The sequence below is a fragment of the Rhodothermales bacterium genome (assembly GCA_041391505.1).
Lineage (GTDB): Bacteria > Bacteroidota > Rhodothermia > Rhodothermales > JAHQVL01 > JAWKNW01.
On the sequence record JAWKNW010000013.1, the window covers coordinates 115,343 to 159,849 of the forward strand.

31 protein-coding genes (1 of these 31 cut by a window edge) are annotated in these 44,507 nt (G+C 64.7%); 23 read left to right on the top strand and 8 right to left on the bottom strand.

Translation table 11 applies throughout. The features are described from left to right. The 4 genes from R2834_13880 to R2834_13895 form a co-directional block, all read left to right on the top strand. Positions 1 to 845, top strand: the 3' portion of a protein-coding gene (locus R2834_13880) for a carbon-nitrogen hydrolase (protein MEZ4701421.1). It extends 55 nt beyond the left edge of the window; only the last 845 of its 900 coding nucleotides appear in the window; its start codon lies off the left edge, out of view; it ends in the stop codon at positions 843 to 845. After that, positions 845 to 1,873 carry an agmatine deiminase family protein gene (locus tag R2834_13885; protein MEZ4701422.1) on the top strand — a complete coding sequence of 343 codons (1,029 nt, stop codon included), beginning with the start codon at positions 845 to 847 and terminating at the stop codon, positions 1,871 to 1,873. Before R2834_13880 ends, R2834_13885 begins: the two co-directional genes overlap by 1 nt. A 152-nt stretch (positions 1,874 to 2,025) precedes the next feature. Continuing rightward, positions 2,026 to 3,159, top strand: a complete 1,134-nt coding sequence (locus R2834_13890; GenBank protein ID MEZ4701423.1) for a PQQ-dependent sugar dehydrogenase — start codon at positions 2,026 to 2,028, stop codon at positions 3,157 to 3,159. Between the two features lie 13 nt (positions 3,160 to 3,172). Continuing rightward, on the top strand, positions 3,173 to 3,400 hold the full coding sequence (locus tag R2834_13895) for a hypothetical protein (protein MEZ4701424.1): 228 nt from the start codon (positions 3,173 to 3,175) through the stop codon (positions 3,398 to 3,400). Here R2834_13895 and R2834_13900 read toward each other — a convergent pair. After that, positions 3,376 to 5,739, bottom strand: coding sequence for a GH92 family glycosyl hydrolase (locus R2834_13900; protein ID MEZ4701425.1), 2,364 nt, complete (start codon positions 5,737 to 5,739; stop codon positions 3,376 to 3,378). The genes R2834_13895 and R2834_13900 overlap by 25 nt on opposite strands. 281 nt (positions 5,740 to 6,020) lie before the next feature. Here R2834_13900 and R2834_13905 point away from each other — a divergent pair, with 281 nt between their 5' ends. The 5 genes from R2834_13905 (at position 6,021) to R2834_13925 (ending at position 16,162) form a co-directional block, all read left to right on the top strand. Further along, positions 6,021 to 7,910, top strand: a complete 1,890-nt coding sequence (locus R2834_13905; protein MEZ4701426.1) for a family 16 glycoside hydrolase — start codon at positions 6,021 to 6,023, stop codon at positions 7,908 to 7,910. Between the two features lie 6 nt (positions 7,911 to 7,916). Beyond that, a complete protein-coding gene (locus R2834_13910; GenBank protein ID MEZ4701427.1) occupies positions 7,917 to 9,932 on the top strand; it encodes a plastocyanin/azurin family copper-binding protein in 2,016 nt (671 codons plus the stop codon). A gap of 86 nt (positions 9,933 to 10,018) precedes the next feature. Then, a complete protein-coding gene (locus R2834_13915; protein MEZ4701428.1) occupies positions 10,019 to 10,909 on the top strand; it encodes a hypothetical protein in 891 nt (296 codons plus the stop codon). Positions 10,910 to 10,962: 53 nt separating this feature from the next. Further along, positions 10,963 to 13,377, top strand: a complete 2,415-nt coding sequence (locus tag R2834_13920; protein MEZ4701429.1) for a ThuA domain-containing protein — start codon at positions 10,963 to 10,965, stop codon at positions 13,375 to 13,377. 175 nt (positions 13,378 to 13,552) lie between these two features. Beyond that, on the top strand, positions 13,553 to 16,162 hold the full coding sequence (locus R2834_13925; GenBank protein ID MEZ4701430.1) for a DUF5916 domain-containing protein: 2,610 nt from the start codon (positions 13,553 to 13,555) through the stop codon (positions 16,160 to 16,162). 18 nt (positions 16,163 to 16,180) lie between these two features. Here the strand turns inward: R2834_13925 and R2834_13930 are convergent, their stop codons facing one another. Then, positions 16,181 to 16,669, bottom strand: a complete 489-nt coding sequence (locus R2834_13930; protein MEZ4701431.1) for a hypothetical protein — start codon at positions 16,667 to 16,669, stop codon at positions 16,181 to 16,183. 117 nt (positions 16,670 to 16,786) lie between these two features. Continuing rightward, positions 16,787 to 17,758: an EamA family transporter gene (locus tag R2834_13935; GenBank protein ID MEZ4701432.1), complete on the bottom strand. Its 972-nt coding sequence runs from the start codon at positions 17,756 to 17,758 to the stop codon at positions 16,787 to 16,789. 157 nt (positions 17,759 to 17,915) lie between these two features. Here R2834_13935 and R2834_13940 point away from each other — a divergent pair, with 157 nt between their 5' ends. The 3 genes from R2834_13940 (at position 17,916) to R2834_13950 (ending at position 23,703) form a co-directional block, all read left to right on the top strand. Further along, complete coding sequence (locus tag R2834_13940; GenBank protein MEZ4701433.1) at positions 17,916 to 20,219, top strand: serine hydrolase; 2,304 nt, start codon at positions 17,916 to 17,918, stop codon at positions 20,217 to 20,219. 122 nt (positions 20,220 to 20,341) lie between these two features. Further along, positions 20,342 to 20,578 carry a hypothetical protein gene (locus R2834_13945; protein ID MEZ4701434.1) on the top strand — a complete coding sequence of 79 codons (237 nt, stop codon included), beginning with the start codon at positions 20,342 to 20,344 and terminating at the stop codon, positions 20,576 to 20,578. A 254-nt stretch (positions 20,579 to 20,832) separates the two neighbouring features. Further along, on the top strand, positions 20,833 to 23,703 hold the full coding sequence (locus R2834_13950) for a TonB-dependent receptor (GenBank protein ID MEZ4701435.1): 2,871 nt from the start codon (positions 20,833 to 20,835) through the stop codon (positions 23,701 to 23,703). 74 nt (positions 23,704 to 23,777) lie between these two features. On the opposite strand, the gene R2834_13955 is transcribed toward R2834_13950, so the two are convergent. Continuing rightward, on the bottom strand, positions 23,778 to 25,502 hold the full coding sequence (locus R2834_13955; protein MEZ4701436.1) for an SLC13 family permease: 1,725 nt from the start codon (positions 25,500 to 25,502) through the stop codon (positions 23,778 to 23,780). A 470-nt stretch (positions 25,503 to 25,972) separates the two neighbouring features. On the opposite strand from R2834_13955, the gene R2834_13960 reads away from it, so the two are divergent. The 5 genes from R2834_13960 to R2834_13980 all read left to right on the top strand — a co-directional run bounded on the left by R2834_13960 (position 25,973) and on the right by R2834_13980 (position 31,141). Continuing rightward, a complete protein-coding gene (locus R2834_13960; GenBank protein ID MEZ4701437.1) occupies positions 25,973 to 27,364 on the top strand; it encodes a UTP--glucose-1-phosphate uridylyltransferase in 1,392 nt (463 codons plus the stop codon). Between the two features lie 278 nt (positions 27,365 to 27,642). Beyond that, the gene (locus R2834_13965; protein MEZ4701438.1) at positions 27,643 to 27,981 is read left to right on the top strand and encodes an STAS domain-containing protein; all 339 of its coding nucleotides are present in this window, start codon (positions 27,643 to 27,645) and stop codon (positions 27,979 to 27,981) included. An 8-nt stretch (positions 27,982 to 27,989) separates the two neighbouring features. Then, complete coding sequence (locus R2834_13970; GenBank protein ID MEZ4701439.1) at positions 27,990 to 28,421, top strand: ATP-binding protein; 432 nt, start codon at positions 27,990 to 27,992, stop codon at positions 28,419 to 28,421. Positions 28,422 to 28,427: 6 nt separating this feature from the next. Further along, a complete protein-coding gene (locus tag R2834_13975; protein ID MEZ4701440.1) occupies positions 28,428 to 29,831 on the top strand; it encodes a DUF3131 domain-containing protein in 1,404 nt (467 codons plus the stop codon). A gap of 113 nt (positions 29,832 to 29,944) precedes the next feature. Continuing rightward, the gene (locus tag R2834_13980; GenBank protein MEZ4701441.1) at positions 29,945 to 31,141 is read left to right on the top strand and encodes a SpoIIE family protein phosphatase; all 1,197 of its coding nucleotides are present in this window, start codon (positions 29,945 to 29,947) and stop codon (positions 31,139 to 31,141) included. A gap of 72 nt (positions 31,142 to 31,213) precedes the next feature. Here the strand turns inward: R2834_13980 and R2834_13985 are convergent, their stop codons facing one another. Beyond that, a complete protein-coding gene (locus R2834_13985; GenBank protein MEZ4701442.1) occupies positions 31,214 to 32,239 on the bottom strand; it encodes a Gfo/Idh/MocA family oxidoreductase in 1,026 nt (341 codons plus the stop codon). A 214-nt stretch (positions 32,240 to 32,453) separates the two neighbouring features. On the opposite strand from R2834_13985, the gene R2834_13990 reads away from it, so the two are divergent. From R2834_13990 to R2834_14010, 5 genes are all read left to right on the top strand, one after another. Then, on the top strand, positions 32,454 to 33,713 hold the full coding sequence (locus tag R2834_13990; GenBank protein MEZ4701443.1) for a VCBS repeat-containing protein: 1,260 nt from the start codon (positions 32,454 to 32,456) through the stop codon (positions 33,711 to 33,713). A gap of 14 nt (positions 33,714 to 33,727) precedes the next feature. Continuing rightward, entirely contained in the window at positions 33,728 to 36,337 is a 2,610-nt protein-coding gene (locus R2834_13995) for an AsmA-like C-terminal region-containing protein (GenBank protein MEZ4701444.1), read from the top strand. A 1,219-nt stretch (positions 36,338 to 37,556) separates the two neighbouring features. Beyond that, positions 37,557 to 38,285, top strand: coding sequence for a pseudouridine synthase (locus R2834_14000; GenBank protein ID MEZ4701445.1), 729 nt, complete (start codon positions 37,557 to 37,559; stop codon positions 38,283 to 38,285). 18 nt (positions 38,286 to 38,303) lie between these two features. Further along, complete coding sequence (gene guaB, locus R2834_14005; protein ID MEZ4701446.1) at positions 38,304 to 39,815, top strand: IMP dehydrogenase; 1,512 nt, start codon at positions 38,304 to 38,306, stop codon at positions 39,813 to 39,815. 169 nt (positions 39,816 to 39,984) lie between these two features. Beyond that, the gene (locus tag R2834_14010; GenBank protein ID MEZ4701447.1) at positions 39,985 to 41,061 is read left to right on the top strand and encodes an aminopeptidase P family protein; all 1,077 of its coding nucleotides are present in this window, start codon (positions 39,985 to 39,987) and stop codon (positions 41,059 to 41,061) included. Between the two features lie 328 nt (positions 41,062 to 41,389). On the opposite strand, the gene R2834_14015 is transcribed toward R2834_14010, so the two are convergent. Further along, positions 41,390 to 42,196 (bottom strand): alpha/beta hydrolase, encoded by an 807-nt coding sequence (locus R2834_14015; protein ID MEZ4701448.1) that lies wholly within the window; start codon positions 42,194 to 42,196, stop codon positions 41,390 to 41,392. After that, positions 42,196 to 42,822: a hypothetical protein gene (locus R2834_14020; GenBank protein MEZ4701449.1), complete on the bottom strand. Its 627-nt coding sequence runs from the start codon at positions 42,820 to 42,822 to the stop codon at positions 42,196 to 42,198. The genes R2834_14015 and R2834_14020 overlap by 1 nt, the downstream gene beginning before the upstream one ends. Before the next feature lie 99 nt (positions 42,823 to 42,921). On the opposite strand from R2834_14020, the gene R2834_14025 reads away from it, so the two are divergent. Beyond that, a complete protein-coding gene (locus tag R2834_14025) occupies positions 42,922 to 44,205 on the top strand; it encodes a glycosyltransferase (protein MEZ4701450.1) in 1,284 nt (427 codons plus the stop codon). Positions 44,206 to 44,245: 40 nt separating this feature from the next. Here R2834_14025 and R2834_14030 read toward each other — a convergent pair. After that, positions 44,246 to 44,507: hypothetical protein (locus R2834_14030; GenBank protein MEZ4701451.1), on the bottom strand; the 262-nt coding region annotated here is incomplete at its 5' end.

Below are 44,507 nucleotides of genomic sequence, written 5' to 3' on the forward strand. Positions count from 1 at the left end.
CGGACGACAATACCGCCCGCGCCCTCCGCATGACGGGCGAAGCGGCCGACCTCGGCGCCCAGATCGTGTGCCTGCCGGAGCTGTTTCGCAGCCGCTATTTCTGCCAGAACGAAGACTCCGCGCACTTCGCGCTCGCCGAACCCATCCCCGGTCCCTCGTCGGATGCCTTCGGGGCCCTCGCCCGGGAGAAGGGGATCGTCGTCGTGGCCAGCCTGTTCGAGAAGCGGGCGGTAGGCCTCTACCATAACACCGCCGTCGTGGTCGACAGCGATCAGGGGATGCTGGGACGTTATCGCAAGATGCACATCCCCGACGATCCGCGGTACTACGAAAAATACTATTTCACCCCCGGCGACCTCGGGTTCAAGACGTTTCAGACCTCACGCGGGCCGATCGGCGTGCTTGTGTGCTGGGACCAGTGGTACCCCGAAGCCGCGCGCCTCACGGCGCTGCAGGGCGCCGAGATCCTGTTTTATCCCACGGCCATCGGCTGGCATCCCGAAGAGCAGGACTCGCACGGCGAACGGCAGCACGATGCCTGGCAGACCGCCCAGCGCGCCCACGCGATCGCCAACGGGTGTTTCGTCGTCTCCGTAAACCGGATCGGGTTCGAGCCGGAGCCCCATGCGCCCGAAGGCCACGGCATCCAGTTCTGGGGCCAGAGCTTCATCGCCGCGCCGGACGGGTCGCTGCTCGCCAAAGCATCGAAGGACCAGGAAGAGATCATCGTCGTGGAGCTGGACAAGGGCGCCATCTTCGATCAGCGCACCGGGTGGCCCTTCCTCCGCGACCGCCGGATCGACGCCTACGACAAACTCACCCGCCGCTATATCGAAGCCGAGTGATGCCGACGCGCCCGACCTCATCCCCGCACGCCGCGACGCCCGCGGCGCAGGGCTACCGCATGCCGGCGGAGTGGGCTCCGCACCAGGGCACCTGGATTTCCTGGCCCCATAACCCGGACACCTGGCCCGGCTTTCTCCCCGGCGTCGTCACGTTTTACGACACCCTCACGCGCGCGCTGGCCGAGGTGGAGGAGGTGCACATCAACGTCACCACCCGGGCGATGCGTCGCGACCTCGAGCAGCGCTTTGCCGAGGCGCTGGCGCGCGGACGCGTCATCCTGCATGATTTTCCGACAGACGACGCCTGGTGCCGGGATCATGGCGCGACGATCGTCAAGGGGCCGGCCGGCCGCGCCGCCATCGACTGGCGCTATACGGCATGGGGCGGGAAATATCCGCCCTACGACAGCGACGACCGCATCGCGGCCCTCATGGCCGAGTACCTCGGCATCCCTGTCTTTCGCCAGGACGTCGTCCTCGAAGGCGGCGCCCTCGAAATCAACAGCCAGGGGTTGCTGCTCACCACGGCATCCTGCGTGCTGAACCCGAACCGGAATCCCGACCTCACCCACGCGGCGGCCGACCGGCTCCTGCGCGACACCCTCGGCGCGACCGAGGTGCTGTGGCTCGAGGGCGAGATACTCGGCGACGACACCGACGGGCACATCGACAACCTCGCGCGTTTCGTCAACGACGACACCGTGTTTATCGAGCCCCGGCTCGAGGCGTCGTCGCGCGCCGTGCTGGCGGACTACCGCACGCCGGCAGGCGGCTCGCTGACCGTCCGCGAGCTGCCGCTGCCGGCGCCGCAACAACGCGACGGCGAACCGCTGCCGGCGAGCTTTGCCAATTTCCTCATCGCGAACGAACTCGTTCTGGTGCCCGGTTACGGCGGCAGCGAGGACGAGCGCGCCTGCGCCATGCTCCAGGAGCATTTCCCGGATCGCGACGTCAGGGCGATCGACGCGCGCGCGGCCATCGTCGGCCTCGGCGCCATCCACTGCCTGACCCAGCAAGTGCCGGCATAGGCGTGCAGGCCAGTCAGGGCGGCGGCGTTACGCCGTTGCGGTCGAAGGCATTGCAGTTCGTCCACCGTAGGGCGTATCATGAAACGCCGGCGTGGCCGGCATCCGGGGCATCCCCCTTATCGTCAACCGCTCGATTCGAAGGTCTCCTGCCTATGCGAACACCGTTCATTCACCGCGCGCTCCTCGTGAGCCTGGCCCTCGCCTCCTTCGGGTATGCCCGCGTCGCCGACGAAGCGGCGTTTCAGGTCGAGCCCTTCGCCCTCGGGCTGGACTCCCCGTGGGGGATGGCGTTTTTGCCGGACGGACGGCTGCTCGTGACCGAGCGCACGGGGCAGCTGCGGATCGTCGGGACGGATGGGGCGGTGTCGGAGCCCGTCGCCGGCGTGCCGGACGTCTGTGTCTGCGGGCAGGGCGGTTTGCTTGATGTCCAGTTGCATCCCCAGTATGCGCAGAACGGCTGGCTGTACCTGAGCTACGCGGACAAGAAGCTGAACGACGAAGGCAAGCCCATCGCGTTCACCGCGATCATGCGGGCCCGCCTCTCCGGGAATGCCCTGACCGATCAGGAGACGCTTTTTCAGGCGCCCGAGGCGGTCTACTCGGAGCGCGAATACCACTTCGGATCGCGCATCGTATTCGACGACGAAGGGTACCTCTATTTCTCGATCGGCGACCGGGGCGTGATGGAAGATGCGCAGCGCCTCGACGTCCCGAACGGCAAGATCCATCGCCTGCACGATGACGGCCGGGTGCCGGCGGACAATCCGTTTGTCGTTCAGCCGGACGCCGTGAAATCCATCTGGTCCTACGGCCATCGCAATCCGCAGGGGCTCCAGTGGAATCGCGTGACCGGCACGCTCTGGAACACCGAGCACGGACCGCAGGGCGGCGACGAACTCAACCACGTCCGCAAGGGCCTCAACTTCGGCTGGCCGGTCATCAGCTACGGCATCAACTACGACAATACAGTGCTGACGCCGTTCACCTCGAAAGACGGCATGGAGCAGCCGGCGACGCACTGGACGCCGTCGATCGCCACCGGAGGGATCGCCTTCTACGAAGGGGATACCTTCCCCGACTGGAAGGGGAGCCTGTTCGTGACCTCGCTCAAGTTCGGCGAGTTGCGGCGGGTCATGATCGAAGGGACGACCGTTACCGGGCAGGAGCTGATCTGGAAGACCGCCGGCCGCATCCGCGACGTAGAGACCGGCCCCGACGGCTATGTCTACGTGGCGGTCGAGGGCGCGGAACAGAGCATCGTGCGGCTCGTGCCGGCCGATGCGTAAAACCGGAGTATCGATGGCATGGCTTGACCGATTGCCCTACGGCCTGTTGATCTTTGCGGCGCTCATGCTCGGGCTGGCACCGTTCATTCCGGAGCCGCATCTGCTGCAAAAGATGAAGATGCTCCTGGCCGGCGAGCTGACGCGTCCCGAGGACATCGGCGACGTGCTTTTCCACGGGGCCCCGCTCATCCTCATCGCCTTCAAGCTGAAGCGCGACTATTTCTCCTCGACCGAGGCGTAGGGCGGCTCTTTTTGCGGATCCGATAGAGACGGCGGGGCGTCCTCGGGCCGGCTGCCCCAGGTTTTGTTGGGCTCCGGTCCCATTTCCAGCACGAGCTGGCCGCCGGACACGATTTCCTCGTGCCGGATCCACGGGCGCGTCAGCGGTTCGCCGTTCAGCTCCGCGGACTGGATGTAGCGATTCCGGTCGGAGGTGCCCCGGGCCTCGATCGTAAACTTGCGGCCGCTTCCCAGTCGAAACCGCGTCGTTTCGAACAGCGGGCTGCCGAGCACATAGTAGGGCATGCCGGGGGCGACGGGATACAGACCGATCGCGCTGAAGACATACCAGGCCGACATCTGGCCGGCGTCGTCGTTGCCGCTTAGGCCGCCGGGCGCGGAGCTGTATTCATCCGCCATGATGTCCCGAACCCGCTGCTGCGTTTTCCAGGGAGCGCCGGCGTAGGCGTAGAGGTAGGCGATCTGGTGGCTGGGTTCGTTGCCGTGCCAGTAATGGCCGTCGTCGAACAGCGTATCCAGGCGGGCGATAAAGGGCTCTCGGCCGCCGATCCAGTCGATCAGGCCGGCTACATCGTGCGGCACATACCACGTGTAATGCCAGGGAGAGCCCTCCGTGATGAAGTCGTACGTCCGGTTCGCCGGATCGAACGGCGTCACCCAGCTGCTGTCTCGATGCCGGCCCCGCGCAAATCCGGTTACCGGGTCGATGACGTTGCGATAATAACCCGCCCGCCGCGACAGCTCCTGGTAATCTTCGTCGTGCCCGAGCATGTTCGCCATCTGGCCGACCACGAAGTCGTCGTATGCATACTCCAGCGTCCGGGAAACCTGTTCGGCCTTGTGGAACGCCTCGCGCACCGGCTCTTCCAGCGGGAGAAAGCCGTATTTGAGGTACACCATGATGGCGCGCCGGCCCTTGCCGTCGAGGTATTCGGCGTAGGTGGCGGGCGTGCCGAACGCGTTCTGCCGCATGTACCGATAAGCCTTCTCCGCGTCGAAATCGTGGATGCCCTTGGCGTAGGCGTCGGTGATGATCGATGTCGCGTGGTCGCCGATCATGGCGGCGGTATAGCTGTTCCAGGACGGGAAGATCGGGAGCCAGCCGCCCCGTTCGGCCTTGTCGATCAGCGAGCGGACCATATCACGGGTCCGTTCCGGATCCACCAGGGTCAGCAGCGGATGCACCGCACGGTAGGTATCCCATACCGAAAAGTCGGCGTAGTATCCTCCCTCTTCGATATGCCCCGCCGGCGTGCCCGCGAAGCCCGGGTAGGCGCCGCTCACATCGCTGAACAGCCGGGGCAGCTGGGATGCATGGTAGAAGGCGGAATAAAACGTCGTTTGCTGCTCCGGCGTCCCGCCGGCGACCGTGATGCGCCCGAGCAGACGGCTCCAGGCCGATTCACTGCTCGTTCGGGCCGCGTCGAAGTCCCACTCAGGTATCTCGACGGCGAGGTTGCGCTCGGCCTCCTCGGCGGAGGTGAACGAGGTGCCCACTTTCACCAGCACCTCCTCCCCGGGATGGACGTCGAAGCTGACGTAGGCGCCGACGGCGACGCTGTCCGGCAGGCCCTCGGCGCGCCAGGTGCCCGGCAGCAGGGTCGAATCCCTCCAGGTGCCGGTCTGGACGAACGGACGGTCGAACTGGGCGGCAAAGTGGCCGCTGAAACCGGCCGGCTCGCCCCAGCCCTGATAGATGCGATGGGCCGGGTTTTCGCCCCGGACGATGTGCGCGTTGGGATCGACCGTGATGCTTCCGACGCCCTCGTCGCTGTTGGGCTGGACGACGAGGTGAACGGTGCCGGCATCGCGGAAGGTGAACCGGAAGAAGCCGGCACGCGCCGTGCCCGTCATCTCGGCCACGACAGCGCCGCCATCCAGCGAAACCCGGTAGTAGGAGGGTGTGGCCACCTCATCGTCGTGCGAAAAAGGCAGGGCGCGGTGGTACGGGCCGAAGCGAAGGGAATCGACGACGGGCATGAGCGTGACGCTGCCGTAATCCTGCGTACAGGACCCGCTCATCCAGTGGCTGCCCCGGAAGCCCTGAATCCGCTCGTCCTCGTAGTAGTAGGGTGAGAGACACTTCTTTTCGCTCTCGCGCGTTTGCGGGGTCCACTGGGTCATGCCGAAGGGATGTCCCACCCCGGGAAAGGTCTGTCCGTGCACTTCGTTGTCGGCCTCGCTGTGGCGCAACGCCGCGGGCGTACGCGCGGCCGCGGTGCCGATGTGCGGATTGACATGGGTAAGGAGACGCGCGTCGCCGGCGTCGTCCTTGCACGAGGCAAACAGCAGCGCGGCCACGCACAGGATCCATGCGAAGCGTCGGTGGGGTTCAGGCATGTTCACTCAGCGAGTCGGCTTATCTACGAAAGATACAAAAAGCAGGGTACAGCATGAGACGTTGGGATCGACGGCACGTCTCTAACCGCGCGGGTGGGGCAACAGTGGGCAACAGAGCGGATGCCTGTTCGCCGCGCGCGGTAAGGGGACCCAAGCTACCAAATATTGATCCAAGATACCCGATTCTTGCTTTCGATGCGCCTCCGGCGTATATATCAGACTGTTCATCCAACCCCTAGACCGCGACATACGCTCCCTGCATGCGTTATCGCGCTTTTTTTATGTCGATTCCCACCGTTTTCGCGAGCGTCCGCCGGCTGGCGGTCATGGGCCTTTTCGTGCTCTCGCTCGCCAGCCCCGGCCAGGTTACGGGGCAGGAAGCCGCGACGCCGGCGACCGTCCTGCGTCTCGACGATATGCGGGGCTTCAAGCCCACCGCCGGCAACTGGCAGATCGTAGGCGGCTTCATGGCGGATCGTGCCGAAGAGCACGCCTTTGCGACCCGCCCCGGCACCGGCGTGCTGGCCAATATCCAGACGGACACCGCCCGGGACAACCTGTTCACCGCCTGGGAGCATGCCGACATCGAACTCGACCTCGACGTCAACTTGCCGCGCGGATCCAATTCCGGCATCTACCTGCAGGGGCGCTATGAGGTCCAGCTGTTCGACAGCTGGGGCGTGGCCGAGCCCAGCGCCGCGGACCTCGGGGGCATCTACCAGCGATGGGACGAGTCGAGGCCGGAAGGGCAGAAGGGGTATGAAGGCCACCCGCCCCCGATCAACGTGGCGCGCGCGCCCGGATTATGGCAACATCTGCATATCGTCTTTCGCGCACCGCGTTTCGACGCGGCGGGGAAGAAGATCCGGAATGCCGCCTTCGTGCAGGTAGCGCTGAACGGCATCGTGCTCCATGAAAATGTGGAACTGACCGGCCCCACGCGCTCGTCGGCCTGGGATGACGAGGCCCCGCTTGGCCCGCTGATGATCCAGGGCGATCATGGACCGGTCGCGCTGCGCCATATTTCCTACCGCCTGTACCGCGCCGATCAGATCCAGCTGACCGATCTGCGGCGCGCCTACTACACCGGCCGGTTCGACTATCAGATGCCCGATCTCGCAGAGCTCGATCGTGTCGAGGAGGGGCCGGCCACGTCGATCGACGCCGGAAGCGCATCCGACATCAAACAATTTGCCCTGCAGTACGCGGGCAGTCTGCAGGCGCCCGTTGCCGGCGACTACGTCTTCGAGGTCGCGCATACGGCCCGCGTGCGACTCGAGATCGACGGCAAGACGGTCCTCACGGACCGCGACCCGAACGTCGCAGCACCCGGCGAGTTCGATCGGCGCGCGGCGCGGGTTCGCCTCACGAAAGGGGCGCACCGTCTCGTGCTGACGTACGCGAAGGGTAACTGGCACGCGGCGCCTACCGCGCTCGGGTTTTATGTCTCAGGACCAGGGTTGCTGCGGACCGAGTTGACCGCGCCCGGTTCGCTTCCGGCCGACGCGTTCGCGGCCTTCGAGATCGCCCCGCAAGGCGGCCCCTTGATCCAGCGCAATTTTGTGGTGCACGGCGGCGAAAAACGGACCCACGCGATGTCTGTCGGCGAGCCGACCGGCATCCATTACGCGTACGACATGGGGTCCGGCGCGCTGCTCAGCATCTGGAAAGGGCGTTTCGTCAACACCTCGCCGATGTGGTACGAGCGGGGCGAGATGCAGAGCGCCATCCCGCTCGGGAGCCTGATCGAGCTGGCCGGCTGGCCTACCGTTGCCGTGCTCAGCGACGACAGCGCGCCCTGGCCCGAAGGCGAGGCCGACTATCATTTCAGCGGCTACAGCCTCGCGGGCGAGCGCCCCGTTTTTTCGTATGAGACCGGCGGGGTCAAGGTCCTCGATCAGCTAACACCCGACGAGGGCGGGACGATGTACACGCGCCGCATCGCGCTGTCGGGCAAGCCGGCCGGCGGGAAGGTGTGGGTCTTCGTGGCCGAAGGGGACGCCATCGAGATGCTTCCGGGCGGCGCCTATGCCGTCGATAATCAGCGCTATTATATCGAGCATCTCCAGGGAGGGCAGGCCTACGTCCGCAATGTGGGCGGGAAAAGCGAACTCCTCGTCGGCGTCGAGCTCGGGAATGGCGGTCTCGTTTCTTACGATCTGGTCTGGTAGAAGGGCATGTTGACTACGCATCCATCCACCCGGCGCGTTGCCGGGGCATGTACCGCACTCTTTTTCGCCGCGATCGGTCTGCTCGGATCGTGCGCGCCGCCGGCTCCGCCCGGCGATCCCCTCGACCATGCGCCCGGGGAAACGGGCTACTATTACCAGCTGGTGGACGTGGCCATCCCGGACAGCATCGTGCTGGAAGTGGGGGGGCTGGCGATGCTGCCCGATGGACGGCCGGCCGTCGCGACGCGGCGCGGCGAAGTCTGGCTCATCGACAATGCCTACGGCGACCGCCCCGGAGCGCCGCGATTCGACCTTTTCGCACGCGGTCTGCACGAGCCGCTCGGCCTGCTCTCGCACGAGGGCGCCCTCTACGCCTCGCAGCGCGGCGAGCTCACGAAGATGGAAGACAAGGACGGCGACGGGCGCGCCGATTCGTTCGAAGCCATTTATTCCTGGCCGCTGACCGGCAATTACCACGAGTATTCGTACGGTCCGTTATTGATGCCGAACGGCAATTTCTTCGTCTCGCTCAACCTGGGCTGGTTCGACCGGGGGGAGAGCCGGGCGAAATGGCGTGGCTGGGCGCTGGAAATCACGCCCAAGGGGGATATGAAGCCGATGGCGGTGGGCTTCCGCTCGCCGGCGGGCATCGGCATGCTGAAGAACGGCGACATCTTTTATGGGGAAAACCAGGGCGACTGGATCGGCTCGGGGTGGATCTCGCACATCGAGCCGGGCGATTTCCTCGGGCATCCGGGCGGACTCAAGTGGACGCACGAGCCGGAGTGGTCGTACTTCCAGCTCGATTACGAGGATATCCCCAACAATAACGAGCCCATGATCGAGGCCGCCAAGACCGTCGAGCCGCTCAAGCTCCCGGCGGTCTGGTTTCCCCATACCATCATGGGCATTTCGACCTCCGCGATCATTCAGGACGTGACAGACGGCGGTTTCGGCCCGTTTGCCGATCAGCTGTTCGTGGGGGATCAGGGTCATAGCAAGTTGATGCGCGTGTACCTCGAGAAGATCGACGGCGCCTACCAGGGCGCGAACTTCCCGTTCTTCGAGGGATTCGCTTCCGGCATCCTGCGTACGGCCTGGGGCAAGGACCAGTCGCTGTTCGTCGGGCAGACAAGCCGCGGCTGGGATGCCACCGGCAAGGCGCCGTTCGCGCTGCAGCGGCTGGCCTGGACCGGCAACATGCCGTTCGAAATGAAAGAGATCCACGCCATGCCCGACGGGTTCGAGATCGTCTTCACCCAGCCGGCGGACCCGACGGCCGCGGCCGATCCCGCGATGTATGCCGTGCAGAGCTTTGCGTACCAGTACCACAACACGTACGGCAGCCCGGCCATCAACATCCAGGCGTTGCCGGTTCGGCAGGTCTCCGTGTCGGAGAACGGGCTGAAAGCCCGCCTGGTGGTGGACGGATTGCGCGAGGGCTACATCCACGAAATTCGCCTCGGCGACCTGCCATCGCAGTCGGGCGCGCCGCTCCTGCACGATTTTGCCTTCTACACCCTCAACAACATCCCGGACGGCGCGACCCTCGCGGCCGCCGGCGGCGAGGCGGCAACGAGCACGGGGGGCGCCGGCGGTGACCGGGCGCGGAAACACATGACCGCCCAGCCGGCGAGCTGGACGTCCGGCCCCGATCAGACGCTCCGGCTCAGCACCCAGCCCGGGCTCCGCTACTCCGATACCCGGTTCGATGTCCGGGCCGGCTCGCGCATCGCCTTCACGTTCGACAACGTCGACGACATGATGCACAACGTCGTCATCACGATGCCCGACGCCGCGGACCAGGTGGCCGCGGCTGCGATGGACATCGGCATCCGCGGCCAGGAGCTGGGCTATGTCCCGGATGCGGCCGACGTCCTGTTCTTTACAAGCCTTTTACAACCTGCAACGGCAGAAACCATATACTTCGAGGCGCCTTCGATACCGGGTGATTACCCGTTCGTATGCACCTTTCCCGGGCACTCCGCCACCATGCGGGGCATCCTGCGCGTACGCGCCTGACCGCGTCGCCGCCTGCCTCCGCCGTGCCCCATGTGTACCGTTGTGAACGTTTTCACCGACTACCTCCATCCAAGATGACCATACGTATGCTCAGGCTCCTAGCCAACCTGCTCCGCGTGTCCCAGCCGGGTCTGGCCCCCTCGCGGGTCCGCCCGGTCTTCCGGAACCGCTTCTGGATGTGGCTCGCCGCGACAGCCCTCGGGCTGGGCGCGCTGGCCACGCCGGCCCAGGCCCAGAACGCCAAAACCCAGATCGCATCCCACCTCAAAGCCATCGACCAGCTGAGCAAGGACGCGCTCGCGGCCAGCAAGAAGGCCGAGGCGGCGACCACCGTCGCCGAGGTCAAGCGCCAGGCCGACCTGGTCTTCGCCGCGATCTGGGGCACCCCTTCCGGTCTGGCCGACCATGACGGCGGCGGCGCCGAGAAGGTGCTCGACTGGAAGAGCCGCTGGCAGTCGGATACCGACGACTTCGAGCTGGAAACGCCCGAGAAGTTCGGCGTGCTGCCCGGCGCCGTCCAGGATCCCGCCATGATGGGTATGGTCGGGCGAGGCCTGTACGTCCGCGATCTGATCAACGCCGAGGCGGAAGCCGGCAAGGCCCATTACGATCATGTCGCCAACGCGCTGAGCAATGTGATCGGGTGGATGCGGATGGACTACGCGCCGGCACGCGGCGGCATGCCCCGCGTCGATCTCACCTCCGAGTGGGATGCGCCGACCGAATTCTGGCTGTCCACGGCTGATACCGGATGGCTCCACGAAGCCTATTCCCAGGCGCTGAACATCCTCAAGACCACATACGGATCCGACGTCGCCACGGCGCGGCAACACGCCGCCGGCATGACGCGGCTGCTGGAAAAGGTGCGCGCCGGCGTCGACGCCAATGGCAACGGCTCGGTCGAACCGACCATGATGGAGGGCGGTCTTGAGACGGCCCTGCAGCACGCCAAACTGGCCGGCGTGAGCCTGCCCTGACCTTCCCGCGCCACTCGTCCGACCCTTTTCGGTTCTAGCTTTTACATCTTGCCATGAAATCAACCCTACGGATACCGTTTGTCCTGCTGCTGGCTGTCATCCTTTACGGATGCTCCGGCGCGAAGAATACCGCCACGATGACGGTCATGGACAAACCCGGAGCCATCCGCGTGCTCATGATCACCGCTACCCACGGGTATCGGCACGAGTCGATCGAAGCGGCCCGGCAGGTCATGCAGGCCGCCAGCGATACGACGGAATTCCTGTTCGACATGACGGAGAACCTGGAGGACCTCAACGACGCGAATCTCGCGAAGTATGACGTCCTCTTTTTCGCCAACTCCACCCTGCGCACGGCCAACGACCTGACCGACGAGGAACGGATGGCGGCCGCCGACCCGATGGTCGGCAACTGGGGGAACTACGACATCTCGTACGAAGGCCGCCGCGGCGTCACGAAAGGCAAAATCGCGCTTTCCGGTACGGCGTCGTCGCTGACGGGCAATATGCAGATGGAGGGCCAGCCCACGCCGTCGGCGCTGTCGGCGGTGAAACTGACCGGCAACCAGCTGACGCTGGTCTGGTCGGCCGGCAACGCCGGCGACGTCACGGCCGTGGCATCCATCGACGGCGACGCGCTGACCGGCGTGGTCAAGATGGGTACCAATGAGATGCCGCTCACCGGCACCCGCACGGGCCCGGCAGAACGCCTCGACGACGGCCCGCGCGTCACCCACGCGCAGCGCCAGGCCATCATGCGGTTCGTGCGGGCCGGAAAGGGCGTCGCCGTGGCGCATGCCGGCCTCGACGCGCTGTACGACTGGAAGGAATACGAGACGATGGTCGGCGGCGGCCTCTTCAAGGCGCATCCGTGGACGCAGGACGTCCGCATCGTCGTCGAAGAGCCCACCAATCCGGCCATGAGCCACCTCGGTAACGCCTTCGAACTGAAGGACGAGATCTACGTCCTCAACGAGAACCCGCGCTGGAATTCCCGCGTCCTGGCCTCGCTCGACATGGCGAGCGTCGGGGTCACGGAAGAGCCGGCCGACCAGGAACGCAACGACTATCCCATCTCCTGGATTCGCAAGTACGAGGGCGGCAAGGTGTTCGTGACGAAGCTCGGGCACTTCGCCGAGGTCTGGCAGAACCCGGCGTTCATCCGCCACGTGCTGCAGGGCATGCGCATGGTCGCCGGCCGCGTCGACGCCGACTTCGGCGGCCATCGCGTCAAGGAAGTCATCGCAGCGGATGTCTGGCCCGACGACATCGCCGTCGACGAACGCGGCAACGTCTGGATCGCCGAACTGCGCGGCAAGATTCATCGCTACGACGCCCAGACGAAACAGACGCGGCTTCTGGCCACGATCAAGACGACCGAACCGACCGGCATCGAGCATGGCATCTACGGCATCGAGGTAGACCCCAACTTCTACAACGGCGAGCCCTACGTCTACATCTTCTACGCGGAGCCGGAGACCTTCATCAATACGCTGTACCGGTACGAGTATCGCAACGACAACATCGATTTCTCGACCGAGAAGGTGATCCTGCGCGTCCCGACCGAGCCGCAGTGCTGCCACCAGGCCGGCGACCTCGAATGGGGCGCGGACGGCACGCTGTTCATCTCGACCGGGGATACCGGCTACTCGGGCACCAAACCCGAATGGGAGATCAGCGAGGACCGCATCAAGGCCTTTGCCCAGAAGTACGATCTGAAAGAAGATATCCACTGGTCCCGCATCGTGGATTCGGAACGGACGAGCCAGAACCTGACCGACCTGCGCGGCAAGGTGCTGCGCATCAACAAGGACGGCTCGATCCCGAAGGACAACCCGTTCTACGGCCAGCCCGGCGTCCGCTGGGAGATCTTCGCCTACGGCCTGCGCAACCCGTACCGCATCAAGTGGGACGATCAGACGCAATCCGTCTGGATCGGCGTCGTGGGCCCGGATGCCGTGTACGACTATGACGAGTACAACGTGGCCAAGGGCGGCGAGAACTTCGGATGGCCGCGTTCGATCGGCCGGCTCTTCTACAATGAATGGACGCCGGACAAAATCCCGAACTTCCATCCGCCGATCTGGGAGTACCGCTACGACCAGGGCGGCGCCCGTTCGGCGACGTTCGGACCGATCTACCGCTACAAAGGCCCCGGCGCCTTCCCGGCGATCTTCCAGAACAAGGCCCTCGTCTACGACTGGTCCCGCCGCTGGATCAAGTGGGCCGACATCGTGGAGGGCACCTACACGACGGACGACGAGCGGATGACGAAGAACAACCCGCTCAACTACTCCACGACGACCACCCGACTCAAGAACGTCAAGATCTTCGACCAGCTCACGACGAGCACGCCGATCTCGATGGAGCTCGGGCCCGACGGATGTATCTATGTCGCCGAATACGATGGGTTCTGGGATCCCGGTCCCAATGCCCAGGTGACGCGCTATTGCTGGGTCAACGACTGAGCGTCGGTCGACTCCGGCACCGATCTCGCGCCAGCATCTCTGGAAACAGGGGTGCTGGCGCTTTTGTATCGTTTGAGTGGGATTTTACATGCTTTACATCGGTTTTTCAGCCTGTTAACACCCCTTCCGGGGTAAAAACGGATGTTGAACCGATGTCTGATATTCCTGGTGAACCATGTCGTACCCATCTGTCCACGCGGTGCTCGCAGGCGCCTTTTTTATCTTCGCAAGCGCGGCGAGTCCCGCGATCGGACAGACCCGCTCCACCACGACCGCCGGCGACGATGCGCGCATGCAGGCCGAGCGGATCGCATCGTCCATCGTGCTGGATGGGGTGCTCGACGAGGAGGTATGGCAGCAGGCGGCCCCCATCAGCGACTTCAGGCAGTCGGAACCGATCGACGGCGCGCCGGCCTCCCGGCGTACGGAAGTGCGGGTGGTGTATGGCGACAACGCGATCTACATCGGCGCGACGCTGTTCGACGATGAGCCCGCCCTGATCGAGCGCGCGCTCGGTCGCCGCGACGACTACAACCGGGCCGACTGGTTTCTCGTCTCGATCGATGCGTACTTCGATCACAAGACGGCCTACAGCTTCGGCGTCAACGCCGCCGGCATCCAGTTCGACGCCCTGCTCCAGAGCACCGATCGCGGCGGAGCGGGGGGAGGCCAGGGCGGCAACAACAACCGCGCGATTCCGCGCGGCATGGATCCCTCCTGGGACGCCATCTGGTATTCCAGCGCCAGGCTCTCCCCGGAGGGCTGGACCGCCGAGCTGCGCATCCCGTACAGCATGCTGCGCTTCTCCGACGCCGACCGCCAGACCTGGGGCATCCACTTTATCCGCCGCATTCCCCGGCTCGGCGAACAGGCCGAGTGGCCCTATGTGCCGAGGATCGAGCGCGACAATCTGCTCGCCCGTTTCGCCCGGCTTGAAGGGATTCGGGACGTTAACCCGCGGCGCAACGTGCAGGTCTCCCCGTATACGGTCAGCCGGCTACAGACCGAAGAGCATCCCGAGGTGCCCGGCACCTCGACCAGCAGCCGATCGGTTGACGTGGGAGGCGACGTCAAGATCGGTCTGGGCACGAACGTGACCCTGGATGCCACCATCAATCCGGATTTCGGCCAGGTCGAAGCAGACCCCGCCGTCCTCAATCTCACGGCGTTCGAAACGTTTCTCCAGGAGCGCCGCCCGTTTTTTGTCGAGGGGATCCAGATCTACGAATTCGCCGCCGGCCCGGGCCAGCTGCTCTACACGCGCCGGATCGGGGCGGATGCGCCGATCATCGGCGCGACAAAGGTTTCGGGGCGGACCGAATCCGGGCTGTCCTACGGCGTGCTGGGGGCGATGACCGGGGATCGCTTTCGGGCGGATCGCACGTTCGGCGTGGGGCGCATCATCCAGCGCATCGGCACGTACTCGTCGGCCGGCGCGATCGTGACGGCTTACGACGGCGCCGACATCGATGACGGCCAGCATCTGCGCACCTTCGCCAGCGGACTCGACTGGGATCTGCGCTTCCGCGACAACGCGTACGACGTCGAAGGCTTTTTCTCCGTGACGAACCGGTCGTTTCTGGGGTCGGGACTGCGGCTCGAGGATGAAACCGGGTTTGCCGGCAAGGTGTGGTTGCGCAAACGCCAGGGAGCGTGGAATGGATTCGGTGGATTGGACGTATTCAGCGACACGTTTAACCCGAACGATCTCGGCCAACTGCGCGAGAACAACTTCGTGGCGCTGATCTCGCGCATAGAGCATGAACTGAATGGCGGACAGCCCATCGGCCCGTTTCTCCGCGCCTTCACGCGGCTCGTCGTTAACCAGCGCGTTTCGTACGAATCCGGGCTCGACCTCGGGCAGGAGTTCGACTTCGGCTCACGATGGACGCTGCGCAACCTGCAATCGATCGGCCTCGGGCTGCAGTACGAAAACCCGTTCAGCGGCTACGACCTCTACGAGTCGCGGGGGCTGCTAGCCTGGAAAAAACCCGCGTCCTTTGGCCTGAGAACCAGCATCCGCACGGACGAACGGCGGTCGTGGCAACTCGAACCCGGTCTGGATCTGAAGACGTATCGCGGCGGCGGGCGCGAGGTGGAACTCGGCCTCGAGGGGCGATGGAACGTCAACCCGATGCTTTCGCTCTCGGGTCAGATGGAGACGGCCTGGGGCAGCGCGGTGCCGGCGTGGGCGTCGAACGAATCCTTCTGGCGCGACGGCACGACGTGGCGGATCGGGCTGGAATCCCTGGCGCCCGACGAACTGGCCGACCCGCAGTACGTGACGATGCCGGATGACGGGGGCGCGCTGGACGCGTTGCTGGCGGGGGCCACGCCCTACGCGACGGATCGCTATTACGTGTCGATCTTCGGCACGCGGGATACCCGATCCTTCGACCTCACACTGCGCAGCACCGTCACCTTCACCCGGAATCTGTCGGTGCAATACTACGGTCAGATCTTCGCGGCGCGCGGCACGTACGACCGGTTCCAGCTGCAACAAAGCCGAGACGTGTTGCTGGACTATCCCGCGTTTCCGAAACGAAACGAGTTCGGGCTCAACAGTTTCCAATCCAGCCTCGTCTTCCGCTGGGAGTACCGGCCCGGATCACGGCTCTTTCTCGTCTGGACCCATGGCCGGCAGGGTGAAGATCGCCTCAATCCGCTCGCGCCCTGGGGGGCTTCGCCGTACGACCGGTCGATCGGGAATCAGTTCAGCGATACGTTCGCCCTCTTCCCGCAAAACGTCTTCCTGATCAAGCTGAATTACACCTTCCTCAACTGAGGCCAGGGCGTGCCGGCCTCACAGCTGCGCGGCGGCGCGGTACCACGAGTCGCTTCGCAACTTGTGCGTGTACCCCACGATCAGGGCGGCGAACAGCACACCAACGGAAACGTAGAGGGCGTGCTGCCATGCATGATCCTTGATCGAGGTGGCGCGGGCATCGCGCCGCGTCACGGTGCCACGTACGTCGCCGCTTGAGACGAGATAGATGAAGGCCGTGCTGTCCCGTATCGCGTAGGTGGCGCCCGGATAGAGGTCGATCGTGTGCTGCGTCCGGGAGTCGGTGAGCCGAAGCGTGCCCGTGACGACCCGATTGCGGAGCCGCAGCTCCTCGCCGAACTCCGTGCCGAAAAAAGTCAGGTAGATACCGATCGACAGCAGGGCGCCGAAAAAGAAAAACAGCTTGGCGCGGGTGCCGGCCTGAGCGGCCAGCTGGAGTAGTCGGGCTTTTTCTTTCTGACGCTGCTCTTCCGTCAGAATAAAATTCCACGCGAACTGATTATCCATGATCGATGAAGCGGTGGGGGGATGGAATTAAGTCACCGCTAACATATCCCTGCTTTCGAATCAAAACAAGACGTAAACAGGTCATCAGGCACAAAGATCGGGATGCCGTCGGAATGCCTAGTCGGACTCCTCATCCGGCAGCGCCGCGGAAGGATTGGGCGGCAGGGTGACGGGCTTCGGCCGGCGCCGTCCGAAGAGGTTGATGATCGCCACCGCCGTCACGAGCAGCACCAGCGCCATCCCCATGCGCCAGGTCACCCGCTCCCCTCCGATGAGCCAGCCCAGCAGGATGGCTACGCCTGGATTGACGTAGGCATAGGTGGTGGCCACGGCCGCCGTCGTATGCTTCAGGAGCCACACATAGGCGCTGAAGCCGATCAACGAGCCAAAAAACAGCAGGTAGGCCCAGCTCACGAGCGAGCGCACCGTGAACGAGGCCACGTGTACGTCGGCGAGTTCACCCGAGACGATGCCGGCGAGGGTCAGCATGGCGCCACCTCCGAGCATCTGCATCGCGGTCGACAGGAAGGGGTCCGACGGCAAGCCGCCGCTCCGGCCGTGGAGCGACCCCACCGACCAGCACACCGCCCCGACCAGCGTCGCCAGCGCGCCCATCAGATTGACGCTGTCGCCGTTGAGGATCGTGCGCGTGTCGAACAACAGCGCCACGCCGATGCCGCCGACGATGAACCCCACGACGGTCAGCGTATTGGGCGGCGTCCCCTTTTTCCAGATCCAGTCGAGCAGCGCCATCCACATCGGGACCGTGGTGATGAGGAGCGCGGCGAGTCCGGACGGGATGTACTGGGTAGACCAGGCCACCGTCCCCGTCCCGAACCCGAGCATGAGCGTGCCGACGAGCGTGGCCGTGCGCCACTGCGAGAACGAGCCGGCCTCGCTGCCGCGGAGGCGGAGCCACACATAGAGCAGGGCGCCGGCGATGCCGAACCGCGTGCCGAGCAGCAGCAGCGGCGGCATGGTTTCGACGGCGTACCGTATCGCGAGATAGGTCGAACCCCAGATGAAATAGACGCTGCCCAGGGCGAGGACGAGCGCCCAGCGAGCCGGCGGCGTCGTGGATGAATCCATGGCAGGGAAACGCAACGGAGAAAAAGAAGCGAACATGATAGCCATCGTCCGGGAAAGAGGTCCGGCCCGACAGTGATCTTTTCGAGAAGGTTCCGGCTCCAATTGCACCCAGTACGTACCTTGCGGCTCGATCCGATCCACCTGACCGGTACGGTGCATGCCTCGCCTGATCCTTGCCACCCTGATCGTGCTGGCCTCCTGTCGGCCCCAACCCGATGTCGATCCTGTCATGACGGCGCTCGACGCCTACATCCGCTACGAGATGGCGGACAAGGATATCCCGTCGCTCTCCATCGCGCTGGTCGACGGCCGGGAGGTCGTGTGGACCAGCGGCTACGGGGTGGCGCAGCCGGCATCGTCGACGCCGGCGACCGGAGAAACCGTCTACCGCGTCGCGTCGCTCTCCAAGCTGTTTACCGCGATGGCCGTCATGCAGCTCGTCGAGCAGGGCCGGCTGGATCTGGACGCGCCCATCACCCGCTACCTGCCGGATTTTCAGCCGGCCAACCCCTTCGGCACGCCCATTACGCTGCGCCAGATCCACAGCCATCGATCGGGCATCGTGCGCGAACCGCCCGTCGGGCACTATTTCGATCCCACGGAGCCGTCCATCGCCGCCACGGTGGAGAGCCTCAACCGCACCACGCTCGTCTACGCACCCACGACGCAAACCAAATATTCCAACGCCGCCGTCACGGTGGCCGGGCGGGTCGTGGAGGTCGTGACCGGCGAACCGTTTGCCGACTATGTGGATCGCGCCCTGCTCGGCCCTCTGGGGATGCGCAGCAGCAGCTTCGCACCGCGCCCCGGGTTGCGCGAGCGGCTGGCCGAAGGCTATATGTGGACGTTTGACGACCGCGTTTTCCCGGCGCCCGTTTTTGAGCTGGGGATGGCGCCGGCCGCAAACCTGTACACGACCATGGCCGACCTCGGCCAGTTCATGACCGTGCTCTTTAACGACGGCGTCGGTCCGGATGGCGTCGAGGTGCTGAACAAGGCGTCCCTGGATACCATGTGGACGGTCCAGTTCGCCGGCAGCGATAGCGGGTTCGGACTCGGCTTTTCGGTCGGCGCGTTTGACGGCGCACGCCGGGTGCAGCATAGCGGGGTGATGTACGGCTATGCGACCCGGATCGCGGCCCTGCCGGACGAACAGCTTGGCGTGGCGGTCGTCGGCACGATGGATGCCTCGAACGATGTCGTCGACCGGATCGCAGACTATGCGTTGCGTCTCCTCCGCGCGCGCCGGACGGGGCAGCCGCTGCCGGCGTACGAAAAAACGGAACCGGTCGACTCGTTGCGGGCGCGGAGTCTCGACGGGCGGTACGAGGCGGATGGCGTCGTGCGCGAGTTGATCGAGCGCAACGGTGCGCTGTATCTCTTCAACGGCACCGAGCGGCACCGTCTCCGGAGCCGTGGCGACACGCTCGTCACGGACGACCGGCTGGGACATGGCTATACGCTCCTTCCGCGCGGCGAGACGCTGGTCGACGGCGCCGGCGTGGTCTATCGCCGCGTTCCCCCCGCCATTCCCGATGGCCCCCGGCCCGAATTCGCCGGCCTCATCGGCGAATACGGTTGGGACCACAATACCCTCTACATCCTGGAGCGGGATGGGCAGCTGTGGTCGCTCATCGAATGGTTTTTTTATTACCCGCTCACGCAGGTAAGCCGGGACGTCTACCGCATGCCGGCGTACGGACTCTATCCCGACGAAACCCTCACCTTTTCCCGGGATGCGCGCGGGGAGGGCACGAACGCGTCGCTCGTCGGGGTCGATTTCGTCCGGCGTCGGATCGAACCCGAAGGCGGCAACACCTTCAAGATCGAGCCGGTGCGTCCGGTGGAGCTGCTGCGGGCCGAAGCCCTGGCGGCCGAGCCGCCGGCCCAGCCGGCCGGGCTGCGCGAACCCGACCTCGTCGAACTCATCACACTCGACCCATCGCTGCGCCTGGACATCCGCTACGCCACGACCAACAACTTCATGGGCGAGGTCTTCTACCAGCAGGCCCGCGCCTTCATGCAGCGACCGGCCGCCGAGGCTCTTCTGCGCGCCGGCGAAGCGCTCCGGGCGGAGGGACTCGGCATCGTCGTCTACGACGCCTACCGCCCCTGGGCGGTCACCCGGATGTTCTGGGACGCCACCCCGGATCACCAGAAGGAATTCGTCGCCAACCCGGCCAACGGGTCCCGCCACAACCGGGGCTGCGCGATCGACATGGGGCTCTACGATCTCCGCACCGGCGCCCTCGTGCCCATGGTGAGCGGCTACGACGAATTCTCGCCGAGGGCCTACCCGGACTACCCCGGCGGGACGTCGGAGCAGCGGGGCTATCGCGAGCTCTTGCGCGACGTCATGGAGGAGGCCGGTTTTACCGTCTACGACCGCGAATGGTGGCATTTCGACTACAAGGACTGGAGCCGCTATCCGGTCATGAACGTCCCGTTTGAATCCATGTGAGCCCGCATTTTCGGCCGGCAAGACCCTTTGCCAGACCGTTACCATCCGGCTCTTGTCCACCCCCGGCCAGGGCCGCTATCATACAGGCGTGCGTCCCCTTTCACCACGAGCCGGACAACGCCATGGAATGGATCAAGTACAGCGCCTCGCAACCCAGCCGGGAAGGGTGGTATCTCGTTCACTACAGCCGCGAAGCCGATCGGCCCGGTACGTACTGGCAATTCTGGCACTACAGGGCGCTCTACTGGAACCCCCTGCTCGGAAGATGGACCGAAGACGCCCGCACCCCCGAACAGGGCGGCGTGGCGGTAGACATCCAGATCGATTTCTGGACCGAGATATTCTGCATGGTGAACTGAGGGCGGGAGGGCCGTTCAAGGATTAAGGATTTAGGATCAAGGATTTAGGATCAAGCGAGGCATCCTTGCCTTGATCCTTGAACTTCAAACCTTGAACAACACCGGCGAACTTCGTTCGCCGGTGACTCTTAACACTATTTAACACCAATCGTTGAGGCCGGGGAATGCATCCCTGCGTTGAAACGTCTGTAGCTTGGGTCCGCCGTAACGGACCGCAGCATCCTCGTTTCAACCAGTGGGAGCTATTGCCTCGCATGAAATACCGGCTACTGTTTCTCGTTCTCGCGCTCATGGTCCCGTCGCTGGCATGGGCCCAGACGGGCCATCCGGAAGTCGCGGGGTTTGCCCGGGACTCAACGTCCAGCGAGCGTCTGCCGGCGGTGAACGTCGTGCTGACGAGTCTCAAGGACACGACCCGAACGGTGGGCACCTCCACGAATGCGCGCGGCTTCTTCTCCGTCGCCGTCCCCGAGCCGGGCGCCTATCGCCTGCAATTCTCGTTCGTCGGGTACAAGAGCAAAAAGACACGCATCGACGTGCCGGCGGAAGGCCTCAACCTGGGCTTCGTCCTGCTCGAGCAGGACCGCATCGCGCTCGATGAAGTCGTGGTCGAGGAAACCCAGGAACGCGTCACGATCAAGGGCGACACGACGGAATACAACGCCGGCGCCTACAAAACCAACCCCGACGCCAACGCGGAAGACCTGGTCGCGAAGATGCCCGGCGTGGTGGTGCAGGATGGGCAGGTCCAGGTCCAGGGTGAAAACGTACGGCGCGTGCTCGTGGACGGGCGCGAGTTTTTTGGCGAGGACCCCACCGCAGCGCTGCGCAACCTGCCGGCCGAAGTGATCGAGCGGATCCAGGTGTACGACCGGCTGAGCGACCAGGCCCAGTTCTCCGGCTTCGATGACGGCAACTCGGAACGCACCATCAATATCATCACGCGCACCGGCACCGAAAACGGTCAGTTCGGGAAGATCTATGGCGGTTACGGGTCCGACACCCGCTACATCGCCGGCGGCAACATGAGCATCTTCGAGGGCAATCGCCGCATCTCGATCATCGGGCTGAGCAACAACGTCAACCAGCAAAACTTCGCCAACGAGGACATCCTCGGCGTCGTGGGCAACACCGGGCGGGGCGGCTTCGGAGGGCCTCCCGGCGGATTCGGTGGCGGAAGACCTCCGGGCGGCAATCGCGGCGGCGGTGGCGGCGGCGGACGCGGTGGATTTGGCGGGTTTGGCGGCGACACCGGCAACTTCCTAGTCGGCAACCAGGGCGGCATCAACGCGACGAATGCGTTCGGGCTCAACTATTCGGATCAGTGGGCCGGCGGGAAGGCCCGCCTTTCGGGCAGCTACTTCTTCAACAAGTCCGACAACACGAGCAACGTCCTGCTCAACCGCGAGTATTTTCTCACCACGGATCAGACCCAGCTCTACGAAGAGTCGAGCGACGGCAAGAGCGAGAACATGAACCATCGCCTCTCCGCCCGACTCCAGTACGATGTAAACGAGACAAACTCGTTCATCTTCACGCCGCGCCTGAGCTACCAGTCCAACAGCGCCGCCAGCCTTCTGCAGGGCCTGAACACGCTGGCCGGCTCGGCGCTGAGCGCCACGACCAACAACTACGCCTCGGACAACCGCGGCTTCTCGTCGAACAGCAATCTCCTGTACCGGCATCGCTTCCCGAAGGCCGGCCGCACCACCTCGCTCAATGTCAGCCTCGGCCTCAACGACCGAAACGGGGAGGGGGAGCAGCTGGCGTCGAACGAGTTCTACGACGAGGTCGACCTCCTCATCGCGCTCGATCAGCGTTCCAACAACAGCGAACTGACCCACACCGTTTCGGCCAGCGCCGAGTACACCGAGCCGATCGGGGCGAAGGGACAGCTTCAGATCAACTACAGCCCGTCGATCACGAACAGCAATGCCGATCGGACCACCCATTCGCTCGACGAAACGACGGGGCTCTACACGATTCTCGATCCGACGCTCTCGACGATCTTCGACAGCCGTTCGATCCGTCAGCGAGCCGGCCTGCGCTACATGCTGCGCGGCGAAAAGTCCATGTTCTCCGCCGGCGTCGACCTCCAGCACGTCGACCTCACCGGGGACCAGACCTTCCCGACGACCTACCGCGTCGAACGCGCGTTCCAGGATATCCTGCCGCAGGCGATGTACAACTACCGGTTCAGCCGGACGGACAACCTGCGCCTGTTCTACCGGACGTCCACCAACACGCCGTCGATCTCCCAGCTCCAGAGTGTGATCGACAATACGAATCCGCTCCGTATCAGCAGCGGCAATCCGGATCTGCAGCAGAGCTTCTCGCACTTCCTGGTGGCGCGTTTCAACAAGACGCAGCCCGCCACCGGACGCGTGTTCATGATGTTCGCCAGCCTGAACCAGAGCCGCAACAACATCAGCACGGAGTCGATTCTGGCGACGCGCGACACGACGATCGCACCGGGCGTCGTGCTGGCCCAGGGCTCGCAATTCACGCGGCCCGTCAACCTGGATGGCTACTGGAACGCGCGGTCATTCCTGACCGCCGGCCTGCCGACCGACTGGCTGAAGAGCAACGTTAACATCAACGCCGGGTACTCGCTATCCCATTCGCCCGGCCTGATCAACGGCCAGAAAAACATCGCCGACACGCACGGCATCAACGGAGGTGCCGTTATTGGTAGCAATATCAGCGAACGCGTCGATTTCACGCTGACCTATGGGCTGACGTACAGCATCGCGCGCAACTCCGTCTATCCCGAACTCGATGCGAACTACCTCTATCACCGCATCGGCGCCCGCGTCAACCTGCTGCTGGGCAAATCGTGGGTACTGAACACCGACCTGAATGCCATCCAGTACTCAGGCCTCGGAGAAGACTACGACCAGGACAACCTGGTTTGGAACGCCGGCCTCGGCTACAAATTCCTGAAGGGGAATGGGGGAGAGGTCAAGCTGATGGTATCGGACATCCTCAATCAGAACACCAGCATCGTGCGCACCGTCAACGAGTTTTACGTGGAAGACAACCAGTCCAACGTGCTCGGTCGGTACATCCTGCTCAACTTCACGTACCGCCTGCGCAACTTTGGGGCGCCGGCCGGTAGGGGATAAGCGGGCGTTCGCGCGGTCACCGACGACGAAAAAAAGGCTTGAGGAGTCGGGGCGCACCGCCCCGGCTCCTTTTTTTATAGCAAGAACAACGAAATCATCGTGATCGCCGTGATCGCCACGATGAGGTTGACGACGATGCCGGCGCGGAAGAAGTCGCCGAACCGATAGCCGCCGGCGGCCATCACCATCATGTTCGTCTGGTAACCGATCGGGGTGAGGAAGCTGGCCGAGGCCGCGATCGCGACCGCGATGGCGAAGGCCTCCGGAGGGGCGCCGACGCTTTCGGCCGACTTGAGTCCGATGCCGAGCATCAGGGCCGCCGCCGCGTTGTTGGTGATGAGTTCGGTGAGGATGCTCGTCGCGACATAGACCGCGGCGAGCACGCCGATCGTCCCGAAGACGCTTGCGTGCTCGGTGAGCAGCATGGCGATGGCGGCTGCGAGGCCGCTGCCTTCGATCGCCTTGCTGAGGCCCAGCGCCGCGGCGATCACGAGCAGGACCGGCACGTCGACCGCCGCGCGGGCATCGCGGCCGCGCAGACAACGCGTAAGGATCATGGCGATGGCGCCGATGAACGCCGTCGTGACGATCGAGGCGACGCCCGCTGCGGCGAAGGCGATGACCGCCACAAGGATGCCGAGCGCAAGCGGCGCCTTGCCGCGCTGCGGACGGATCTTCTCGGGCCGGCGCGGTGCCACCAGATAAAATTCATCCCGGTTCTGATTCCACCGGGTGTCGAATCCCTTGCGGGCCTCGATCAGCAACAGGTCGCCGGCCCGCAGCACCACCCGGCCGATCGATTTGTCGATGCTCTCGTCCTGCCGGTAGATGCCCAGCACGACGCCCTGATATTCTTCCCGAAAGTCGACATCGACGAGTGTGGAGCCGACGAGCCGGGACGTGGGGGCGATCACCGCCTCGTAGATCGGCAGCGTCATGTGGCCGCCCGACTCCATGCTTTCCACGACAGGCCGCAGCCCCTGCCGTTCCAGCAGGCTGTCCAGCAAGGCCGGGCTGCCGCGGAAGGCGAGGAGATCGCGTTCGCGGATCACCATTTCGGGCGAGGAGGGGATGACTTCCTTGTTGCGGATGATGTGCGCCAGATAGGCCTCGCCGAGCGACCGGAGGCCGGCTTCTTCGATGGTCTTCCCAACGAGCGGCGCCTCGGGCGGCACCTCGAACTCAAACAGATACTGATGCATGCCCTCGTCCGCCGCGCCGCCCGGCTCGATGCGCGTAGGGAGCAACCGATGCCCGAACACGGCAAAATACAGGATCGTCGCCAGTGCCGCCGGGCCGCCGATCCACGCGAGGTCGAACAAGCCCAGCCCTTCATACCCCGCCTGCTCCATCAGGCCGGCGACCAGCAGGTTGGTGGAGGTGCCGATGAGCGTTGTCATGCCCCCGACGATCGTCGCGTACGAAAGCGGGATCATCAGCTTGGACGGGGAGACGTTGTGGTTCTCGCACCAGAGGCGGACGCGCGGGATGAGCATCGCCACGATGGGCGTGTTGTTCAGAAACGCCGACATCGCCGCCGTGGTCGCCATCATGCGCAGTGAGACCAGCGGAAGACGCCGCGACTGGGGAAAGATGAGCCGATCAAAAAAGCTCAGCGCCCCGGTGTTCTGCACGCCGGCCGCCACGATGAACAGGGCGCCCACGGCAAGCACGGCGCTGTTCGACAGCCCCGAAAACGCCTGCTCCGGCGTGAGCACGCCGGTCAGCAGCAACGGGGCGAGCGAACCGAACAGAATCATCTCGGGGCGGCCAATCCCTTTCATGAGGGCCGTCAACATGGCGATGATCACACCAAGCGTTAACCACGCTTCCCATCCTAGCGCTTCGAACATGATCGTCAACTCTATATCGAGAAATGCTTTACATAGCGGCCTTAATCCTGACAGTATCGCCGCCAGACCGGGGCATATTCAGTCGAAAGGTCGTTCCGACCCGGTCCAATATCAGAACAAAAGTCAAATCCTGCACATATTTAATGCGACGCTAATGCAACATCGCAACGCGCCGATACAGCCATGGAGGCGCATCGTGCCCGGAAGGGACGGATTATCGGACCTGAGGGAACCCTTGATGCGTTCGCACGAACAAAACGCGTCTGCATTCCTCGCAGGGCGCGAGGAGTAGATACCGAAGGTGCGCTCGCCACCGATGCTTTGCGCCCTCTGGCCACCCACCCAGAGTTCGACCCGATTTTGCGCCGCGGTCTCGCGACCGGCGGCCTCGCACTGATTGTGATGCTTGATAGATCATGGTATTTACGCAAGAGGCATTTGCACCGTATCGGGAACGGATGGAGGCGGAAGGGCTTCCAGAAATCGCCATTCGCGCCTTCGCGCACTATTACGAGCAACTCCTGAGCGGGGAGACGGGGCTCATTCCGGAATCGCACATCGCGCCGGTCGAGGCACTGCCGGACGCAGAGCAGCTGTCCGAGCGGGAGCGGCAGGCCGGCATCGAGGCCTTGCCCCGAACGGTCATGCTCAAGCTCAACGGCGGGCTGGGCACCAGCATGGGGCTCGAGCGGGCGAAATCGTTGCTGCGCGTCAAGCAGAACCTGACCTTTCTGGACATCATCGCGCGGCAGGCACTGCGTCGCGAGATGCCGCTCGTGCTGATGAACAGCTTCTCGACGGCCGAAGACTCCCGCAGCCTGCTCGCGGCCTACGCCGGCGTCAGCCGCACCCTCCCGCTGGATTTCCTCCAGCACAAGGTCCCGAAAATCGCCCGGCATACCCTCCAGCCCATCGAGTGGCCGCAAAACGCCCAGCTCGAATGGTGCCCGCCGGGGCATGGCGACCTCTACACCGCCATCGTGACCAGCGGCATGCTGGAGGCCCTGCTGGACGACGGCTACCGCTACCTCTTCGTCTCGAACAGCGATAACCTCGGCGCCGTCGTCGACGAAGCCATCCTCGGGTACTTCGCCGCGAACCGGCTCCCCTTCATGATGGAAGTGGCCGACCGGACGCCGGCGGACCGCAAGGGCGGCCATCTGGCCCGGTCGCGCGAGGGCGGGCTCGTCCTCCGCGAATCCGCGCAGTGCCCGGATGAGGATGCCGGCGCGTTTCAGGACATCCATCGGCACCGCTACTTCAATACCAACAACCTCTGGATCGATCTCGACGCACTCCAGCGTCTCCTGGTGTCACACGACGGCCTGATGGGGCTGCCAATGATCCGGAACAGCAAGACCGTCGACCCCCGCGACCCGCATTCCACGCCCGTCTACCAGCTGGAAACGGCGATGGGCGCCGCCATCGCGCTTTTCGAGGACGCCGGCGCCATCCGGGTGCCCCGTTCGCGCTTCGCGCCCGTGAAAACCACCAACGAACTGCTCGCGGTGCAGTCCGACGCCTACCTCCTGCACGAGGATTACACGATCGGCATGCACCCAGGCCGTGCCGGCCAGGTGCCCGTGGTGCATCTCGACGCCGCCCACTACCGCACGGTCGACCAGCTCGCCGAACATACGCCGCACGGCGCCCCTTCGCTCGAAGCCTGCACGTCGCTCCACGTCACAGGCCGCGTCCGGTTCGGACGCGGGGTGCGGCTGGTGGGGGATGTCCACATCGTCAACCGCTCCGCCTCGCCGGCCACCGTTCCGGACCACAGCGTCATCGAAGGCCGGCTCGAGCTCTGATCCGACGGCCGGGGAGATGGGGGATGGGGATGCGGGGGGATACAAGATGCAGGATGCAGGATGTTCGTCATGAAACAGTGCTCTTGATGGGTGATCCGCATCTTGCATCCCGCATCTTGCATCCCACATCCTCCTATCCTGCATCTTGCATCCCACATCCTCCTATCCTGCATCTTGCATCCTGCATCCCCCATCCCCCATCACATCAGTTAAGAAGTTCGATTTTCCGACGATGTTCTGATTCAGATTATGTCTGAACGATCATCCTTCGGAAACGCATGAGAACTCGGGAACGCAACGTCGGGAATGTCCTCGTAATTGAGATTCTCGAACGGCGTCTGGACGCCAAAAACGCGGTAGCGATCAAGTCGCTGCTCTTGAAAAAGTTCGATAGCAATGTCTTCGACATCGCCATCGACATGGGCTCTGTAAACTTCATCGACAGTAGCGGTCTGGGCGCTTTCGTGACGGCTATGAAGCTGCTCGGCGATCGCGGCTCGCTCGTCTTTTACGGCGTACGCCCGGTTGTCGCCGACGTCTTCCGGCTCACGCGGATGGACCGCATCTTCAAGATGCTCCCTACGGAGCCTGAAGCCATCGAAGCCTTTGCCGCATAAGGGATTGCATGCCAGTCGATGCCCCACGCACGATAGCACTCGAAATCCCAAGCAGGCTGGACTGCATCGAACTGATCGGTGAGACGCTCCGCGCCTTGTGTCCGCTAGCCGACCTGTCGGAAGCCGAGAGCTATCGCATAGAACTGGGTATAGTGGAAGCGCTCAACAACGTGGTCGAGCATGCCTACGGCTTCCAGCCCGAGAGTACGATCCGGTTCGAGTTGACCTTTCACCCGGGCCGGCTTCAGATGGTGATCCGCGATTGGGGGCGGCCGCGTCCCGGCAATCTGTCCCACACCCTCACGTTCGAGCAGGATATCGTGCAGTCGTGGCCGGAGGGAGGCATGGGACTCTTCATCATGCACGAGGTGATGGACGAAATCGCGTACGAACGCCTGGAAGATGAAAACTGCCTGACCCTCATCAAGTACATCCCCTGAGCCGCCGTGTATCCTCCGTTCTCACATCGCCGACGCCGAACTCGCCGAAGCCGTCGCCGGCGGCGCGAGCGGCTCGTCGCCACGCTTACGTATGTCGTGAGCGTCGTGGCCATCGCGGCGCTGATGCTTTTCGCCTGGATCGTGTACAACCGGTCGCAGGATCGCGCCGCGGCGGCGTGGGTACGTTTTGCGGCGGCCGAACCTGTCATTCCCGTTCGACGTCCGCAGCCGATGACCGCCGAGGATTCGCGGTGGGCCGCGGCCGCCTGGCAGTATTTTGAGCGCAATACGTCGCCCCGCACGGGCTTGCCGGCATCCGTGGCCGGCGGGCGCACGGTCACCATGTCCGACGTCGGCTCCTACCTGATGGCCACCATTGCGGCCCATCGCCTGGGCATCATCGATGTCATGGCCTTCAACGACCGTATGGGCCGGCTCCTCGCGACGCTCTCTCAGATGCCGCTTTTCGAGGGCATGCTGCCCAACCGCGCCTACGACATCCAGCGCCTGGGCATGATCGGCCGCGACGGCGACATCGACCTGGTCGGCACCGGATGGTCGGGCCTGGATATCAGCCGGCTGCTCCTCGGTTTCAAGATCGTGTGCTGGGAATATCCCTATTTCACGCCGCAGATCCGCGACATCGTGGGTCGTTGGCGTCTCGATCAACTCGCAGATAATGGCATGATCCAGGGCGCGCACCTCAGCCGGAACGGGCGCATCGTGCGCCACCGCGAGGGGCGTATCGGATACGAGGAGTATGCGGCGCGCGTCCTTTCGCTGTACAACCTCGACACCCGCGAGGCCTCCGAGGTCCGCTCCCATGCGACCATCGCCGAGGTCGACGGGGTGGAACTCGCCGTCGATACCCGCCCGTCGTTTCCGCTGGAGGGGCTGAATCTGGTCACGAGCGATCCCTTTCTGTTTTACGGCCTCGAACTCGGGTGGGACCGGCAGATCCTGCCGATGGCCTATCAGGTGTACCGCGTCCAGCGCCAGCGCTTCGCCACAACCGGGGAGGCGATGGCCGTGGGCGCCGGCTACCTCGACGACTCGGGCGAACCGATCCGCTGTGCCGTCATCGTGGACAACCGCGCCTGGCGCTGCGTCAACGAAGCCGGCGAAAACGTCCGAGACGCCGCGTTTTTCAGCACCGGCGCGGCCATAGGGTGGGCGGCCCTTTTCGAAACCGACTATGCCCGTACCCTGCGCGACCTCGCCGCGCCGTCTCACCATCCCAAACGCGGTTGGGCGACCGGCTACAGGCTGCGCGACGGCGAACCCGTGACCACGTACACGGTGCAGTCGAACGCGCTCGTCCTCGAGGCCATCCACTTCCTCGCGCGAGGGCCGCTCTTCAACATGATGGGAGACATGCCGTCCGATTTATTGAGCCGGCAGACCGACTGAACACGGTTCGACGGGCTTGAGGCATCGTTTCGGGCGACGATACCAACCTCACGGTGCAGCGAGCGCGATCGCTGCCGCCGGCCCCGATCTACCCAAGTGCCTTTTTGCGTTTCATGAAGATCCTCATCGTCGACGACGACCCGGTCATCCGCGCCCTCCTCGAGCATGAGCTCACCCGGCAGGGACACGAGGTCATTGCGGTGTCGGACGGCATGCTGGCCTGGGAGGTGATTCTCCAGGAGCCGATCGAGATGTTGATCACGGACTGGCAGATGCCCGAAATCAACGGGCTCGATCTGTGCCGGCTCGTCCGTACCGTGGCGCCGGGGATGTACATCTACACGATCCTGCTCAGCGGCTTTAGCGAGCACGAGAATGTCCTGGCGGCGTTCGAAGCCGGCGTGGACGATTTCATCCCCAAACCCGTCAATCTGGCCATTCTCAATGCCCGCCTTCGAGCCGGCGAGCGTATCGTCAAGCTGGAGCAGGAGATCGCCCAGCGCAGCGAGTCGCTCCTCGAAATGAATCTGATGTTGAACGAGGCGCGGGCCAGCATGCGGCGCGATCTCGAGGCCGGCGCCGAGCTGCAGCACAATCTCCTGCCGCCTCCCATGTACCGCAGCGGCGAATTTCAGGCCGGCTGGCTCTACAAACCCCATTCGATCGTGGCCGGCGACATGCTCAATATCTTCGAGCGCGACGAAGACACGCTGGTATTTTACCTGTTCGATGTGGTGGGGCACGGCATCCGCTCCGCGCTGCTCACCGTGAGCATCACCAAGATGCTCACTTCGCCGGGCGACTCCAGGCCGCTACAGGACGACCGGATGACCGAAGAACGCTCGGCCCAGTACGTCCTTCAGCATCTCAACGACCGCTTCCAGAGCGTCGATACCTCGCAATACTTCACGATGGTGTATGGGACAATCAACCGGAAGACGGGGCAGGTCCATCTCGGACAGGCCGGCCATCCGCCGCCTATCCTGATCGGGCCCAACGGCGAGCGCACGCTCGTGGGCGACGGCGGGATGCCCATCGGATGGATCGCCGACACGGAGTTCGAGACCTACGACCTGCTGCTCGAACCCGGTGGAAGGCTCATCCTGTACTCCGACGGCGTCACGGAATGCGAAAACGCGGACGGGGTCATGTTCACGCCGGAACGCCTCGCCGAACACTTCGCCGAAATGAGATCCCACACGATCGCCGAAACCCTCGCCGCGCTGGACCAGAAGATCACCGCCTGGGCGCCCGGTGGCACGTTCGACGACGATCTCTCCGCCCTGGTCATCGAACGGGACGGACGGTGAGGTTCAAGGTTTGAGGCTCAAGGTTTAATGGAGGCTCATCGTTGAACCTTGAGCCTCAAACCTTGAACTCCTTCACAGCAGCCCGGCGGCCTCGTAGATCCCGATGATGGCGGCGAGGCTGCGCCGGCCTTCGCGCCCGTCGATGGCGGGGGAGCGGCCTTCGCGGATCGCGCCGACCAGATCGGCCAGGATGGCCTCGTGGCCGGCCGTGGAGATGGCCCGAGGGTCACCGCCGGCGCCGGCGCCAGCCCCGGCGGACAGGTCGGGCGGGTCGATCGTCGCGGTCTCCGGGTCGACCGACCAGCGCACGACGCCTTCGCCCTCCACCTGGATGCCGCCTTGCGTCCCGTACAGTTCGAGGCGATGCGGGAAGCCCTGGCCGGCCGCCGTAGTCGCTGCGATCGTTGCGAGGGCGCCACTGCTGAATCGCAGCGCGGCCGCGGCGACGTCCTCCACTTCGATATGACGGTGCAGCGTGTCCGCGCCGGCATGGATCAGCACCGGGTCGCCCATGTACCAGAGGAGGAGGTCGATGATGTGGATGCCCTGGTTCATCAGCACGCCGCCGCCGTCGAGCGCCCAGGTGCCGCGCCATTCGGCCTGGTCGTAGTAGGCCTGGTTGCGGAAATACGGGAGCGTCACCACCCCGAGCGTGAGTTCGCCGAGATCGCCCGCCTCCAGCGCGTCCTTGATCCGCCGAAACAACGGGTCGACGCGTCGCTGGAGGGCCACGGCGAGGCAGACGCCGCGCTCGTCGGCCGCCGCGATCATGGCGTCCGCCGAGGCGAGGGACAGCGCCATCGGTTTTTCGACCAGCACATGTTTGCCGGCGGCGATGGCCGCCAGCGCCTGCTGGGCGTGCTGGCCGCTGGGCGTGCACAGGCTCACGATGTCGATGGAGCGATCGGCCAGCACCGCATCGAACGAACGGCACGGCACGCCATAACGCTCAACTATGCGGGCGAACTGCGAGGCATCGTGGTGCACCATGGCGGCCAGCTCCACGCCGAGGCCGGCTTGAGCCAGCACCGCCTTCCGGTGGTACTCCGCGATCATCCCGGCGCCCACGATGGCGACGCGTAGAGGAGAAGGAGACATGGGCATGGGGTATCATGTGGCCGAGCTAAAACAGAGGAGCGCCGGGCCCTGGCTGTATCCGGCCGGGGCGGCGCTGGGCTCGGAAAGATAATGGAACGGCGCCGCATTCGCACACGGAAGCGCGCGGGGACGGGCTCGCCCCTTGTCGGAACATGCGCCAACGCTTACTTTGGATGGTTCTTGTGCCGTGCCCATCCACCTACTCAGGCCGACCATGCTCCAGCGCAATCGAATGCTCCTCGTGCTTCCCGTACTGGGCAGCATCATCGCCGCCGTATTTTTCATGCACGACGAATACGTGCTGCACACCTTCGAACACGTCAAGCTCTCGGATACCTTTTATGCCGAGGGCGGAACGTTCGGGGATGTTTCGGGGGACGGCGTGATGGATCTGATCTCGGGCCCATTCTGGTTCGAAGGTCCGGACTTCGTGAATCGACACACCATCTACGAACCGCAGCCGTTCTCGATCGAAGTGTATTCGGACAACTTCTTCGCCTACGTGTACGACATCGACCGGGACGGCCGGAACGACATCTTTTTTATCGGATTCCCCGGCCAGGAATCCACCTGGTACCGTAACCCCGGGATGCAGGACGGTCCCTGGGAGAAACACCGGATCTTCGAGGAAACGAGCAACGAATCGCCCACCTTTATGGATCTGACGGGCGACGGCCTGCCCGAGCTCATCTGTGTCTCCAACGGGCGTTACGGCTACGCGCAGCCGGACTGGGATCATCCCGAACGGCCCTGGACCTTTACGCCCATCGCCGACGACAACGGGTTGCAGCGGTTCACGCACGGCATGGGCGTCGGCGATGTCGACGGTGACGGCCGGCTCGACGTGATGGAGGCGAACGGGTGGTTCCAGCAGCCGGCCAGCCTGGATGGCAATCCGGTATGGACGCACCACGCCTATCCCTTCGCCGACGGCGGCTCCCAGATGTACGCCTACGACGTCGACGGCGACGGCGACAACGACGTGATCACCAGCCATCGCGCGCACGGATACGGCCTGCTCTGGCACGAGCAGGTAAAGGGCGCCGACGGCGGCATCGACTTTAAACCCCACCTGATCATGGGCGAGACGCCCGCAGAAAACCCGTACGGCGTGGCCTTTTCCGGGCTGCACGCCGTCGCCCTGGTCGACATGGACGGCGACGGATTGAAGGACATCGTGACGGGCAAGCGCTACTGGGCCCACATGGGGCGCGACGCCGGCGAGATGGAACCCTCGGTACTGTACTGGTTTAAGCTACAACGGTCGGACGACGCCGGCGTGGACTTTATTCCGTATTTCATCGGCGACGAAGTGGGTGTCGGCACTCAGCTCGTCGTGAAGGATTACAACGGCGACGACCTGCCGGATATCGTGGTAGGCAACAAAAAAGGGCTATCCTACTACACGCATCGGCGCGAGGTGGTATCACGCAAGGCGTGGGAGGCCGCGCAGCCGGCGCGTAGCGAGGGTTGACCCATCGCCGTGTGATGACTGCGCTGAAGAAGTTCGTACTGATCCCCATTCTTTCCGTACTCGGCCTCCTCGTTGTGGCGGGTGTGGGTCTATACCTGTACCTGTCCGACGCCCGGCTCCGAAGCCTGCTCGAACCGGCGCTGGAAGAGACGCTCCAGCGTGACGTGTCGATCGATGCGGTGCACCTCAGCCTGTTTCGCACCTTTCCGCACGTCGGCATCGGCGTGGAGGGCCTGACGATCCACACGCCGGACGGCCCCGATCTGGCCTCGATCGACGAGTTCTGGGCCGCCGCCCGGCTCGGCTCGCTCTTCGCCGACGATATCGAGATCGCGTCCATCGAACTCATCGGCCCGCGCATCCTCGTCGAACCCCTCGGCGACGGCCGAACCACGCTCGACGGCCTGGGTGGAGATGCGGAGGCCGCGCCGGCGGACACGGCGGCGGCATCCGGCTCGATCCGGCTCGACCGTATTTCGATCCGCGACGGCGCGCTCGCCTACGCCGACGAAGCCGGCACCTTCTTCGCCATCGCCGACCTCGATGCCGACCTCCGCGCCGTCCTCGACGACGTCACGGCGATCTCGGGCTATGTGGAGGCGTACGACCTCACCTACGAATCGGCCGGCGTGCCCTATGCGCGGGACTGGGATCTACGCCTCGATGTGGATGCCGAAGCCGATCTGACCAACGAAGTGCTCCGCCTCGGCTCTACCCGGTTGCGGGCCGAGCAGCTCGACATCGCCATGGCCGGCGAGGTCGCCGGCTGGAGCCAGGATGTCATGGCGGTCGATCTCCGCATCGATGCGCCCGACGGCACCATCGAAGGGTTTTTGTCCCTGCTGCCCAGAGGGCTCGTCAAGGATCTCGACGGTATCACGGCGCGCGGCGCCTTTGCGCTGGCAGCGACCCTCAAAGGCGATCTGGGTGATGACGTGTATCCGGCCCTCGATGCGCATCTGACAATCGAAGACGGCTTCATCCAGTATCCCGGCCTGCCCGAGGCCATTACCGGCATCCAGCTCGATACCCGCGTAACCGACGAAGCGGTCGATATCGCCTCGCTCACCGCAACCGCGGCAGGGAATACCCTCACGTCGCGAGGCCGCATCGTCAACGGCGACGCCACCACGGTGGATGCCGTACTGCAGATCGATGCGGACCTGGCGTCCATCCCGCGCTTTTATCCGCTCGAAGCCGGCACCCGGCTTGCCGGCACCGTCAAAACCAACGCCCGGATCCAGGGTCCCATCGACGCCCCGGAATCGCTGCAGGCCGAAGGCACCGCCGAACTGCAGGGCATCCAGTACGCGTCCGCCGACCTGCCCCAGCCGGTCGATGCCCTGGATGGATTGCTCCGCCTGGATCGCAACGCCATCCGCTTCGAAAACATCGTCGTCAAGGCCGGCCAGACCGACGCCACGCTGAACGGGGCGCTGTCGAATTACATGGCCTTTATGGCGTCCGAACCCGGCGGCGCCGTGCCGGCTTTCAGGGGGCAACTCCACAGCGCCGTGCTGAACGCCGACGAACTCATCCCGGAGGATACCACCGATACCGAACCGCTCGATCTCCCGGATGTGCTGATGGATGTCCGGCTCACCGCGGACCGGATGGTCTATGGCGGGATCGATGTGCGGGATGCGCGCTCCGAGCTGCATCTCGAGAACGACATCCTGACGGTGTCGGGGATCAGCGCCGCGCTGTTCAGCGGCGTCCTGGCCGGCGAGATCGCCTTCAGCACCCAGAATCCGGAGGCGCCGGCGTTCGACGGCGCCATCAAGCTGGAAGGCATAGATGCATCGCGTTTCTTCGAGAAGATGGAGACCGTGAACAAGTTCGCCCAGGTCGGCGGCTATTTTCAGGGGGTGTTCGATAGCCAGGCGAAGTTCTCGCTTCGCATGGACTCGCTTCTCAATCCCCGGATGGAAACGATCCAGGCGTCCGGTCTCTTCGGGGCCCGGGAAGGGAGCCTGCGCGATCTGCCGATCCTGAAAAAACTCAGCGCGTTCACCGGACTCGCCGATCTCAGCCGGCTCGCGCTGAAGGACTGGTCGCATGCATTCTCCGTCGCCGGCGAGCAGCTTCAGGTGCGCGACCTCGACATCGAGGCCGGCGCCTATACCGTGAAACTGAACGGCACGCAGGGGCTGGACGGCCGGCTCGACTATGCCCTGAGCCTCATCCTGCCCGCCTCGGCTTCAGATGCCCTCCTGGCAGCTCCCGTCGGAGCGGCGCTTCGCCCGATAGCCGGCGTGGCAAACGCGGCCCTCGTCGATCCGGCCACCGGACGCATCGTGCTCGACCTTCTGGCGCAGGGCGCCATCAACGACCCGGAGCTTCGCCTCAACAGCGACATGATGAAGACGCGCCTCGAATCGCACGCATCGGCCCTCGTAGCCGGCGCGCGCCAGGAAGCACAGGCGCGTCTCGATTCCCTCGCCCAGGCCCAGAAAGCGGCCCTGGAGCAGGAAGCCCGCGACCGCCTCGGCGGCCTGGTCGAAGACGCCGTTGGCGACAGCACCGTCGCCATCCCGACCAACCTGGACAGCCTGAAGTCCCAGGGCGAGGATCTGGTGAAGGACCGGCTAAAAGGCCTCCTAAACCGCAAGAAGAAAAATTAGGGACCGTCTGATTCATCAGACGGTCCCGTATCCTGAACTCGATTCAGGATCTGCCCCGGACAAGCATGACCGTCGCCCTGAACTCGATTCAGGATCTGCCCCGGACAAGCATGACCGTCGCCCTGAACTCGATTCAGGATCTGCCCCGGACAAGCATGACCGTCGCCCTGAACTCGATTCAGGATTGCCCCGGACAAGCACAACCGTCGCCCTGAACGCAATTCGGATCTGCCCTGACAGCGACCGTCGCCCCAACCGATTCAGATCTGCCCCGGACAAGATGACTGTCGCCCTGACTCGATTCAGGATCTGCCCCGGACACATGACCGTCGCCTGAACGCAATTCCACTTCCACGCACCCCCCCCCTCCGCCTTCCTCGAACTTTTGCAGATGACGCGTGTCTTGAAACACGCCGGCCCGTATATTGGTAGGCACACTCGCCCGGTTGTATAGCTCACCGTTGTAGAAATCAACACCGTACAGCTCACCCTCCGTGCAGCTTGCAACATCGACCCGCAGACACCCGCAACCACCCCGCGGTCCGTTTTTTTCGTCGAAAGGCGCAGCCCACCCATGCTGTGCCCTTTTTTGTATCCAGAAAACGCTTTGAAAACGCCACCTCCCCCCAGACGCCGCTCAAAAACCGACTCGGACGACTCGGAAGAACGAGATCACGAAACGCGTGAAGGTCCACGCCGCGGCGGGAAACCGGGTGGCAATCCCCGCTCCGCCTCAACCGATCGGGATACCGGATCCGGGCGACGCTCCGGCGCCGGCGGGCCGCGAACCGGACCGGGAGGACGACGCGCCTCCACCGACGAGCAGCGCCAGGGCTCCGGCCGCCGTTCAGCGCCGCGCCCGACATCCGGCCAGGGCGGACAGCGCTCGGGTACCGGTGGCAGGCGTTCCGACGAGCGCTCCACTCCAGGCGAATACGGAAAACGCCCTGGACCCTCGGGCCGGCGTTCCGACGAGCGCTCGAGTTCCGGCGAATACGGAAAACGACCCGGACCCTCGGGCCGGCGGTCTTCGCCGGACGATCGGCGCACGGGCTACAACCCGCGCGGCGGTGCATCGGGCCGGCGTTCGACCCCGTCCGATCAACGTCCGGGGTCCGACGAGCGGCGCTCGTCCTTCGGTAAAGGGGGGCAGAAGCCCGTATCCGGGCGACGCACGGCATCGACGGCGCGTCCGTCCCCGGCGCCTGCGCCGTCGGCCATGGGCCCAGTGCGACTCAACCGGTACATCGCCCAGGCCGGCATCTGCTCGCGCCGCAAGGCCGACGAACTCATCCTGGAAGGGCGCGTGCTCATGAACGGCGAGGTCGTCAAGGAGCTGGGCGTCAAGGTCAACCCCGGCGATGCCGTGGAGGTGAACGGCATTCGTCTGACGCCGCGGTCGCTGGACTATTTCCTGCTCAACAAGCCCTCCAACTACATCACCTCGAAGCAGGACGAGAAGGGGCGGTCGGTGGTGATGGACCTCATCGACATCCCCGAGAAAGACGAGTTGCATCTGTACCCGGTAGGCCGGCTGGATCGCAACTCGGTCGGCGTGCTGCTCATTACGAACGACGGCGAGCTGGCGCACCGCCTGATGCACCCGCGTTATCAGATCGACAAACTGTACAAGGTCCGGACGAAGGAGCCGATCAAACCCCACGAGCTGGAGCAGCTGATCGAGGGCGTCCAGCTGGACGACGGCCCCGCCAAGGCCGACGATGCCCGCTACGTGTCGCCGGAGAACAAACACGAAATCGGGGTGCGGCTGCACGAGGGCCGGAACCGGCAAATCCGGCGGATGCTGGAAGCCATCGGGCACGAAGTCGACTACCTGGAGCGCGTCAACTACGCCGGCCTCACAGCCGACGGCGTACGCCGCGGGAAGTGGCGCCGGCTGCGCCCGGATGAAATCAAGAAATTGAAACGCCTGGTAAAACTCGGTTAATAGACTCGGTTTATAGACATGGACAACCGCCTGGATATCGAAGGCGACGGCGCGATCGCCTCCTCCTCGAAGATACGCGGCTTCGGCCTCACTTACGACGACGTGCTGCTCGTCCCGGGGCGTTCGGAAGTCATGCCGCGCGACGTGAATACCTGCGCGCAGCTGACGGCCAACATCTCGCTGAACATCCCTCTGCTCTCGGCGGCCATGGATACCGTCACCGAGCACGAGATGGCCATCGCCATGGCCCGCGAGGGGGGCGTCGGGGTGCTGCACAAGAACATGACGATCGAGGAGCAGGCGTCCCAGGTGCGGCGCGTGAAGCGGTCCGAAAGCGGGATGATCCTCGATCCCATCACCCTCCATCCGGAAGATACGGTCGCCAACGCCCGCAATCTGATGGCGCGTTATTCGATCGGCGGAATCCCCGTGGTCGACTCCAACAACCGGCTCGTGGGCATCGCCACGAATCGGGACCTACGCTTCGTGCAGGAGCCCGGCATCCTGCTGCGTCAGGTGATGACGAGCGAGGGGCTGATCACGGCGCCGGTGGGCACCACGCTGGAAGCCGCCGAAGCCCTGCTACAGCGGCACAAGATCGAGAAGCTCCCGGTCATCGACGGCGACGGATACCTCAAGGGGCTGATCACCTTCAAGGATATCGAGAAAAAACGCCAGTTCCCCTCGGCCTGCAAGGATGAACACGGCCGGCTCCGCGTGGGCGCCGCCGTCGGCGTCTCGAGCGGCGTCATGGAGCGCGTGGCCGCCCTCAAGGAGGCGGGCGTCGACTTCGTGATCGTCGATACCGCGCACGGCCACTCGGTGGCGGTTATGGATACCGTCTCCGCCATCAAGAAGCAGTTCGGCGACCTCGAACTGATCGCCGGCAACGTCGCCACCGCCGAGGCCACGCTCGACCTCATCGACCGCGGCGTGTCCGCCGTGAAGGTCGGCATCGGCCCCGGATCCATCTGCACGACGCGCGTGGTTGCCGGCGTCGGCGTCCCCCAGCTCACCGCGATCATGGACTGCGCCCGCGTGGCGCGCCCCCGCGGCATCCCCATCATCGCGGACGGCGGCATCAAGCAAACGGGAGATGTGGCGAAAGCCATCGCCGCCGGCGCGAGCAACGTGATGATCGGCGGCCTGTTCGCGCGGGTCGAGGAGAGCCCCGGCGAAACCATCCTCTACGAAGGCCGGAAGTACAAGAGCTACCGCGGCATGGGCTCCCTGAGCGCCATGCAGGACGGGAGCAAGGACCGCTACTTCCAGGATGTGGAAGACGACATCAAGAAGCTCGTCCCCGAGGGCATCGAGGGGCGCGTGCCGTATGGCGGCATGCTGAGCGAGGTGGTCTACCAGATGGTGGGCGGCCTGCGCGCGGCGATGGGCTACTGCGGCTGCGCCACCCTGCAGGAGATGTACGAACGCGCTCAGATGATCCGGATCACGGCATCGGGTTTGCGTGAAAGCCATCCCCATGATGTTCTCATCACAAAAGAAGCCCCCAACTACAGCACGCGCGTTTGATAGATGGGGCAAAACGAAAGGAATTCGCGGAATTATCCAGTTTCGATTGGATGCACCCCCGATGCCCTTCGGTTTGTGACACCATGAACAGGAATCCGCCCGGAGGAGTCAAATTCCTTCGGGCGGATTTTTTTTCCGCCCGATCGATCGTCGAATCCCACCGAATGCCATGATCCAGCGCCTCGACGCCCTGCGCGCACATTTTTCTGAACGCCACGCGGATGCCGCGATCCTCACCTTCCTGCCGGACATCCGATGGGCCTGCGGTTTTTCCGGATCCAACGGGCTGCTGCTCGTGACGCAGCAGGACGCCCATTTCATCACCGACGGCCGGTACACCGAACAGGCCGGCCGGGAAGTCGCCGGCGCCGCCGTGCACATCGCGGAAAAAGGGCTCTTCGACGCCCTCGCGTCGCGATCGCTGCTGGCCGGGGTGGGGCGTGTCATCATCCAGTCCGATCACCTCACGCTCGATGCGTTCGACGATCTCCAGGAGGCCTTTCCCGACGTGGAGTGGGCCCCCGCCAAAGGCCTGCTCAAAAAGGACGTCGCGGTAAAAGCGAAGGCCGAGATCGATGCCATGCAGCGGGCGCAGGACGTGACGGATGCCGTGTTCGATGAGCTGCTCGGCGTGATCAGGCCGGGCATGACCGAGCTGGAAGTGGCCGCCGAAATCGTCTACCGCCACATGCGGCGCGGCGCCTCGGGGATGTCCTTCGACCCGATCGTCGCCGCCGGCCCCAACGGCGCGCTCCCGCATGCGCGGCCGACCGACCGCCGCCTGGCTCCGGGCGATCTGGTCGTGCTGGATTTTGGTTGTTTCGTGGATGGCTACGCCTCCGACATGACGCGTACGATCGCCATCGGCGAACCCGATCCGGAGGCCGTCAAGGTGTACCACATCGTCCTGGATGCCCACCTGAAGGCACTCGACGCCGCGCGCGCCGGCATGAGCGGCAAGGCCCTCGACGCCGTCGCCCGAACCCTCATCGCCGACGCAGGCTACGGCCCGCTGTTTTCGCACAGCCTCGGCCACGGCGTCGGACTCCAGATCCATGAATGGCCCAGCGTGTCGTTCCGGACGGAGGATGAACTTCCCGCCGGCGTGGTCATCACCATCGAGCCGGGCATCTACGTCCCGGGCCGCTTCGGCGTCCGCATCGAGGATATGGCGCTACTCGAGGCGCATGGCGCCAGATCGATGGCGCACAGTCCGAAGGAGCTGATTCAATTGGGTAACGCCTGACGCAAAAAATGTCATTGTCATCTCGACTGGCGGTCCCACCCAGGTGGGACCAAAACGGAGAGACCTCCTGACCCGGAGCACAAGTCCTACATGTCGACGCTACCCTCAAAAAACAGTCAGGTCTAATTCAAAATCGCATGCTTGCGCGATGAGGCTGATGCATGCCAGGAGATAAGGATGTGTGCTCCTTGCCATTGTGACAACCGTATGGATGGAGAGCTCCTAAAACGTATTGTCGCGCATCGTCAGGAGGTCTCTCCGTTTTTCCCCGCATTCGCGGGGAGCCGGTCGAGATGACAATTGATTGTTAAGCGCTTGGGTGCGCCCCTCACGGATACACCGGCACCGGATGCCCGGACAGCGCCTCGTTCACGAATTGAACGGTTGAGCGCTGATTCGGCGTGGGGAAGGGGTCGGGCAGGTAGTCGCTGTGGCCGGCGTCGCGCTGGTCGCTGATCTGGACGTGCAGGACCTGCTGTGGCGTGGCGTTGCCGCCGCGGACGCGGGGGCCGTGGTAACCCAGCGCCTGCCCCCAGCTGTCCTCGCGGTAGAAGAACCAGGTCTGGAACAGGTCGCCGGCCGGGTAGGCCAGCTTGAGCACGTAATCCTGCCGCGACGCCAGCACCGATACGCGGCGTGTGCCGCGCACCCCATCCCGGAAATCGCTCGGATACCCCAGGCTGTAGTCGTCCACCGCCGCGGCCATCAGGCAGAGCTGGTTGAACGTGTAGCCGTAGGGCACGAGCAGCTTCACGACCTGCAGGGCGACGCGCGCACCCAGGCTGTGCGTGGCGAAGGACACGCGGGTGCTCTTGCGCAGATAGGTATAGATGAATTTGGCCAGCTCCAGCGCGGTGTCGTCGGCGTCGCGCCCCTCGAAACTGTAGCTGAACGCGCCGGCCCAGTGGTCGCCGGGCCACAGCGTGGCGACGAGGGCGTGGTGCTGCACACGGTTCAGCTGCGAGGCAAAACGCTTGAGCTGCTCCCGGCCCGAGGGGCGATCGACGTTGAAGCCGTGAATCAGGAAGGTCACGTCCGACGCCATCTGGAGCTGCGCGTGCGTGCCCTCCGTGAGCCGGCCGGGAAGGACGGGCCCACCGACGTTGGCGCCGCGAAAATCGAGGACGAAGTTCATCAAGGCCTCCCGAGCGCCGCGGTGGCGGCCTGCAGCGCGCTCACCAGGTCCTTGGCGATGGGGGCGAGGGGCACGGCAGCGAGTCCGATCAACCCGCCCATGAAGGGCTGCGACAGGTAGATGCCCACGCCGGCGCCTACCGCGAGGGCGATGATCGAAGCGATGAAACGCAGCTTGCCGGCGTACTGGTTCTGCGCCATCGCCAGCGCGGACTCGATCCGCGCATCCACCGCCAGCTCGTAACGCCCCAGCACGTGCTGGAGGTCTTCCGACATCCCCTCTGCGCTATTGATCCGGGAGGCGGCACGCGTCAACGCGTCGCCATCGATCACCCCCAGGAATCCCGCGATCCGGGATGCGTTCTCCTCGGTGAGGCCGAGCCGGACGCCCTGGCGAATCATGCGGATGAGTTCGAACCGGTCTCCGCGATACTGGCCGGCGAGCACCTCCTCGAAGGCCGGCCCGTAGGCCCGTTCGAGCGAGGCCCAGACAGGCCCCAGCAACCGGGCGAGCCGGCCGAAGCCGATGAGGCCGACGGCGTTCGTCCATTTCAGCGCCTCGACGATGCCGAAGGCAGCCGTGCCGAGCGCGCCGGTGGCGAGCACGATAGTCCCGATGTTCTCCATGTGGGTGTCTCTAAAATGCGTATGGCGATAGCAATCCCTGCGAATCCTCCGTAAACTAACGCCCCGATCCTGCTTCCACAACCGCACCGTTTCCAGCCGATGCCGCGCGCCGACCGCCGGGTGTTGATCGTCGCTTATTATTTCCCGCCCATGGGGCTCAGCGGCGTGCAGCGCATCGCCCGGTTTGTCAAGTACCTGCCCGAATTCGGCTGGCAACCGGAGGTCCTCACCGTCGACCCCGCCGGCTATTTCGCGTACGACGCCTCGCTGCTCGACGAACTCGTCGACCGTGGCATCCCGATCCACCGGACGACCTCCTTCGATCCGACGCGTCTGTTCGGCAAGTCGGCGCAGGTGGCCCTGCCTGCCGAAACATCCCGCCGCCGACTCACCGCGCTGAGCAGCTGGCTGTTCGTGCCCGACAACAAGATCGGCTGGCTGCCGGCGGCCGTCCGGCACGGGAAACGCCTCCTCGCCGAAAAGCGGTTCGACGCCGTTCTGGCGACCGTGCCGCCGTATACCGGCGCCCTCATCGGGCGCAAGCTCGCCCGCCACGCCGGCATCCCGCTCGCGCTCGACTTCCGCGACGACTGGGTCGGCAATCCCCGCCACGTCTACCCCACGCCGCTGCACCGCCGCCTGCACCTCCTGCTCGAACGCCGCGCCCTGGATGCGGCCGGCGCCGTGTTTACCATCAACCCGCGCATTCGGGACGCGCTGCGAGCGCGCCATGCCGGCGCCGTGCCGGCCGATCGGTTCGCCGTGCTGCCGCAGGGCTACGACGCCGAGGACTTCGCGCGGCCGCCCGCGCAGCGTTTGGACGGCCGGTGCCGGTTCGTCTACAGCGGGGTCTTTTACGACCGGCAGAAGCCGGACTATTTCCTGCGGGCGCTGGCGCGCGTCGTCACCGATCACCCCGACTTGCGCGATCGGGTCGAGGCCGGCTTCGTCGGACTCCTGCCGGGCTACGTCGCCGGCCTCGTGCAGTCGCTGGGCATCGAGGACCTCGTGGTCCCGACTGGCTACCTGCCGCACCCCGACGCGGTGGGCCACCTGATGGCGGCGGATGTGTTGTGGATGACTGTCGGCTCCGGGCCGGGGCAGGAGCAGATCTCGACGAGCAAGCTCTATGAATACATGGGCACAGACAAACCCATCCTCGGCCTCGTCCCGGAAGGCGCCGCGCGGGATGCCCTGCGCGAGGATGCCGCGGCGGTCGTCGTGGCACCGGAAGACGTCGCCGGCATCGCCCTGGCTATGGAACGACTGATTCGTCAGCACGTGACGAACGCGCTGCCGCAGGTCGAACGGTCCTTGAGGTCCCGGTTCGAGCGGAAAAGCCTCACCGCCGAATTGGCCGGCCGGCTGGATCGGTTGGTCTGAACCACGCGAGGTCCTCTCTGCCGCACGGGCGAGGGCCGCGTTAAACAAAGAGCGAGCGCACCGCCGGCTTCGTCACCTTACCCATCGCGTTCCGTGGCAGCTCGTCCATCACAAGCAGACGAGTCGGCCGTTTGTAGGGGGATAAGCGATCGCCGCACCAGGCGCGCAGATCCTCCAGCGTGAGCGAGGCACCTGGCGCCAGCACCACAGCGGCCGATACCGCCTCGCCCCAGGTGCCGTCCGGCACCCCGACCACGGCGCACTCCCGGATGTCCGGATGTTCGAGCAGCGCGGCCTCGATT

Excerpts from the sequence above, each read along its gene's own strand:
- R2834_13885 (MEZ4701422.1), top strand. The coding sequence starts at position 845 with ATGCCGACGCGCCCGACCTCATCCCCGCACGCCGCGACGCCCGCGGCG.
- R2834_13890 (MEZ4701423.1), top strand. The coding sequence starts at position 2,026 with ATGCGAACACCGTTCATTCACCGCGCGCTCCTCGTGAGCCTGGCCCTC.
- R2834_13895 (MEZ4701424.1), top strand. The coding sequence starts at position 3,173 with ATGGCATGGCTTGACCGATTGCCCTACGGCCTGTTGATCTTTGCGGCG.
- R2834_13900 (MEZ4701425.1), bottom strand. The coding sequence starts at position 5,739 with ATGCCTGAACCCCACCGACGCTTCGCATGGATCCTGTGCGTGGCCGCG.
- R2834_13905 (MEZ4701426.1), top strand. The coding sequence starts at position 6,021 with ATGTCGATTCCCACCGTTTTCGCGAGCGTCCGCCGGCTGGCGGTCATG.
- R2834_13910 (MEZ4701427.1), top strand. The coding sequence starts at position 7,917 with ATGTTGACTACGCATCCATCCACCCGGCGCGTTGCCGGGGCATGTACC.
- R2834_13915 (MEZ4701428.1), top strand. The coding sequence starts at position 10,019 with ATGCTCAGGCTCCTAGCCAACCTGCTCCGCGTGTCCCAGCCGGGTCTG.
- R2834_13920 (MEZ4701429.1), top strand. The coding sequence starts at position 10,963 with ATGAAATCAACCCTACGGATACCGTTTGTCCTGCTGCTGGCTGTCATC.
- R2834_13925 (MEZ4701430.1), top strand. The coding sequence starts at position 13,553 with ATGTCGTACCCATCTGTCCACGCGGTGCTCGCAGGCGCCTTTTTTATC.
- R2834_13930 (MEZ4701431.1), bottom strand. The coding sequence starts at position 16,669 with ATGGATAATCAGTTCGCGTGGAATTTTATTCTGACGGAAGAGCAGCGT.
- R2834_13935 (MEZ4701432.1), bottom strand. The coding sequence starts at position 17,758 with ATGGATTCATCCACGACGCCGCCGGCTCGCTGGGCGCTCGTCCTCGCC.
- R2834_13940 (MEZ4701433.1), top strand. The coding sequence starts at position 17,916 with ATGCCTCGCCTGATCCTTGCCACCCTGATCGTGCTGGCCTCCTGTCGG.
- R2834_13945 (MEZ4701434.1), top strand. The coding sequence starts at position 20,342 with ATGGAATGGATCAAGTACAGCGCCTCGCAACCCAGCCGGGAAGGGTGG.
- R2834_13950 (MEZ4701435.1), top strand. The coding sequence starts at position 20,833 with ATGAAATACCGGCTACTGTTTCTCGTTCTCGCGCTCATGGTCCCGTCG.
- R2834_13955 (MEZ4701436.1), bottom strand. The coding sequence starts at position 25,502 with ATGTTGACGGCCCTCATGAAAGGGATTGGCCGCCCCGAGATGATTCTG.
- R2834_13960 (MEZ4701437.1), top strand. The coding sequence starts at position 25,973 with ATGGTATTTACGCAAGAGGCATTTGCACCGTATCGGGAACGGATGGAG.
- R2834_13965 (MEZ4701438.1), top strand. The coding sequence starts at position 27,643 with ATGAGAACTCGGGAACGCAACGTCGGGAATGTCCTCGTAATTGAGATT.
- R2834_13970 (MEZ4701439.1), top strand. The coding sequence starts at position 27,990 with ATGCCAGTCGATGCCCCACGCACGATAGCACTCGAAATCCCAAGCAGG.
- R2834_13980 (MEZ4701441.1), top strand. The coding sequence starts at position 29,945 with ATGAAGATCCTCATCGTCGACGACGACCCGGTCATCCGCGCCCTCCTC.
- R2834_13985 (MEZ4701442.1), bottom strand. The coding sequence starts at position 32,239 with ATGTCTCCTTCTCCTCTACGCGTCGCCATCGTGGGCGCCGGGATGATC.
- R2834_13990 (MEZ4701443.1), top strand. The coding sequence starts at position 32,454 with ATGCTCCAGCGCAATCGAATGCTCCTCGTGCTTCCCGTACTGGGCAGC.
- R2834_13995 (MEZ4701444.1), top strand. The coding sequence starts at position 33,728 with ATGACTGCGCTGAAGAAGTTCGTACTGATCCCCATTCTTTCCGTACTC.
- R2834_14000 (MEZ4701445.1), top strand. The coding sequence starts at position 37,557 with ATGGGCCCAGTGCGACTCAACCGGTACATCGCCCAGGCCGGCATCTGC.
- guaB (MEZ4701446.1), top strand. The coding sequence starts at position 38,304 with ATGGACAACCGCCTGGATATCGAAGGCGACGGCGCGATCGCCTCCTCC.
- R2834_14010 (MEZ4701447.1), top strand. The coding sequence starts at position 39,985 with ATGATCCAGCGCCTCGACGCCCTGCGCGCACATTTTTCTGAACGCCAC.
- R2834_14015 (MEZ4701448.1), bottom strand. The coding sequence starts at position 42,196 with ATGAACTTCGTCCTCGATTTTCGCGGCGCCAACGTCGGTGGGCCCGTC.
- R2834_14020 (MEZ4701449.1), bottom strand. The coding sequence starts at position 42,822 with ATGGAGAACATCGGGACTATCGTGCTCGCCACCGGCGCGCTCGGCACG.
- R2834_14025 (MEZ4701450.1), top strand. The coding sequence starts at position 42,922 with ATGCCGCGCGCCGACCGCCGGGTGTTGATCGTCGCTTATTATTTCCCG.